This window comes from Thalassotalea mangrovi (genome assembly GCF_005116735.1).
Lineage (GTDB): Bacteria > Pseudomonadota > Gammaproteobacteria > Enterobacterales > Alteromonadaceae > Thalassotalea_A > Thalassotalea_A mangrovi.
The window spans coordinates 1-57,671 of the sequence record NZ_SWDB01000018.1; the positions used below are offsets into that span (position 1 = coordinate 1).

Consider the following 57,671-nt stretch of genomic DNA (forward strand, 5'->3'; position numbering starts at 1 on the left):
AAGCGTTGTGAGGCGTTGAGCTAACCTGTACTAATTGCCCGTGAGGCTTAACCATACAACACCAAAGAAAATTGTGTAGTCTGACAGACAGTAAGAATTAAATTAATACAGCTTTTCGAATTGTAACCAAATTTTGTCTAGCGACAATAGCGTTGTGGAACCACCTGATCCCATGCCGAACTCAGTAGTGAAACGCAACAGCGCCGATGGTAGTGTGGGAGTTCCCATGTGAGAGTAGGACATCGCTAGGCTTCTAATTCAAATAAAAGAGGGCATCCGAAAGGGTGCCCTTTTTCGTTGTGCCTAAAAAATAAAATAACGACCAATGAAAGTGGCATGGATAGATGCCCTCGTTCATTCGAATAAAGGCTAACAGCCCACTTGCGGGAACGCATGTGAGAGCAGGACTGCGACGTTTAACCATCCATGAAACGTCGCTTTACCGTCCATCCCTGGACATAATCGCGAGGCCGCGTAAATTTTCGAATATAGTCGAAAATACAATGAATTAACTGAGCCCGCTCTAACGAGCGGGCTTTTTGCGTTTCGGGGACTGGAAAAAAATACCTTTAACCGTCATATCCTGCTACGACAGGATATCTCAGTAAAGCGAATAGCGAACCATATGTTTCGACGCAGTCTTCGCCGACATGGTCGTCACCGACAGCGTCCTCAGCGACGCAGTCCTCACCCTCACCCTGCTTTGCTTTCCCTCACTTTCTGCTACCATAGCTGACTGTTTTTACTCATTTAGGTTTCTACCCATGAAAAAGATACTGTTCATCGCACTGATGTTTCCCGCGTCTATGGTTTATTCGGCGGAATATTTACTATTTTTCCTAGGCGGTCAGTCTAATATGGAAGGGTTTGGCTATAACAAAGAACTTCCCGAGGAATATCAGAATTCTATTGATGATGTAATGATATTTAATGGCTTTGCAGTGCCAGATGACAGCAGTGAAGGAGGGTATGGCCAATGGTTGCCACTTTCCCCTGGATTCGGTACGGGTTATAAGGCAGATAAAACCTCCTATACCTTATCCGAACGATTTGGTCCGGAACTAAGCTTTGGCAAATACATCGCCAAACTGACCGGCAAGAAAATTGCCATCATTAAATATGCTCGTGGCGGGTCTTCAATCGCGTTAGGTGCATCAGGCTATGGTACCTGGGCCAAAGATTACCAGGATAACACCACATTGAATCAGTGGGATTATTTTAACAATACGGTTGAGTTGGCAATGGGTGTAAAAGATATCGATGGCGACGGTGAAGCCGATACGCTAACACCAGCCGGTATTGTCTGGATGCAGGGTGAGGCAGATGCTTATAACGAAGCGGCATCAAAAGTTTATTTACAAAACCTGACGCAGCTAATGTCCGATATTACCGCGGTATTTGGCTCAGAAGAGTTACCCATTGTTTTAGGGAAAATTAATGACTCAGGGAAAACGCCTGAAACCCGGGTAATGCCCTATATTGAACCAGTATGGGAAGCGCAACGCCAATATGCCAGCTCTCATAACAACGTTGAATTAGTACAGTTCGACCATGAGATAGAGTTTCTGGAAGACAAGTGGCACTACAAAAGCAAGCATTACATAGAACTGGGAAAAATCTTCGCTGCGGCAATGCACGGTAAACTTGATTAAGACTGAACCTCACTCGTGAGTGAGGTTCCTAAGCCATTTTTTTGAGGCTACACGCCAGCCAAATAAAATAAACTTGCACACTTCTTCCGAGTAAGTTACCACAACCACCCAAAACAGGGGTAATTTAAAGTAAAAAGCGGCGATGATTGTAAGAGGAATACTGATCATCCACATGCCGATGGTGTCGATGTACAGGCAGGCTTTGGTTTCACCGCCCGCTCTTAACATCCCCATGGCGAAGGTCATATTGGTAATTTTTATCCAGGCGCCTAAGGCGATAATCAAGAAGATATCGCTGGCCAGGTCGATGGTCGAAGACGGTAGGTCTGAGAACGGGATAAATACCAAGCTTTTCAATGTATAAAGAAGTAACCCGGCAATCACCGCAATAACCGGTGCCAGCATTGCAAAGGTCCGGGCAATAGACCAGGCTTCCTCAAATTTTTCAGCGCCGAGACGCTGGCCGACCATGATCGCACAGGCTGATGCAAAGCCAAAAAACAGTGAAATAAACATGCCTTCGACCGGAGCAAGAACACTCATTACCGCAAGCTCCTGGGTACCTATGCGCCCAAATATAAGTTGATATACAAACGTCCCCATCGACCATACGCCAAAACTAAACATCATCGGCCAAACCAGGGTCACCAGCTTTTTCCAGGCAGCGCTATCTTTAAGGCTGGAAATATCCTCTGCGGTCGGTTTTACCGGATGCCTTATGGCAACAATAAATGCTATCAGGATCACCAGATGAAGAAATCTCGATACCGTTGTGGCAATAGCGGCACCATCGACACCGAGAGGTTCAATACCTAGCCCACCGTTGATTAACCAGTAATTGAAAATGATGTTCAAGGTGATAGCCACCGCACTCATCAGCATTGGCAGTTTAACCTGGTTCATGCTGCGCAAAGCGTTTTCAAACACTAAGATAGCGGCGATAAAAAACAGGCTGGGCATGGTGATCCAAAGGTAACTCTCACCCAGGGCAATAACCTTACTATCAGTACTGCCGAGCGCCATCACATCATCGGCGTACAGAAAATTGAGTAACACAACAGGAATTAGCGCCAGTACCGCGACACTAATGCCCATCAGTATTGATCGCCGTAATTTATCCAGTTTGCCTGCGCCATAATACTGGGAAGCAAGCACGCCTACGCCCCAGGCCACGCCCATGACAATGATCATCACCACAAACTGGATACGATTACCCAAACCTACAGAAGCGACGGCAGCATCTCCTAAATGACTGACCATCATTACGTCAATCATGCCCAGCATGGTGACCAGGGTTTGCTGCAGTGAAATTGGCCAGGCCAGCTTAATGCTGTCTTTCAGTGATTGGACGTTTAAAAAGGACATATCTCTCAAAATTGGTATGATTCAGGTGTTTCGTAAAAAAAGGGCTGTTAGAATATGGCAAGCTTTGCCCATCTAGTCAGGCCAATAAAGGATCCGTTGGGCGGCAAGTTTAACACTTCAAAAGCTCAATATCCGAATATCTGAATTCGCATACGTATGTATACCAGGGTTTTCGCAATAAGGGCTTACATTCATCACCTGCAAGAATAGCAGGTGCAGGAAAATAAAAGAGATTAATGCACGTGATGACTAAGTGGTTTGGTTCTTTCGAGGGCATAAAACAGATTACTCGAATGGACAAGCCGATCGGCACCTATTTGTTGATGTGGCCAACTTTGTGGGCGCTATGGGTAGCCGCCGAAGACTTCCCGGGTTGGCATTACCTGTTGGTATTTACCCTTGGCGTGTTTGTGATGCGCAGCGCTGGATGTGTGATTAATGACTATGCCGACCGACGTGTTGATGGCAAGGTTAAGCGCACCAGCACGCGTCCCCTGGTATCTGGGTTAATAACAGAGCGCCAGGCGAAGAATTTATTTTTACTGCTAGTCTCAATCGCATTCACACTGGTGCTCACCTTATCCTGGCAAACCATTGCCCTTTCGTTTGTCGCCTTGTTGTTGGCAAGTTGTTACCCCTTCATGAAACGCTATACCCATCTGCCTCAGGTTGTCCTCGGCGCTGCCTTTAGCTGGGGTATGATCATGGCCTTTATGGAAATTCGCGGCTACATACCCCTGGAAGCCTGGTTATTGTTCGCTGCAAACCTGGTATGGACGGTTGCCTACGATACCATGTATGCCATGGTCGACAGGGATGATGACGTTATCATTGGCGTGAAATCTACTGCGGTGTTGTTTGGACGTTTCGATAAATTAGTCATTGCTGTGTTACAGCTATTGGTATTGATGCTTCTAGTCTGGGTAGGGTTGAGGCTGCAGTTCAATATGTTCTATTACTTATCGATAGCATTTACCGCTGCTTCATTTATTCATCAACATCAGTTGATTAAAAACCGTGACCGGGACAATTGCTTTAAAGCATTTTTGGATAATCACAATGGCTTGCTGTTTATACTGATCGGCATTTTACTGCAATATCATGAGTTTTATTGAAGGTTTTGAAGCTTTAAGCGACAAGCCATAAGCTATAAGTGGTAGGCGGGACGTTGAGGTTTGGCCACGTTGGCCGTTAACTTGCTAGTCTCTAGTCTCTTTAATCAAATCCATAAACGCTTTACCGTAGCGATGTAACTTAGTATCGCCAACGCCGGAAATGTTTAAAAATTCGCTGCTGCTGGTCGGTTTCAGGCGTGCCATTTCCATCAGTGATGCATCGTTAAAGACGATGAACGGAGCAATATCTTCCTGATCTGCCAGGGTTTTCCTAAGTTCCCGCAATTTACGGAATAATACTTTATCGTATTGGTTCTTCGGTTTGTTTTGTTGCCAGTAGCTGGCATGCTGTAGTCGCGGCCTGGCTAACATCAGTGGTTCTTTGGCACTCAGGACTGGCCTTGAGGCTTCGGTCAACTCTAATGCGGAATGGCGCTCAATATTTTGTTGTAATAAGCCCAAATGAATGAGCTGACGAATTACGGAAAACCAGTAGCCACGGGTTTTATCCTGACCAATGCCAAAGGTACTAACGTTATCATGACCGGCCTTTTTCAATTTCTCGGTATCACGGCCTCGCAACACATCAATCACATAATGGATATCACCCAACTGGGTTATACGATAAACACAGGATAAAACTTTTTGCGCATCCACCGTAGCTTCATAACGGCTGGGCGGATCCAGGCAGATATCACAGTTGCCGCATCCCGCATGCGTGTACTCGGCGAAGTAATTCAGTAATACCTGTCGACGACAGGTCTGCGCCTCGGCAAACCCAGCCATGGCGCTAAAGCGCTGCAGCTCTACTGCCGCGCGCTGTTCATTATCACTTTCACTAATTCGTTTTTTAATTCGGTCGATATCCTGATGGTCGTACAGCAATAGAGCTTCCGCCTCTAAACCATCTCGACCGGCTCGGCCGGTTTCCTGATAATAGGATTCCAGGGAGCGGGGCAATTCATAATGCACAACAAAACGAATATTGGGTTTGTTAATACCAAGACCAAAGGCAATCGTCGCCACGACGATACGGATATTGTCTTTGGTAAAACCATCCTGAATCACGTTGCGCATATCTGCTTCCATGCCAGCATGGTAAGCGGCGCAATTAATGCCTTTTTCCGCGAGTTCTTTGCTCAGTTTATCCACCTGCCAGCGAGAATTGCAGTAAATAATACCGCTGTCTTCACTGTTTTCCCGTAAATAATCCAGCAACTGGCGCTGACCATTATATTTTTCCGTTAAGGTATAACGGATATTCGGGCGATCAAAACTGTCGAGGAGTACAAATGGGTTTTGCAGATTGAGTTGCTGCAAAATATCTTTGCGAGTGGTGACATCAGCCGTTGCCGTCAATGCCATGATTGGCGTGTACGGAAAATACTCCTTTAAACGTCCTAGCTGGGTATAGGAAGGGCGAAAATCATGGCCCCACTGGGAAATACAATGCGCCTCGTCTATGGCAAAAAAGCTGATTTTCATTTGCGTAAGACTTTGCAGAAAGTAATGGGATAGCAGGCGTTCCGGGGCGACATAAAGGATACGTACTTCGCCGCGCCCTACCCGTTGCATGGTCTGATTGATAGCCGCGGTATCCATGGTACCGTTGACATAAGCGGCACTAATCCCTTGTCGCAGCAGGCCATCGACCTGATCTTTCATCAAGGCGATTAGCGGTGAAACTACAACGGTCAGGCCAGGCATTAAGGTAGCGGGGAGCTGGTAACATAAAGACTTACCACCACCGGTTGGCATCAGCACCAGGCAATCACGCTGACTCATCAGTTGCTCTATCACTTGTTTCTGGCCCGAGCGAAATTGCTCATAACCAAAATGATGTTTGAGCGAATGAACTAAATCTGGTAAGGGTTGAGCGGGACTAACGGTGGTCAAAGTCTGAATATCGGGATTATTTTTTTGAGCATTTTACCCCAGAGCGTCGCTAACTCGGTAGACTTTTATTGGGAAATCCTTAAGCTATTGAATTTCTTCAAGCAAAGGTTATGTCATGAATAAGCATCAGGTTCTCGAGCAAGTTACCACCCTTTGGAATACCCATATTGCATTCAATCAGTTACTCGGCTTCACCATCACCCGTATGGATCCTCAGGAGTCTGAAATCCGGTTTGCCTGGAAAGATGAGCTGATGGGCAATCCAGTGCAGGAAATTCTCCACGGCGGGGTGATTGCATCGGTGCTGGATATGGTCGGTGGTGTTGTCGCTGCTGCCAATATTATTGAAAACCTACCGCAACTGGACGAATCCATCATCCACGAGAAACTGTCGCGTATGAGTACCATTGACCTGCGTACCGATTTTTTGCGGCCGGGTCGTGGTAATGAGTTTATTGCCACGGCGCGCATCATTCGCAAAGGCAGTAAAGTGGCAGTAGCGAGAATGGAATTGCACAATGAAAAAGGTACCCATATCGCCTTTGGTACTGGTACTTATATTGTTGGTTAATGTTCAATATCGCTAATAGTTGAACATGATTGCAGATTTATTGATTTCTTGTTAAAAAAATACAATAAAGTTAACGGATTAATAAATATGTCTAAACTGCTATCGAAGCTCTTCTTGTTATCACTATTCACCACGTTTTCAGTGCCCGCTGAACAAATTTACGGGGTAGCAGGTACTCACCTGGAATTAAAAAACTCGTACGGTCGAGTAAATGCATTTTCCGGTTTGGCTGGATACAAACTGGGTCATCGTAATTTTACACTCACCCCTCAGTTTAGATACATCAAAGGAAATAAAACGACGGTTAAAAGTGGACGGGCTGAGGCAGAATTCGATGATGCGGCAATATTTGGTTTTAAGGCACAGTATACTTTCGATTTAGGATTGTATGTTTTTTCGACCCCCTCATACGGAGTTGTTAATTACTTCGACGGTTACTGGGTTAGCAGAGAATGGCGAGAAGAGGGAGCAGGCATAAATTTGGGTTTTGGCTATGAATTTTACGATTTGATATCAACAGAAATATACTACGACGAGTTTTCAGAATTTAAGGCCCTCAATGCTGGAATTAGTATACAGTTTTAATTTACCTAGTAAATGTACATAGGTAACAGAATTAATCAGTCAAACAGAAAAAGCCAGTTAATATGTATCGTAGATTTTTGTCGAAAAATCACCTTTGCGTAAGCTGGTTTATACCATGCCTAACCGCGGTGGATGTATTGTTCTATGAAGAATTTGATCAATCATTAACAGTTGCCATACTGTTTGTATTGTAAGCAAAAAATGGTATTGCCATGGCAAAGTCGAATTTTCATAAGTTAAGTAGCCTCGCTGGTATTGGGGCTCTTACCCTGATCATGACAGCATGTAGTCCCGCCAGGGACGAAATTACTGTTGAGTTGGTAAATGTTGCTAAGACGGGTCAATGTCATCAAAAAATGATATTTAAAAATGGTACGGACAGAAAGGTAACGCTGGCTGGAAAAGTAGATTATGCCAATGGCTATCATGTCCGAATTGATTCACTCGAATTACCACCCAATAGCACAGAGCGTAAACAGTATAATATTCTTGAAGAGGGTGAGGACGGCGCCGAAATTTTTGATTGTAATACGGACGTATTGAATCCGCAGCCGAAAGTGCAGGTCAGCCAGTGTGACTTAGAAGGTGGTTCTGAAACCGAGTGTAAGGCGTTGCTTCGTTTGTTGTAACAATTGGGTCTTTGTTATGCCAACATGACCAGGAACAATAGACCAAGTGAATTCCGGAGGATGAATATTCGATTAACATCAAGCTTTCTCCGGGTATTTGCCCTATGCTAGAATCCCCGCCCAATTAGCTCCCACGTAAATTTTCACTATGTCTCAACACAATCAAACCAAATCCGGTGTGATTAACGCTATCTGTGCATACACCCTGTGGGGTATCGCACCGATTTACTTTAAATTGATCCAGCATATTTCTGCCAGCGAAATATTAATGCATAGGATCGTCTGGTCGTTTGCTTTACTCGCCCTGATCATCCTGGTCATGGGTAAATGGTCGAAAGTACAAACCATTCTGTCACAACCGAAAACCTTAATGTGGTTAGGGGGAACGGCGCTAATCCTCGCCGCGAACTGGCTGATATTTATCTGGGCTGTGAACAATGGCCACATTCTTGAAGCCAGTCTCGGCTATTATATTAATCCGTTACTCAATGTTGCCCTTGGCATGATATTTTTAGGGGAGCGTTTGTCAAAATGGCAAATTGTCTCCGTTGCCCTGGCGCTTATTGGCGTAATGATCCAATTGCTAAGCCTGGGCAGTGTCCCGGTAATTGCACTGTCGCTCGCCGCTTCATTCGGGATTTATGGCTTATTGCGGAAAAAGCTGATGGTGGACTCGTTAGCGGGTTTATTTGTTGAATCTGCCTGGTTATTACCCATAGCATTACTCTATTGGATGGTGTTCCTGAATAGCCCAACCAGTAATTTTGCCAATAATCCAATGGATTTAAATACCCTGTTGATTGCCGCAGGGATTGTTACCACAGCCCCTTTGCTGTTTTTCACCGGCGCAGCAAAACGCCTGACGTTGGCGACACTGGGCTTTTTCCAGTACATCGGGCCAAGTATTATGTTTGTGATCGCCATCAGCGTTTATCAGGAACCTCTGGTGATGGAAAAACTGGTAACCTTTGGCTTTATCTGGTCGGCACTGGTGATTTACAGCCTGGATTCCTATCGTAAACACCGTAACAATAAAAAGCGTATTTAAAACCTTTCGTCGAGGCCAATACCATGCAGATTATTCTCTCGGGTTTTGGTCTCGTTTAGTCACCCTCTGTCGCCATGAGAAGTTCAGCAAAATAAGCCTCATTTTCTGACAGCATTTACGAAAAAACATTCAACATTGTTAAAACTTGCTTACATTTTAACAAGTTGAGTTAATTCTTATCACTTCCTTAGTACGATTTATTCTGGTATTAGTAATGTTGATTTAACGAAATTTTAACTTTTTTGAGGGCCAAATTTCGACATAACGCCGAATAACGTATTCCCCCATGCGTTTTTGAGTAGTAACCATGACCTGTTCTTAATGCCTCTGGCATTAGGTTAGGGAATCGAATTAATACACAATAATAAAGGATAGGGAAATGTTTAAACGAACATTACTAAATCGCACCATTACTGCGCTAGCCGGAACGGCAATACTAAGTATGCCAGCTTTTGTCGCTCAGGCGGCCGAAGAGGAAGATATTGAACGTATTGAAGTGACAGGATCGCACATCAAACGTACTGATATGGAAGGTCCATCACCGGTCACTAGCTTATCATCCGAAGATATTTCAAAGTCAGGTGTTACTGACCTTATTGGTCTGTTTGCTAAGTTACCGATTTCCGGGCAAGGTACTTTTTCAACCCAGGCGAATAGTTCTGATGACACCGCTAATGGTGGTTCCAGTGTCTCTCTGCGTGGTCTTGGAGCGGACTCTACCTTGATTCTGGTTAACGGTCGTCGCGTATCGGTTAGCCCGTTTGCAAAATCAATTGATACCGCATTCGTTGATATTAACAATATTCCCATTGCGGCGATCAAGCGCGTCGATATCCTGAAGGACGGTGCTTCGGCGATTTACGGTTCTGATGCGATTGCTGGTGTAATCAACATCATTTTACGTGACGATATGGACGGTGCAGAACTGAATGTGAAATTCGGTGATACCGCTGATGGTGGCGGTGAAGAGCAAAACGTTAGCTTAGTGTGGGGGAACAGTGACGAGAAAAGTAGTCATACCTTTGTCCTTGATTACTTTAAACGTGAAGAAGTCCTCTATGCCGATCGTGACTATTCTAAGTCAGCAAACCAGGCCGCTCTTCGCCCAAATGACCCCTTTGCCACCGATTTTCGTTCATCTTCAGGTATCCCTGGCACTATAGAACTGGCTTCCGATCCTACGGTTCGCGTCCCTGATACCTTTGGTAATGATGTTTGTGCGCCAGAGGATATCGGCGGTCCATTTTGTCGCTACGATTATGCGCCGCATATGTCTATGTTCCCGGAAAGTGAACGGTTTAGTTTTAACTACATGGGTAAATATGAAATCAGTGATTCGGTTGAAGGATTCGCAGAACTGAACGGCCAGAATTCGAAATCGGTAGTTCGTGGTGCGGGTTCGCCTTCGTTTGAAGAATTATTCATGTCTGGTGACAACCCTAATCATCCATTTGCGGATGATCCTGACAGTGAGTTTTATCAACAGGATTTAACCATGCGTCGTCGTACCGTCGATATTGGTAATCGTCAGAAAAATGTTGATAGTGATTACTACCGGGTGATTTTAGGGGCCCGCGGTGATATCGGCGACTGGAACTGGGAAGCGGCTTACAGTTACATCAAGAGTGAATCGACAGAGATGGGTGTAGATGGTTTCCCCAATTCACAACGCATTCAGGAAGCGATAGACAGTGGGCTGTGGAATCCATTTGAACCTTCCTCCAACAGCGAAGAAGCATTGGCTTATATCGAGACCTTTACCACACGTACAGGTAAATCAACCAATAAGTCATTTGATGCGAAAATTTCCGGCCCGGTATTCAGCTTGCCTGCGGGGGAATTATTTGTAGGTTTCGGTGCTGAGTATCGTGAGCAATCGATTAGTGATAATCCGGACGATCAATTCTTACGGGGTAACGTGTTTGGTACTGAGGCAACGCAGGCGAATGCCAGTCGCGATAATACCGCAATTTTTGGTGAGGTAATGGTACCTATCTTTGATAGCCTGGAAATGCAATTTGCCCTTCGCTATGAGGATTACAGTGACTTTGGTACCACGACAGATCCGAAAGTTTCTTTCCTGTGGACTCCGACCGAAAACCTCAGCTTCCGTGGTTCATACGGTACCGCCTTCCGTGCTCCGTCATTACATCAGATTGGCCTGGGGCGCACCGATGAGTCACCAAATCTTGTCGATGATATTCGTTGTGCGGCTGTTGGTAACATCAACAAGGCCTGTGAACCTCAGGAATATACTGCGGTATTTGAAGGTAATCCGGATTTGGGGCCTGAAGAATCAACCTCGTATAACCTGGGTGTAATTTACAACATTACTGATAACATCAACTTCTCCCTGGATTATTACAATTACGAAATCGAAGATATTATCGATTCTGATACCCAGTTCATCTTCTCGAATTTTGGTGCTGATCCAAATGTTGTTGAGCGTCTGCCTTCCAACATTCCAGGCGATCCAGGTGAGGTTGTCACTATTTTTGATTCTTTCCAGAATATTGGTGATTTAGATACCTCAGGGATTGATTTGGACTTCCGCTGGGATTTAGATACCGGATTAGGCCAGTTTAAATTAGCTTATATCCTTAACTACGTTCTTGAATATGAAGATCGTCGTCCTGGCGCTGAAGGCGGACAACGGATTGATACTGAAGTTGGAGATTTTGAGCAACCGGAATTCCGTTGGACCGCATCGGCGGACTGGATTGGGTTTGACGAGAACCTGGGTGTCAACCTGGCCGTAAACTACATTGATGAATTTGAGCAGGACGCGGCAGTACAGGCTGTGGGTATGCCGAAGGTTGATTCATTTACGACGGTAGATACCGCCATAAACTTTTATGGTTTTAAAAATACCGTGTTGACCTTAGGTGCGACCAACTTATTCAATGAAGAGCCGCCATTTGCCTATCATGATTTTATGGGCTTTGTGGTAAATGTTCATAGTGGTCAGGGCCGCTTTGCTTACCTTCAGGCCAAATACTCATTTTAATGGTTGAAATTGCAGTTAAAAAGGGGAGCTAAGCTCCCCTTTTTTATTTAAACAGATTTCATTCTCTAATCATTGCCCTCTAGGCAATTGCTATTGAGTTGCCCGTTGAATGCGTTCTTCAAACTGGGGATGGGTAGACAGATATTCGACAAGGGGCTGAGATTTTTCTTCTCCCAGGCTTTCCTGTAATCGTGTCATCGCCTCTACAAACGCTTCAGGGCTGGCGCCAATGCTGGATAGCTGTTGAATGGCATATTGATCAGCTTCCCGTTCCATATCCCTTGAAAACTTGTTCTGCAATAAGGTTAATGCGGTACCTGAAAACAATTCTGCCATGCCTTCAAGGTCACCAAAAAAATAGGTGATCATTAAACTGGTACCTACCGACTCGGTCATAATTCTTAAGCTATGGCGTTCAACCACATGGCCGATTTCATGCAACATTATGGCATTCAATGCATCTGGATGATCGACAAACAAGGTTGCCAGATCATCGGTGACAACGACTGTGCCACCAGGTAGCGCAAAGGCATTGGCGCCATAAAACTCGCTTTTCTTGATGAACAGCTCGAATTGATCCTGAGGTAAGGATAATTGGCTGAGAAGCTGTTGCCAGTTGTGATGAATCGACTGCTGTTGTTCAACATGCAGCTCACTGCTTGTCAGTATCTCTTCGTCAAATAATTCCATAACCTGTTCGTCAATATTATGACTAACCGACGGCGGAATCATGTTGGCAACCGCCATTGCTGCGGTTGGGATCACCGAATTACTTAACCAGTAAAAGCTGATTGGTAGTAATGCGGTGGCAGCTAAACACGCCCACTTGTTACTTTCCAACCAGGCCAGGATTCGGTTTCCTTTATTTGCTTTATACAATTGTGTTGCGGTGGCGGTATTACCATTGATTTCAAGGCGACTGCCATCATTCAGTAATACCTCGCACGGTAGTGATGGCAGGGGTGGCACAACGTCGAGATCAAACAGGTCGATTCGTCTTGATGCATTATCCGTCGTCGCAGTAATTAATAACTGCTGGTTTTTAATAGCCACGGTAACTTCGCAGGATTCACTGCTACCTGCGAAGTACATTAATCCGGAATCAGACATTAGGTTAATGCCACATCCACATCAAATACGTTGGCAACTTCATCACCCAATGCGGAAGTTTCTTCAACAATCGTATCAATGACTGGTTGGATATCGTCACAGATATTGATTTGCGTATTATTTACCGTGTAATTGGCGGTTCGCACCTTGGTCCAGGGATAGGCAAAACCGAGGGTACAGACGAGAGCGACGATATTGCTGATCTGTAACCAGGCCAGGCTGGAGAACTGAAAACTGGAAGCAAATGTTGCCACATCATCAAGTTCAGTGTTTTCAAACAGGTAATTGCGGATAATCGATTTGTACAACGCCTGGATAAAGGTAAAGAACAGTAAGTAAATACCCATGGTCACAATAGTGACTAGTGCACTGGTCGCCCCATCTTGCTGAAATGCTTCTGCACCAACGCCGCCGATGATAGCCATCATTACACCAAAAAATAACATTAATCCCAGCGTCAGGCCTATCGTTGCCAACGCCGCCATATAGTAAGTACCGGAAGTAATTTTCGTATTGAAGGCTTTGTTGCCGTAGCGAGTATTATCGACAATAAACTTGTCCATGCGTTTTAATACCCAAGGCAGCAATAGATACAAGGTAAACACACTGGCAACAGGCAGCAGGATGAAGTTGATGGCCGCATCCCATGGAGAACCTTTAAAGTCAAAGCGGACATTGCGATAGCTGGTCATCCGCATGTTGAAACGCATGCTGGCACAGATCAGAAATGGCATAAGTACCAAAAACAGTAGGGAGGCAACTAAACCGGCGACCGGTGCAAACAGGTTTAATAAATAAAAGCCTCCAAACAAGACGACGGCTATAATCCGGCCTTTTAGTATTTGTAATGGCTGTGCCAGATAGCTGAAGCGATGGCCATCAAGCTCAGTATGACTGAAAAAGTAACGATTGGTTCTGACCTTGGCCCAGGCTGAATAGATGCCCAGGGTTAATATGCTTAAGACAACATTAACCACCCAGATTTTAAAAAATTCCCCGGCCTTGCCATGAAAATGAAAAGCTTTCGGTTGATAGGTTTTATTCACGACTGGCGCAGCGTCGCCCTGTGCAATAGTAGATTCCATATAGAAGTAATTCCTTGTTATTTTTATTTATTATCAGAGTTCGAGGGCGTTGCTTTGTCAATAATCTGGGTTGTAGAAAGTAAACCCGTGAATGGAAAGTCAGACGGTATTCTCTCAGAAGATCGAAATTCGAACATCATCGACCATTTTGTTTAATTATCCGGCAAAGATCAACCTTGCCGAATAACCAGGAGCTTAATGGAAATTTATGGGGGTGGTGAGATTAGATGGCTTCGAGATTGGCGTAGGCAACAACCAGCCATTTGCTACCGTGCTCAATAAAGTTGACCTGCACCCGTGATTGGGCGCCGCTACCTTCGAAATTTAACACCGTGCCTTCACCAAATTTACTATGACGTACCTGCTGGCCTAATTTAAACCCGGTATCGGCAAAGGTATCTAAGGATATGGTGTTGGCAAAGCGGCCAGTCGTTTTCGGCTTAACCGCCTGATTCTTCATCCGGATCTCATCCAGATACTGATCCGGAATTTCCCGCAGGAAGCGACTGGGGCGGTGGTATTTTTCCTGGCCGTATAAGCGTCGTGATTCGGCATGGCATAAATACAGTTTTTCCATCGCCCGGGTCATACCGACATAACAAAGGCGGCGCTCTTCTTCCAAGCGGGTAATATCGTCACCTGATTGTTGTGACGGAAACATACCTTCTTCCATGCCAACCATAAACACCAGGGGAAATTCCAGGCCTTTGGCGGAGTGCAAGGTCATTAACTGCACCGCCGCTTCATATTCGTCTGCCTGGGATTCGCCCGCTTCCAATGAAGCATGGGTTAAAAAGGCAGTAAGTGGCGTCATCTCATCTTCAACTTCCGGATCTACTTCAAAGGTCTGACAGGCAGTGACTAATTCATTTAAGTTTTCGATGCGAGCGGCAGCGCGTTCACCTTTTTCAGCCTGATACATGGCTTTTAAACCAGAATGTTGAATCACATGATTGGCTTGTTGATCCAGGTTCAGGTTTAAGGTGTCATCTTCCAACTGGTTAATTAATTCAATGAAGGTCTTAATCGCATTGGCCGGACGCGCCGATAGCTGTTCACCGTCAAGCATGCGGATACAGGCTTCCCACAGGGTGGAACCATGACTGCGGGCGGCATCGCGTACCAGCGATAAGGTCTGATTACCTATGCCTCTGGTCGGTGTATTAATAATGCGTTCAAACGAGGCATCATCGTTACGATTGTTCATCAGTCGCAAATAAGCCAGGGCATCTTTAATTTCCTGGCGTTCGAAGAATCGTAAACCACCGTAAATTCGATAAGGTAGTTGCGCCTGTAACAAGGCTTCTTCCAGTAACCGAGACTGGGCATTTGAGCGATAAAGGATGGCGACATCATCGAGACTATTGCCTTCATCCAGCCATTGCTTAATCCGGCTGCTGACAAAACGGGACTCATCAAGATCATTGAATGCGGTATAAACAGAAATCGCTTCACCGTCGGAATCTTTGGTCCATAAATCTTTACCAAGGCGATTATTGTTGTTGCTGATCAGGGCGTTGGCGGCATTGAGAATATTACCGGTGGAACGATAATTTTGCTCAAGTCGTATGGTTTCGGCACCGTCAAAATCTTTTAAAAAGCGCTGGATATTTTCAATTTTTGCGCCGCGCCAGCCATATATCGACTGGTCATCGTCACCAACGATCATTACATTACCGTGCTCGCGACCCAATAAGTTTAACCAGGCATATTGAATAGCGTTAGTATCCTGGAATTCGTCTACCAGAATACGCGAGAAACGACGCTGGTAGTGTTCCAGCAAAACAGGATTATTCAGCCATAACTCATGGGCGCGAAGTAGCAATTCGGCAAAGTCTACCAGGCCTGCCCGGTCACAGGTATCCTGATAAATTTGATAGATTTTTTTGAATGTTTCTTCGGTCGGATCTAATTGCGCATCGATGTGTTTAGGGCGCAGCCCTTCATCTTTTTTGCCATTGATGTACCACATCGCCTGTTTCGCCGGCCATTTTTTCTCATCCAGGTTCATCGAGCGGGTCACCCGCTTTAACAAGCGTAACTGATCATCAGAGTCCAGAACCTGAAAGCTTTGCGGTAATTTCGCCTCCTGGAAATGCATGCGCAACAGGCGGTGCGCCAGGCCATGGAAGGTACCAATCCACATACCATGAATATTACTGCCAACCGCCTGTTCTACCCGGGCGCGCATTTCTGCCGCCGCTTTATTGGTAAAGGTTACCGCTAAAATACTGTGCGGTGAGACGTTCTCAACCCGCATTAACCAGGCAATCCGATGCACCAATACTCGAGTTTTACCGCTGCCAGCGCCCGCCAGTACCAGCATGTTTTGCGCCGGAGCTGCTACCGCTTCGCGTTGTTTGTCGTTCAAAGAGTCGAGTAATTCCGATACATCCATAATGAAAGTTGTTGCTCACTACCTGGTTAATATTGAGGGACAGTATACCAGTATTTTAACTACTGTATATAAGTACAGAAACCAGATTCTGACGAATCTGGTTTCTGTAGCTGTAAGCTGTAAGCGATAAGCGATAAGCGATAAGCGATAAGCTATAAGCTATAAGAGGTAAGCTGCTAAGGCAAGGCGGGAGGTGGAATCATTGACGCAGTCCTCACCGATGTAATCTCCATCGACGTCAGTCTCCCTCTATAACAGAAACGGTGCATTAGCACCGTTTCTTAGTTAGTACTTGGCGGCTTGGTCCGCTGCCGGGATGGCTTTTAAGATAAATTCACGCAGATCATCATTTGACTGTTTTAAATCTTCATGGCGTAAATACATCATATGTCCGGAGCGATAACCCTTAAAGCTTAAGCGCTCACGCATTTTGCCACTTGGGTCTAACTGCCACATATTATACTTGCCATCGAAGTAGTTAGTTGCACCATCGTAATAGCCGCTTTGGATCATCACATTCAGGTAAGGATTTTGTGCCATTGCCAGGCGCAGGTTTTCTCCGGCATTATTATTGCTGCGATCCCATGGATGCACCGGGCCGAACATGTTGTACTTCACATCGGTTTTGTAATTTAGCTCTTCACTGTAGTAATAATTAATGGCTGGCGTGAATGAGTGCAACCAGGAAGTCAGCTCTGGCCAGTAGTCTGGACGCGAACCACTTTCTTTTTTATCAATACCTAAATAGCGAGAATCAAGGCGACCAACGGTCTGACCGCGATCATTTAATACGGTTTTCCAGAAATACGCAGTGTCGATATCGAGATTATTCTGCAGTACCTGCTTTTTACTTAATCCAGAAAAATATGCGACTTTATCGGCAACCTGTGAACGCTTATCGGCATTTAAAAACGCACCTTGAGCAAGCGCAGGTAAATAGTCATTGATGGCATAGTGTTCAGCAAGTTCCAGCACTTCCATTAAATCCATTGCCTGCAAGTCATCGCTTAAGGCCTTGTGGTACCAGGCAGTTGCTGCAAAATAAGGTAAGCGATTAGCCGCTTTTACCGGACCTTCACGATCAATACCGATATCGGTTGGCGATACCAGGACGACACCATTTAAATACATCCATTGCTGGTTTTGTAATACCAGGGACAGTGCCGAGACCCGGGTTGTACCATAGCTTTCACCGATCAGGAATTTCGGTGAGCGCCAGCGTTCATGGCGAGTAACAAAAGTGTTTAGCCATTCAGCCAGATATTTAACATCAGCATTAACGCCAAAAAACATTTTCTGCTGCTCGTCTTTACCCGGTAATTTACCGTCTTTGTCTTTCAGCATCCGCGAGTATCCGGTGTTTACCGGATTAACGAAAACAATGTCGGCAACGTCTAACACGGAATACGGATTGGTTTTCACGCCATAGGGTTGTAATGGGTAACCTTCATCGTCGATATGGATCACTTTCGGGCCAGTGTAAGCGATGTGCATCCACACCGACGCCGATCCTGGTCCACCATTGAAAGAAATCAATAACGGTCGGGTACCGTTATTCTTTACATCATTACGCTGATAATAGGTGTAATGAATGGCGGCAATTGCTTCATCCTTATCATTCCACAGAGGCTGTGTCCCTGTCGTTGCCGTATATTTAACGCGTTCACCATTAATCTTTGTTTCGTGTCTGGTGACTACCTGATGATCGGCTTGTTGGGCTCTCGGGAGTATCGTTTCGTTCGTGGCAGCCGTAGCCTGGGATATGGATGTTAATGCAAGGCTCGTAGCCAGAATAAAATATGTTAATCGCATAGTTATTGTTGTCGTTATGAAATCTGAAGTAAGTGTAATCATGAATGACCAAGTTATGCCAGCTTTCACCGATAAAACCCCAAAAACAAAAGATATAATACTAATTCCACTTCATGAGCCTCTGCCCAAACGCTGAGTTGTGCAAAAACTTAATGGAATTGGTATCTAGTTCTCTATGTTCAAAAAAAAGCCACGCAGTAGGCGTGGCTGTTGTTTTGTTGTAGGTAGCTATTCCCAAAACTTCCACCATTTTTTACGATTTTCCCGGGATTCTTGTCCCTGTTCAGAACCTTTGTCCTGCTCCTTCATCGGCTGTTCAGCTTTTTTCGCCTGTTGCTTTGCTATGCCTTTAGCTTTTTCAGAGTCGGATTCTCTCTTGGAGTGCTTGTCTTTAGCTTTTGCCAACTCATCTTCTTTGGGCTCTTCGATACGTTGCTGTTTATCTTTCAGTGCTTTTTGGTTCTGCTTTTGCATCTGTTGCGGCTTATCTTTTTCTGGATGTTCTGGTTTTGCCGCATATACCTGAGTCGTCATTAAACCCGCGATCAAAACGCAAAGATATTTATTAATCATAAGATTCTCCTTATTGGTTTTGCTGCAATGTTGATGTTGCTATAGTGCCCATTCATCAATTGAATGGGCGAGTATCACAAATGCTGGGCCAGAAAACGCTCAATGGCCTGAAATACAATCAGTCGGTTTTGGGCATTACTGAGATAATGATCACCATCTTCGAGGGTGATAAATTCCACTTGCTTACCTTCGTCCTCAAGTTCATCAAACATATCTTCCGACTGGCTATAACGTACGCTACGATCTTTTTCACCATGCATTAACAGCACCGGTACGTTAACCTTTTTAACATGCTTTAACGGCGAAATTTCCCACAGTAAATCAAAATCATCGCCAATCTGCTTTTTTGCGATTTCATAATTGATAAACCGACGATGGGATTTTACCAGGGCTTCGACGTCCATAACGCCGGCAAAGCTAATCGCACATTGATATAATTCTGGTGATTTTATCGTTCCCATTAATGCCGCATAGCCACCATAACTGGCGCCGAGAATACAGATCCGTTCCGGATCCGCAATGCCGTTATCAATCATCCAACGGGCTCCGTCTTCGACATCATCCTGCATCGCCTGACCCCAACTGGCGATTCCCATTTGCATGAAATCAAAGCCATAACCGGAAGAACCGCGAAAATCCATCTGTAACACCGCGTAACCACGATTAGCTAAAAACTGGCTCCAGTAGTCAAAACCTGAGGATTCATGACTGATGGGGCCGCCATGAGGGAAGATGATGGTCGGTAACTTTTTACCTTCCCCACCCTTGGGGAGAGTCAGATAGCCTTCAATGTTCAGACCGTCCCGGGCTTGATATGAGATATCCTCGCGAATACTCAAAACATCCGGCGTTAACTGATTGTAGCGATAAGCGATGGCGTTCAGCGATTTAGCCTTGCGATCACCCAGCAGGTAGATTCCTGGTTCGTTGTCACTGGTAGAAAGCACCAGATATCGATTTCCATCGGCACTGAAATCGATAAGATAATTAGAGGTGTCTGGGAGGGCAGCGTCTAATGATTTTTTTAGATTCGCGTAGTCGTTATCCCAATAATGATCACCAACGCCAATGACTCGCCCGCTGCCAATATCTCGTCGTAAGCCGCCAGTGACATCATAATTGTCGTTGGAATAGACCAGTTCTTTGGTTAACGCTTTATCGTTCAGATCAACTTTAAAGATGGCATCACGGCCATCGTGCAAGGCTTTGACGTAAAGAATATTGGGCTCAACATCAAAACCCATGGGCCAGACTTCTTCTTTAGAGAAGGCTTCGAAAGACCACAGAGTACGCATCCCGTCTCGTTCAGCACTTTGTTCAAGAATTTCATAGCTGGTATCGTCGCGGCGAATTCCGATACGAATATTGTTCTGTCTATCGGTGAGCCAGTCATAGACATCTTCCCTGGCTCGTTGCATGACCTTGGTGCGACCACTTCCTTCCGTAACCAGCTTCATCTTATACACCGAAGGTTCGCCACCGCTGCGCTGCCCGGCAAGCTCCATTAATATGAAGTCCGGTTCGTCTGGGAGGATATCGATGACCTTAGATTGAATTTGTGGCACGTAGGAGAATTTTTTAAACATCAGGCGTGGAACAATGCTGCGTGATTTTCCGGAGTGAATATTTAGTTGGATCAGGCGCCACTCATTTACCGGAACGCCACCACGTACCGCCGGAAATTTGGCTTCTACCAACACCACATCATCATTTGCCCATTCCAGAGACGTTATGACGAACTTACTATTATCGGTAAACAGGTGATAATTTGCCTTACCGGTAGCGATGTTGACGATACTAACAACCGCACCTTTTTTCTTACCGGTGACTTTGACAATCGATGCCACATGGTCGCCATTGGGGGACAAATCCATATTGCTGACGTCTGGTTTACTGGCAAAGGCTTCAATTGGCAACACTTCTGCCTGAATTGCTCCATGACCGAAAAATACAAGACAAAATGACAGGATACAGCGCATCCGAAAAGCAGCACGACTCATTTCTCCCTCCTTGGGCATCGCTTATTATTAAATTAACTGTTCAGGTGGTGTGTTTTTTTGACCAGTTACAGATAAGTTAAATAAATTGTGACAACTGTTCAACTTTTTCCAGGTGCAGTGTCGGCAGGATGGTTAGTGGTTTCTTTTTGATCGCGAAGCTTGGATTGTTGACCCAGGCGGTTTGGCAGCCTGACTGCATGGCGCCATATATATCGGCATGGGTGCAGTCGCCGACGTGAAGCAACTGTGACGTTTCGATATTCAGAAACCGGCATGCTTGCAGGAACATATCCCCTTCAGGCTTTTGCAAATTGCCACTACCGGCAAAGTAAGTTTGCTGGAAACAATGGCGGATACCAATATCATCGACACTGACATTGCCATTGGATATAGCCACCAGGGGAAATTTATTCGCCAGTTGCTCCAGTAACCGAACGACTTCCGGGGCAACGGTAAGATTATTGCGATGTCGTAAGAAAAATTCGAACGCCTGTTCGGCTTTTTGTTTTGCACCAGCCTCACTAAAGCCAAGCTTTTTTAATCCCAGGGTCAGGGTTGCCAGTCGTAACGCGGTGACATCGTGGCTTAACGCGGGGTTGAGATGCAGGCACGATCGGCGTTGTTGCCACCAAAAATTACCACTCACCTGTTCGGTTTGTGGCAACAGGGTTTGCAGGTGTTGTTTTAACGCCTGTTCTGCCCGGGTAATGACTGGATGGTTGTCGTAGAGGGTATCATCGAGATCAAAACTCAGGGCTTTGAATGGTCTAAGTCGTCGGTAAAATCGCACTATTATGTCGTGGTTAAAAACTTGGTTACAATCAGTTTAGCAACTAAGTGACGGAATTGTTCCAGTAACAGGGTGTCAATACCGGGATAAAAGTGCTCTACATCCTTAGCAAAAAAAGCGATCAGACCAATATCCTGTTGCTGGTGTTGTAAGCGGATCAGACAGCACGAACCGCTTTGTTCGTCGGGAAATAACTGCAATTGTTGCGCTGTGGTCAGACGGCCAAAATAATAGTTGTCGGCACCAAAACGATCGGCATATTGGTGACTGTCTACACCAGTTATCAGAATCTCATGACTCAGGTTCTGCTCGGTGTTAAATAACAGCAAACGTACATCGCTAAGCTCGAGCAATTGGCGGGTGGTTTGTTGTAGATAATCACAAAATGGCGAAAACTCATGCGCCTCAATCAGGTTCAGATAGAGATCATTGAAAATGGTCAGCAGCCGGTCATTTTGATTGGCAACGGTTAACAAGTCGGTGATTTCTTCTTCCAGTAACTGGACTTTCTGCCTGAGTAACTGTTGCTGGCGCTCCACCAATGAGATTGTACCGCGACGATTGTCCGGTAACTGCAAGGACGTAAGCAATTGTGGATGACGGTTAAAAAAATCCTGATCGGATTGCAGGTACTCTAAAACTAATTCATCATCCAGTTGCTGGATATCAAATGGCATGGGGGATTGGCTCATAGGGGCATGGTTCCATCAAAAACATGTTTGGCCGGGCCGGTCATTTTCACCGGGTGGCCGGGTCCTTTCCAGTAAATTTTTAATTTGCCACCGGGCAACTCAACGGTGACATTATTGGCTAGCTTGTCCTGAAGAATACCTATCACCACTGCCGCACAGGCACCACTGCCACAGGCTAATGTTTCTGCGGCGCCACGTTCGTAGACCCGCAGTTTAATGTATTTCGGCGATTGAATTTCCATAAACCCGACATTTGCCTGCTCGGGAAAGCGTTCATGGAATGACAGGGTTTTGCCGAGTGTTGCCACGGGTGCATCTGCCACTGAATCGACTTCCACCACGCAATGAGGGTTGCCGAGCGATACGGCACCACAAAATACGGTTTGCTCTTCGGTAAGGAGGATATAAGTACCTTCCTGCTTCTGTGCTGTGAATGGTATTTTCGCCGGTTCCAGAATTGGTACCGGCATGCTGACTGTAATCAATCCATCCCGCTCTATATGCAGGGTCATTTTCCCCGATGCGGTAGAGACTTTGATTTTGTTTTTATTGGTTAAACCTTTCAGGCGTACAAAGCGTGCAAAGCAGCGGGCACCATTGCCGCATTGACTGACTTCACTGCCATCGGCATTGAAAATACGGTAGTGAAAATCCAGATCCGGATCGTATGGGGGCTCGACCACTAATAACTGGTCAAAGCCGATGCCAAAATTTCGATCCGCAAACTGACGAATTTGCTCGTTGGATAAAAACACGTTTTGGGTGACATTGTCGACCACCATAAAGTCGTTACCCAGACCATGCATTTTCGAAAAATGCACTAAATTTTGCTTGTTATGTCTCAACTCGCCAATTCCTTTTTACAACATTCAAGGTAACAGGTGTTCGCCTTTAATTAAATCATCAAATGATTCACGCTCACGGATAATGTAACTGTGCTCACCATCGACCATAATTTCCGCTGCCCGCGGCCGGGAATTGTAATTCGAACTCATGGTAAACCCGTAAGCACCGGCGCTTCGAATTGCCAGCAAATCACCGCTGCGAATCGCAAGCTGTCGGTCTTTGCCAAGGAAATCACCGGTTTCACACACCGGACCAACCACATCATATACTTGTTTGCTGGCACTAGGGTCTATCTCAACTTCAACGATTTCCTGCCATGCCTGGTAGAGCGATGGGCGAATCAGGTCATTCATCGCCGCATCGACAATGGCAAAATGTTTGTCTTCATTGGTTTTTAAAAATTCGACTTCGGTAACCAGGATACCAGCATTGGCCATGATCGCCCGTCCCGGCTCATAAACAACTTTGACATTTCGGCCGCTTAACTTTTTAGCCAATGCTGCCACATAGCGCTCTGGAGTTGGTGGGGTTTCACCGCGGTAGTCAACACCCAGGCCACCACCAACATCAATGTGCGACAAGGAAATGCCGTTTGCGGCTAATTCATCAACAAGGAGCAATACCCGGTCCAGCGCATCCATAAATGGTTGTATTTCGGTTAACTGGGAACCAATGTGACAATCTACGCCCTTTATCTCCAGGTATGGCATGGTTGCCGCCTGCTGATAGATACGCAACGCTTCTTTGATTGGCACGCCAAACTTATTGTCTTTCAAACCAGTAGAAATATACGGATGTGTTCCGGCATCCACATCGGGGTTGACCCGGAGGGATATTGGCGCTTTGACCTGCATCGCCTGTGCAACCGCATGAATCCGGTCAATTTCCGCCTCGGATTCGACATTAAAGCAATGGATCCCAGTTTCAAGGGCAAAACGAATTTCCGCACTGGTTTTACCAACGCCTGAAAATACCACTTTACTGGCATCACCACCCGCTTTCAGGACCCGAGCCAATTCGCCACCGGAAACGATATCAAACCCACTGCCAAGACGCGCCAATACATTCAAAATGCCAATGTTGGAGCTGGCTTTCACTGCGTAACAGATAAGATGGTCTAACCCGGCCGCCTGATTGGCATCGGCAAATGCCTGGTAATGACGTTCGATAGTGGCTTTCGAGTAGACATACAAAGGTGTGCCGTAGTCTTCAGCCAGTTGTGCTACCTTGCAGTTTTCAGCATAGAGGTGTTGCTGCTGACGTTGGAAAAAGTCCATGAGTTAGTTCCTGAAATCGCCCGTTTGAGGCTATTGCTTAGATTGGTTTTGTTGCTGTTCACCCTGGTTTTTATCCGAATCAGGCGTTTGATATAACGGCCCTTTCTGACCACAGCCAGAGACCAGCAACATAAGACCAGTAAAGATAGCAAAAGTCGTTTTTTTATTCAGCATTTTCTTCAACATAATATTGATAAGATAGTGGATTGGTATCGCTTTAATGGGTTAGTGGCTTTATAATCGCATGCAGAGCGGTAAATACAAGTCCGCACGATGATTTTAATGCCTCAAGTGTATGTGTTGAGGATAATTTAAACCACAGATTAAGGCGAAGGTAGAAGATGAACGACAGCCAATATAATCTTATGGCCGATGACATGTTGATGGCCATCGAAGATGCCATCGAAGATTGTCCGGTAGACATTGATTATGAAAGCGTTGGTGGCCTGCTGACTCTGGCTTTTCCTAATGGCACAAAAATTATCATCAATAAACAACCACCCTTGCATGAAATCTGGGTAGCAACAAAATTCAATGGCCACCATTTCGAGTACGTCGATGAGACCTGGCGTGATAAGCGTTCGGGCGATGAATTCTGGTCATTTTTGTCGCAAGCGGTCAGCATTCAGGCTGAGACCGACGTTACCCTGTCTGCTGAATAGTTTGGAATCCCGTTTATGTCAGAATTAGCATCGCCACAAGTAATCCGCATCGCCACCCGAAAAAGTGCGCTGGCCATGTGGCAAGCCGAATATGTGAAAGCCCGTCTTGAACATTTTCATCAGGGATTGACTGTGGAACTGTTACCTATGGTTACCAAAGGCGACATTATTCTTGATTCGCCGTTGGCCAAAGTCGGTGGTAAAGGCCTGTTTGTCAAAGAGTTGGAAGTGGCAATGCTGGAAGGGCGCGCGGACATCGCCGTACATTCAATGAAAGATGTACCGGTTGATTTTCCTGAAGGACTGGGTTTGCAAGTTATCTGCGAGCGTGAAGATCCCCGCGATGCCTTTGTATCCAATCAATATCAAAGCATCGATGCGTTGCCGCAAGGCGCGGTTGTCGGTACATCGAGCCTGCGTCGCCAGTGTCAGTTAAAGGCAATGCGCCCGGACCTGCAGGTGAACGATTTGCGAGGTAATGTTAATACCCGCCTGGCAAAACTGGATAACGGCGATTACGATGCCATTATTCTTGCTGCTGCCGGCCTGATTCGCCTGGAAATGTCTCAGCGGATTGCTCAGTACATTGCACCAGAGATGATGTTGCCAGCCAATGGCCAGGGTGCCGTCGGTATTGAATGTCGAAGCGATGACGACCGGGTGAAAGCCTTGCTGGCACCATTGGAGCATACAGAAACCCGAATTCGGGTGTTGGCTGAGCGAGCGATGAATACCCAACTTCAGGGGGGCTGCCAGGTACCTATCGGCGGCCACGCAACAATTGACGGTGAACAGTTACATTTGCGCGGTTTGGTAGGACGACCGGATGGTTCCGAGCTGATTGAAGCAGAAATCTATGGTGCGGTGAGCGAAGCTGAAAAGCTGGGGCAGGTGTTAGCCGATGAACTACTGGCCAGTGGCGCCAATGTCATACTTAAGGAGCTGTATGAGCAAAACTGACCTGAACATATTGCTCACCAGGCCACTTTCTAAATCCCAGTCGCTGGCGAGGGACATTGTTTCCCTCGCTAACCACATTGAAATTCAGCCATTATTCGAATACCTGCCCACCGATAACGCATTGTCATTAAGCAATGCCATGGTTCCTCCTCCACATCACATCATTTTTGTCAGTGCCGCCGCCGCGCGTTTTGCGATAAAGCAATGCCCTGTCGATAGGTGGCCAGACAGCAGTCTTTATTATGCGGTTGGGCCGGCAACGAAAACGGCCCTTGCGCCACTGGGTAAATCGATAGCAATGGGGCGCACGTATGACAGTGAAGGATTGCTGGCTCTGCCGCAATTGGCCAACCTTGATGGCGAGCAGGTATTAATCATTCGTGGTGACGGCGGGCGTGAGTATTTGGCGCAAACACTTCGGCAAAGGCAGGCAAATGTTGCCTATAATGAAGTATACCGTCGCCAGTGGCTGCCATTTAATGAAGTGCAACTTATTGAAAAATGGCGAAAACTAAAAATTAATTGTATGGTAGTTACCAGTGAAGCGTTGCTTGACAGGGCTGTCGAGCTAGTGAGCAAGGTTGATCCTTTGTATTTGCAGGACATTCAATGGATCGTGGCCAGCGAGCGCATTGCCGCAAAAGCCAGCGAATATGGATTGCAACAGGTACGAAATGCCGGCGGCGCCAACAACCAGTTAATTTATCAGGCCATTGCAACGCTCTAACAGGATTGCGATACGTCTGAGGAAGTAATTTATGACCGATAAAGATAAAAAATCCGAACAAAGCTCAGACCAAAACAAAGACAGTCAGCCGGCAGCCAATACTGCCGACAAGTCGGATAATGCTGGCGCTGATTCCTCGTCAGCCACATCAGAAAAACAAACGGCCACGAGTTCTGCCAGCGCCGCAAAAATAGCTGCCAGGGCGAAAGCACGGGCAGGTCATCCTGATACCGTACCAGGGAAATCTTCGGCCACTGGCAATTCAACCAGGCGAGCAGATTCAGATAAAAAACCGGGTATATCCAAAGTAGGAGTGCTGGCATTGTTGCTGGCATTGATTGCCGCTGGTGGCACGGGTGCACTTTATTATTATCAGCAACAGCAATTGCAGGCACTTGCCAATGATCTCAATGAAAACCTGAAAAATGCTCAGCAAAGCAACAATCAAAGCCTGTCGCAACGAGTGACAGAACAACTTGACGGTTTTCAAAAATCCAGCCAGCAAAGCAACCAGGCGTTGAGCGAAGAATTACGAAGTCGTAATGAGCAGGCGCAACAGGCGCTGATGGACGAGGTTGAGCAATTGAATGCAAAAATCTCCAGGCTAACATCGCAACAACCGAGTAACTGGCGAGTTTACGAAGCGGAATATTTATTGAGAATGGCCTCGCGCGTTATCTGGCTTGAAAATGATGTTACCACGGCCCTGTCATTACTCGACGATGCCGATGCCCGGCTGGCGTCGATGAAGCAAGCGCAGTTTATGCCAATCCGTAAATTGATTCGACAGGATAAGCAAACCTTGCAGCAACTTCCCGAGGATAAATCCCAGGAGATTATTCTGGCGCTGCTGGCGCTAAGTGAGAGTACCGAAAAGTTAGTATTGAAAGGCACCGAGCGACAGGTGGAAGTGGCCCCACAGGAACAGCAATTAAGTGAAGATATTGCCGATTGGGAACGCAACCTGCGGATCAGTTGGCAGCGGTTTCTCGCAGACTTTATCACGGTTCGCAATAAGCATGATAAAGATGAACCATTAATGGAACCGCAATATCAGCAGAATATGATGCAAAACCTGCAACTTAAACTGCAAATTAGCCAGTGGGCGGTAACCCAGAAGCATACTCAGCTTTATCAGCAAAGCCTTACCGATATTGAACAATGGTTGCAACGTTACTTTGCCGAAAACAATCGCGCTAACCAGGCGTTCATTGATGAGATTAGCCGCTTGCAAGAGCAGGAGTTTGATATTGATTATCCTCAGAATCTGCAATCCCAGCAGGCCCTGAGAGAGTTACTGGATCAAAACTTTTCCGCATCAACCCGGCCCTTTAGTCACTTTGACTCGACAGTATCTTCTATCGAATCACCAGCAATGATAGCCACCACTTTGGTTGTGGATAGTGCTGATACACAATCTAAACAATCAGAATCTGAGCAGGTGGATGCAACCGCTGACGGTGAGGAAACTCAATAATGATACGTTTTTTCCTGGTCATGTTAATGGTCCTTGCGGTTACCGCATTCAGTTATTTACTGATCGACCACAAAGGTTACATTCTGATCACCATGGGTGATTGGATTTATGAAGCCACCGTGTTTGGCTTTGTCACCCTGTTGATTCTTGCTTTGATTATTTTATACGGCCTGTCTTTATTGATTCGTAGTGTGTTTAAAGTTTCCGGCAATGCCTGGCATTTTCTTGCCCATGGTAAACAAAGCAAAGCGATTCGCAGCTTTGAACAGGGGCTGGCAGCCTACCTGGTTGAAGATTACAAAAAGGCGGAAAAACTGCTGGTGAAAAGCGCGCCTAAATGCACGATGACTAACACTGCCTGGTTATTTGCCGCCAGTGCCGCCAATCGCCAGAACATGCCCGAATCGGCGCGGCAGTATTTACAGCGAATTGCTGAAAATACTGAGGGCGAAGAGAATCTCAATTATGAAGCACTTCTGGTTGCCGGCAAACTAAACCTGGATGATGCACAATTTAGCCAGGCCCGTCAGTTAATTGACAAAAATAAAGGCCGGGTTGGTCACAAAGGCCGGATGCTAAGTCTCGATATTGAAGTGTGTCTGCATGAAAAACGTTATCAGCAGGCCATCGAATATTTACGCGATGCGCGCAAAGACAAGAATATTGACGAGATACAGATTGAGCAATGGGAAACTATCGCCTTTACCGGGTACTTTCAGCAATTAATCGCTGAGAACAGTGTTTATGATGTTGAAAAATATTATCAAAGCCTTAGTCGTAAAGAACGTCAGCAGGAAAGCATCATACTGGCTTATGCCCAGGTCTTGGGCGAGCACGGGCTGACCGATAAACTCGAAGATCTGGTGTTGCCATTGTTGAAGAAACAACCCAGCCAGAAGTTTATTAATGGCCTTAAAGACATTTCCATGCCGCACAGCCCCAAGGTGATGGCGGCGATTCAGAAACACCTGCAAAAAGAACCGGAAAATCCGCTTTGGCTCAGTGCATTTGCCTATGCGTGCATGGCTAGCAGAGACTGGGAGAAAGCCCGCAAGGCATTTGTGTCACTGCTTAAGGTGCGACAATCCCAGGATGATCTGCACGCTTATGCCAAGGTATTACAGACTTTGGGTGAGCATGAGCAAGCCAACCGTGTATACCAGGAGATTATGGCGCAGGCGTAGCCTCGAGCTAAAGCTCTCGGAAGGTGACGAAGGGTGACAATCTCGAGCTAAAGCTCTCGCTAGGGTGTCGAGGGCTGACGAAGGTTGTCAAATCGAACTCAAGTTATCTTCAGGTGACGAAGGTGCCAGGCTTATCCTTAGACAACTCTAGACACCCCTAGTCACCTCCAGACACCCTTAGTCACCTATAAAGGAATGCTATTCTACTTCCGGAAAAACCACCTTCCAGTCTTTTGCCATATCTACCAAAATCCAGCCGTCCTTTTTGTGCTCGGTGGCGTAATCCAGGCCTTTATCAAAGGTGCCGATGTGAGATTCGCGATCATAGGCCCACTCTCTGCCCTTGTCGGTATGGTGGATGTAAACCGCCAGTCTTTTACCTTCGCCCGCCATGGTGTATTGCAGCATCGCCAGATCACCATCGGAATTGCCAAAGGCGATTAGCGGTCGGCGGCCAATGTGGTTATCGATACCAATCGGCTTGCCTTCTTTATCGTTAACAAAATCGATTGCTGCCTGGCGCATAATTTGTGCACCGCCATCAGCGTTGAGCATAAACTCTTTTTTTACTCTGGTGCCTACCACCTGTTCAGGCGGAATGCCATAGACCTGTTCCGCCCAAACCCTGAGGAAATCGATGCCACCGCCACTGACAATAAAGGTCTTAAAGCCGTTAGCACGCAGGTAATCGAGGACTTCCAACATCGGCTGATACACCATATCGGTATATTTACGTCCGGTCTTAGGGTGGGTGGCGGTGGTAATCCAGTCTTTGACAACTTGCTGGAATTCTTCCTGACTCATGCCAGAGTGAGAGGCGAAGACGATTTTGGCAATATTTTCATGGCTGCTTAACGCCGTTTTTAAATCTCCGGCCAGCACTGACTTGAAAGGCTCCTGGGTTTTCCATTCAGGATGTTTGTCCTGGGTGGCTTTAAGGCGATCTAATGCAAACGCTAACTGAAAGTACATCGGCTGCTCTGCCCATAAAGTACCATCGTTATCGAATACGGCGATGCGCTTTGATTGCTCAACAAAACCCGCTCCTTCCTTGGTGACGGTTTCTACAAATGCTGTCAGCTGTTGCCTGGCATCCGTGTTCGACCAGGATGGTAAGTCCTGTGCCACAAGCGTTGTCGAGCAAAGGCTGGATATCAGCAAAAAACTGCTCAGTAAAATACGTTTGGCATTCATCGTGTGACCTCTTGATTAAAGCTGATTAAACAAAAAAGTGAACCGAAGTTCACTTTTTTACGGTGACGTTGTCGCTACTTACTGCCGCCACCTTCCTGCAGTTTTTCCATCACTTGATCGAGACTAAAGCTCGCCGCTTTCTGGCTAGGTGGGTATTCCTTAAAACTTTCCAGGAATTTACCGACATATGCCTGAGCTGGCACTAGCAAATAGGCGCGATCAATCATCCAGTCATAGTAATTATTTGACGTTTTCTGTGAACGCTCAAACGGATCACGACGCAGGTTAAAGATTAACGGTACCCGCAATGGAGTGAATGGATTGGCCCAGATTTCAAAGGTTTCCTCGACCCGTTGCTCCATAAAAATAAGTTTCCATTGGTCATAACGCAACGCCGTTAAGTCACCATCATCGGAAAAGTAAAAGATCTCCTTACGCGGTGATTCATCCGCTTTTCCGGTCAGTAAATCGAGAATGTTATAACCATCAAGATGATTTTTGTAATTTCGGCCAATGGCTTTATAGCCATCCAGTAAGTCCTCTTTAACGTCGTCGTTACCAGCAGCAGCCAGGAAGGTGGGTAACCAGTCCATATGATGAACAATTTCATTGGTTACACTGTTTGGCTTAATTTTACCGGGCCAGCGAATCATCGCCGGTACCCGCCAGCCACCTTCCCAGTTAGTATTCTTCTCGCCACGGAACGGTGTCATTGCCGCGTCTGGCCAGGTGTTCATGTGTGGTCCATTGTCAGTCGAGTAAAAGACAATGGTGTTGTCGGTGATATCCAGCTCATCGAGCTTATCCAAAAACAACCCGATATGGCTGTCATGCTCCATCATGCCAATCTGGTACTCATCATATTTGGCATTTTTCGGATCGTTCATCAGCTCATCTTTAACGTGAGTGCGAAAGTGCATGCGGGTGCCGCTCCACCAGACGAAGAAGGGTTTGTCATCTTTGACCGCTTTTTCGATAAACTTCAACGCTGCCGCTGCGGTTTCTTCATCAACGGTTTCCATGCGTTTTTTGGTGAGCGGACCGGTGTCTTCTATCTTGCCATCGGCACTGGATTTAATGACGCCACGAGGACCAAACTTTTTGCGGAATTCCGGATCCTTTGGATAGTCGCGATTTTCTGGTTCTTCTTCGGCATTTAAGTGATAGAGGTTACCAAAAAATTCATCGAAACCATGATTGGTGGGTAAGTGTTCGTCACGATCGCCCAGGTGGTTTTTACCAAACTGACCGGTAACATAACCCTCTTCTTTTAACGCCGCAGCAATGGTGATGTCCTTTTCACTCATTCCCAGTTCGGCGCCGGGCAGGCCAACTTTCGACAGGCCGGTGCGAAATACGCTCATCCCGGTGATAAACGATGAGCGGCCAGCGGTACAGGATTGCTCACCATAATAATCGGTAAATCGCATCCCCTCATTGGCAATACGGTCGATGTTCGGCGTTTTGTAGCCCATCATTCCATCGGAGTAAGCACTGATATTCCATATCCCCACATCATCACCCCACACCACCAGGATATTGGGCTTATCCGCGGCTAGTGTAAAAAAGGATGAGAGTGAAAGAGCAGCGGTTGCTGCCAGTGTCGATAACCATTTGCTCGGCATATGAATGATCTCCCCAAAAACACATCATTAAGACTTATGAGTTTAGTTGAAGATCATCCATTTTCACGGCCCAGAGAAAAAAACTATGATTTTTTTCGTAGATAATTTAGTAGCTTAAATTATCTACCTGTTATTTGATTTAACGCTTAATTTCTGATTGAAAAATGCCAGTCCCATAACGACTCAGCCTGGGCTAATATCCCCGGTTTATCCTGAGCGAGTAATACGCCGGCCTTTATTTGTTGCTCCGATACTTTGGTGACGTGCTGTAAATACTCTTGTTTAGTGGCGTAACGTTTGCGAATCCGCTGTTCTGGCCACTGGTAGATACCACCACGAAAATCCACCATCTCGTTGCTGGCAAATTTACCATGTCGCAATGACCAGGGTAAAAATGTGGCGATTGGTGCCTCGATTAACGGATGACGAATGCCGCCCAATTCATGGCCGTTGTCGTCGACTTTTGGTACCGGTGGCACAATCTCTGCCATGATCAATGGCGGGTTATTATCAATGATACCCGTTGCAAAGCGTTTACCGTAATCCACCTCATAAGCAGTATGGGGCTTAAAAGGTTTTTGAATGTTTAACCATTCTGGCAGCTGAAAATGCGAGAAATTACTCAACGTCTGGTCGGCATATTTAGGGTAACGACTATCGATTGGAACCTGGTCATTAACCACCCAATCGGTCAACTGCCCGAGCAGGGCGCGCAAATGCGGCAAAAAGTTAATAGCATTGCCCTGATATAAGCGACTGTCTTTACCAACCTGTTGCACATCTTCCAGCGGCTGCACGAAATGCTGGGTTGAGGCCAAATGAAAAATACGCTCATTCGCCAGCGGCTCGACATCATAGATGCCGTTGGTATGGATCAAACCGGCAGCTCGGCCCCAGTACTCATAGCCAGTATTGGTATAAAAAACCTTTGGGTAATAGGTCTCGTGGAAGCGTTTTAGTAAGCCATCTTTTTTTAGGCTGATTTGCGACCGCAGTGGCGCACTGGCAAAAGGAAAGATATCGGTTGGGTAGAAAAATGCCGACATCCGGTGGGCATCCCGGGAAGGCTGGGCGAACCGGTGGTTAAAGCTACCACGTCCGGCTCCGGCAGTATGAATAAACATACCATCAAAGGCGAGCACTCCAGACTCGGTTTCATTAAACCCCTGGTAGAGAAAATGGCGTAAGAAGCGACCGGTTTGCGATACGCCAAAGGCGAGGGTTTTACCGACTTTATAGGGACTGTTGTCCCGTTTCAGGAATTCGCCGGTATCACGAATGATGCCGAGGCCTAATCCGGTAAGTTGTGGATTCTTGGTCGGGTAAACCAACTCATAAATGCCCGGCTGAAAATCGCCAATAATAATTTCGCCATTATCGGTCAATTGCCAACGCTCTTTACTGACTACTACCCGTAAATTATCACGACCTTCTCGTCGGGTTAACCAGGCCTGATCTTTCTTCTCTAAGTCGATGGGATAGACCACATCAATGCCGGGACGGTGTGCAATCGATAGCTGAGAATGGGGGGTATCCAACGTCCAGTCGCTGCGGGCAAAGCCTTCGATACCTTCAAGAATGGGTAACTGCGCGAGCATGGCATGTTCGGCAGCGGCAACATCGCCCTGCCAGCCTACCCAGACCAGTGATAGACCCAGCTCCTGGATCAGACCGTCACCCAGCAACTTGCTGGCATTCGGGTAGTTGGAACGCTCTGCCAGATTAAAATATCGCAGTGCCGCTTTCGAACCGCGGTTGCTCACTTCAACCAGCGCGCCTTTTCGGTGCTTTGGATCTTTGGCCTGAATGATAAAAAAGTTTGCCGTCGCTGAGACTTGGCCATTTGTACCTTTGGGGGCCAGGGCAATATCGGTAATTGCCTGATTAGCCTTGTGCCCGGGATCAAATTCAAAATGAAAAATACCGGAAACGGCCTGATAGGTTTGCCCTTTGAATTGAAAGTCCTTAGTGGATTCGATTTCCTGCTTTACCAGTTCGGCACGAGCAGCGTTGCTGGTAACTAACAACAGAACAACCAGAATTGAAGTGATGATTCGAGCGGAAATGGCGTGCATCGTTGTTAAATTCCTTATTCCTGGTGCAGGGCCAAATGCCGGATTTTCTGACGCTTTCTTTGCGCTCAGGGGCTACGGCGGTAGGACAAAAACTTTAGCAAAAACATCAGGCAATGGAAATAAAAAAGGTGTGCCAGGGGACTGTTTACTGCAGATTTAAGTCATCTTAAGGGCAAACACGAATTGCTAAGCCGCTGTGATTGGTATGCCCTCATTGTTCACAAACCAAAATAGCGACCACAATAAACGTTAGTGGCTGGCAGGCAATTTGCGGATGATAACCTTGTCCAGCACCTGTTGTTTATTATCCATGCCTCCCACGGTAAGTAGGTGATTACCAACAACGATAAGGCCACGATGATCCATAGTGGCTAGTGCAGATTCATTACCCGCACCATCATACACCTGCCAGGCGTTTTTATCGGCTGCATAGATCCAGGTTTCGCTGCTGGCGTCAGATGGTTTACCGTCATAGCCAATACCGTTGTAGTTATATGGGTTGGTGGAACCGCCTACAAAAACGAATTGCCCATTGCTGGCCGCGGCGGCCATGCGATATTTCGCCTTGCCAGTCGGGTGAGCGATTAATCGCCAGTCGACTTTAAGGGGATCGTCGGCATCAATACTGCCACGGTAACACGCAGGCTCGGGCGCATACATGCGACGGGCATTGAGCCTGGGTACCACTTTAACGCCATCACAGATAATCATCTGGTTTTCCCAGATTGCCCCGGCATGGCCAAATACCGGTTGGCCCAGATATGGCGAAGCTTGTTGCCAGGTATTGGTTTGAGTATCGTATACCTGTACCAGGTTGACATTGCCGGCATTGTGCCAGCCACTGATTAAATAAATATAACGTTGCTGATAAACCAGGGCGACGGCATCATCAACTGGAACTGGCATCGGTGCCAGTCGTTGATAGGTATCCTCACTAATGTCATAGCGAAACACGTCAGGGCTGGAAATTTCCTGATGGTCGGCAGCGACCGTATAGCCACCGAAGAGATAGGCATACTCGTTAATGCCCACCGCAACTGCGGCAAGTCGACCTGGCAATGGCAGGCTTGAAGGCACAGATGATATTGATCGCCATTGATTTTCACCAAGCTCAAGGGCATAGGCTCTGTTGTGCACATCCCGGTAAGTTTTACCCTTGCCAAGACCCATAAACGACAACAGATATTGCCCCTTGTCATTACTGACTAAAGCCACCGCATTGTTGGCAACTGGCTCAGGTAAAGCCGGAACGTTTAAGTCGGCCGGTTCAGCCAGGAGGGGGTGTGCAAACAACCCCAGGCTGACAAATAACGAAATGAATCGGCGTCGATACGTCAAGGTTACCTCTGAATCCCCGTTTTAAGAATGGAGAATACTTTGCAGTACATCATCATCGGTTAGATCACGAATCAGTTGATCCAGCGCAGCAAACTTATCAGTCGCCAGGAAGCTACCGTTGTCGTCAGTATGGATAAATCCATGATCGCGAAGAGAATTGATAATGGCACTTTGCGCTTTTTTATCAATAAATTCCGGTGCATTGATGTTGTGCAGGGTCGACATCCGACTTGCCAGGGCGGTGGCGTCATTTTCTAACGTAGTGCGACTCACCGGTTGCAACTGAGCGATAAGTTTCAGCACGATAGCGTAACGTTGAATTGTCTCGCTGACACAGGCAGATAACAGTGTCAGTTTAAAGCCTTGCTCATGCTCATCAATAATTGACCAGTACCCTGCCTTGCTTTGTTTGATTAAATCCTGCTCATCAAACACGTTTAATAGCGCTTCGACCTGTGCCTGAATTTGTTTCTGGTCTTGCCATAAAAACAGCTCAGCTTTAAACAGGGCAATCAAGGTGGTAACCGAACTGACCATCTCTTCGGTGGTAAGCTTTTCATAGGATTTTAACAAGCGACAAATCAAAGACGGCAGAATGTAGGCGTGCAGGATGTTGTTACGATAATAGCCCATCTCCAGCGAGGCGTTCTGGCTCAAGGATAAGATTTGTCCAAGTTTATCGTCTTCCACTTCCACTTTGTTGAGCTTGATAACCTGCTCAACCAGCTGTTCGCCAGTTTCCTCCGGGATCGACATTTCGTCACTGTACGGCGCCTTGCGTTGCACATTCAGGAAAAAGTCCAGGTGCTCGATTAACTCTTCGCGGGTTATCGCATTTTGTTCGGCGGTAAGCATAACCAAAGCCGATAAGGTGACCGAGTTTAAAGCGACCGCCTTATTGATTTCAGTCATCACCTGGTTCGCCATGGTATTTACTGCCGGTGTCAGCCAGCTTGGCTTGGGCGGATCAATAGGATCGATACTTTGCTTCCAGTCCGGAACCTGTTTATTTAAAAATTCATTAATATTGATAGGTTCGCCGAAATTCACGTAACCATTGCCATAATTGCGTAGTTTGCGAATCGCCTTGATAATACCGAATGCTGATTCTTTCTGCTTCGAACTGCCTTTTAATTCCTTGTGGTAGCTGGCCACTTCCATCACATGTTCATAGCCAATATATACCGGCACCAGTGTCAGCGGACGATCAATACCTTTCAGCATACTTTGAATGGTCATTGCCAGCATACCGGTTTTCGGCTGTAACAAACGGCCGGTGCGACTACGTCCACCTTCGGTGTAATATTTAACCGGGTAACCACGGGCAAATAACAAACCGAGATATTCACGGAAAATTGTCGAATACAGGCGATTACCCCGGAAACTGCGGCGAATAAAGAAGGCGCCCGCACGGCGGAATATTGGCCCGGCAGGCCAGAAATCGAGATTGATACCAGCGGCAATGCGCGGCGTTGCCAGCCCTTGCTGATAAATCACATAGGTTAACAGCAGGTAGTCCATATGTGAGCGATGACATGGTACATAAATGATCTCATGCCCAGCCTGCGACAACTCACGTAAGCGATCGCCATGTTTTACCTCGATATCATCGTAAAGTCGATTCCAGAGCCAGTTAAGGATACGTTGACCAACCCGGATGGTGCTGTCGCGATAGTCGGCGGCAATCTCCGTCATCATCGCCTGTGCCTGCATTTTCACTTCATCTTCGCTGATGCCTTTGGCTTTAGCTTCATCGGCAATCACTCGTTTGATTGATGGGTTTGCAAATAACGCGGTGAACTTTTGTTGTAAATCCATTAACCGCGGGCCGGTAGCGGCAACGGTTTGGCGGTGAAAGTGGAATCGGGCGATACGGATCAGTTTATGGGCAGCAACTTCATCGCTGCCTTGTTGTTCTACCATTTCTCGAAATGATACGGCTTTAGAGAAGCGTACTAAGGTATCGCGGCCGGAAAATAACACGATCCAGAATTTACGGAACCAGCTGGGAGACTCCTGATCGGCGATCATAGTGCCGACATCGGCCTTGTCTTTGTGCGGGGCACGGCCCCACAAGATATTTACCGGCACCAGTTTAGCATCCTGCTCCGGATTGTCCTGATGCAACTTCAGTAATGCCTGGCCCTGGTCGATGGCTTTAGTGTCGGCAGCCTGGCGCCATGGGAATACTGACGAAGGTTTATCAAGACACAAGCAGCGATTAAATTGCTTACCATTAATGTCCACCGTTTGCAGGGGATCCGGCAGGTTTAATTTTTTACAGGTCATCTGTAGGGTGAGCAAGTCACTTGCAGACTGATGACGGGTAATATAGAAAACCGACTTATTGTCTTCCAGCTGCAAAGATTCCTGAGGATTATCAGGGACAATTTTACAGCGAACCAGGATTTTTATTGGCCAGGACAGAAGGAAATAAAACAATGATCGCATACAGAACTTAATTCAAAAAATGTGGTAAAAAAATATCAGGCAATGATATCACTAATACTAATGAGTATTCTACAATGAGCAAATTTTAGCCGATTAATTAATGGGTTACTCAGCCTGCCCGGGACTGGCTTGAAACAAACCATGATTTTGCTCACTTACCCTGAAAATTTGCCCAGGGATCCGGGTCCTGAACGCTGTCGGACAGCAGGTCTTCACCGTGAACGATAGTATCAATATACAATTGTTCTACCTGAGCCCTGGCCCAGGGTGTTTTCCGCAAAAATTTTAATGACGACTTTACCGATGGATCGCTACGAAAGCAGTTGATCTTGATATGCTCCCCGAGGGTATTCCATCCGAATTTTTGCTGTAACGTTACAACAATCGTTTCCAGGGTAACGCCATGTAAAGGATTGTTAGGTTGTTGATTGGTCATACGTGCGTATTCTTTAAAGCCAGACTTAATACCGTTAAGTTTAACTGAGTAATTATACCAATCACATTAAATTATTGCTCACTCAGTGAGAATTTAAAGGCGTTTAGACAAGGCTTTGATTGCAGAGAATGGTCGTTCCGTTATCAAAATCAGCCAAAATCAATAACGCCGGATAAACGCCTTTAAAACTCACCCGTAGGGAGTTAATCAGAGGCCCATATACGGCCCTATATTTCAATAAGATAGAATGACTATATCAATGAAATCTATGTTGTAACTGAACCTCTGCCCTAACTCTGAGTTGTGCACAAACTTAATGTGATTGGTATTTCAGGCGCTAAAGAAAATTTCTCTTTTAACGCCTCTAGTACCTGGCGTGGTAGAAATTATTGAACCAGATATTGCCCTAGAGCAATAAAGAATGGCACACCCAACATGACATTAAAGGGAAAGGTGATACCAAGCGAGGCGGTAATTGACATACCGGCGTTAGCTTCTGGCAGGCTCTGTTTCATCGCTGCTGGTACCGCAATATACGAGGCGCTGGCGCCGAGAATCGCCATTAATGCAACGCCACCGGCCGTGAACCCCAGAAAGATACCAAGACCAGTCCCTGCCAGGCCCCCCAATAGAGGCATTAATATCGCAAAGCAAATCAAAAACAGGCTGTTTTGACGCAGGGATGACAATTGTTTACCCGCGACCAATCCCATTTTAAGCAGGAATAACGCCAGTACACCGGCAAATAATTCAATAAAGAATGGACTGAGCTTTTCGACGCTTTGTCCACCAAAATAACCAATGATTAAGCTACCTGCCATCAGCAGGATACTCTGATTGGCTACCAGTTCTTTTTTGATAAAACTTACATTGACCGCCGAAAGATTTCCCTTGGCGAGGATTAGTCCGGTGAAAATCGCTGGCATTTCCAATAACACCACGAATAAAGGAAAGTATGCCTCATATTGAATGTTTTTTGCTTCCAGCAAGGCAATGGCAACGGCGTAAGTGGCGACGCTAACTGAGCCATAATGAGCGGCAATGGCGCCGGCATTTATTTTATTGATATCACCGAAATAACGCAGCATTGGGTATGCCAGCAACGGAAGGATGGCACCAAACAGTATCACGAACATAGACATTTTCAGCAGTGCAATATCTAAATGCTGTTGCAGGGCGATACCACCCTTTAAGCCAATCGCGATCATCAAAAACATACTGATCGATTTATATAATCCATCACTAAACGCCAGTTTGGCGCCAGATAACTGGCAAATTATTCCCAGCAGGAAAAATGCCACAACCGCATCAATGCTCATACTTACTTATCCCCTGTTATTAAATTAACGTTGTTGAGGGGCAAGCTGCTGGTTTTTCTGTCCAGCAATGACCTCAACGTGTGAATCAGGATAATCACTAGGATAAGCAGTGCGGTAATGATAAAACCGGGCGCATTGTGACCAATGCGTGCGCCCAGCCAATAGAACACCAGTAGGATACAGCTGGTGACCAGGGCAAAAAAACAGGTATGTTTGTTCATATGACCTCCAAATCAGAATTTGCAGGATTTTACCTTTGCCATAAATTAGATAAAAATAGATATAAACTAAGTTTGTGTTAGATTTTTATCTATTTATTGAGGGGAGGGATTGCTATGGCTTCTCGTTTACACGCGCATATTGGCACATTCCGGCAATTAGAAATTTTACTGGCAGTTTATCGCGGCGGCAGCATAAAGGCTGCCTCGGAAAGCTTGTTTCTTACCCAGCCTACCGTGTCCATGCAATTGAAAAAACTCTCTGAAGCTATAGGTCTCCCCCTGTATCAACAGCTTGGTAAAAAATTAAAATTTACCGATGCCGGGCTGGCAACTATTGATACAGCAAAACATATTCTACAACGTTGTGAAGAGTTGGATATGCACTTGTCTAATTTACGCGGGCTAAAAACGGGTACCCTGAGATTGGCATGTGCAACGACGGCGAAGTATTTCATTCCGCATCTGCTTGGCCCTTTTTGTAAGCGCTATCCAGGTATCGAAATTCAATTTACGGTAGCAAACCGACGCCAGGTGATTGAACGGCTAGAGCAGGGACTTGATGATTTTTATGTGTTCAGTCACCTGCCTCAGGGCCTTGATATCGATGTTATTGAATTTATGGCAAATGATCTGGTTGCAATCGCAGGGGCGAGCCATCCCCTGACTAAAAAGAACCGGGTGTCACTGGAGGAATTTTGTCAGCAAGACTTTCTCATTCGAGAAAATGGTTCCGGCACCCGCTTTGCCACAGAAGCTTTCTTTGCAAAGCAACCGGTAAAACCCAATGTACGAATGACTATTGCCAGCAACGAAGCCATTATCCATTCGGTATTATCGAACCTTGGAGTGTCGATTTTGTCCGCTCATACCCTGGCATTTGGTGAAATATACGACGTAAAAGTAATCAACGTCGATTCGCTACCGATAAAATCTCAGTGGTCTTTTTCGTGGATAAAAGGACAAACGTTGTCTCCCATCGCTAAAGTATTTTTAGATTATGTGGAAACTGAAGGGCGGGAAATGATGGCAAAAGCGGTAAAACTGTAAAATACGGCGTCAGCCAGCCTTAACAGAATTAGACTGGCTAATATCAACTCAAAATAAGCATGCCAGAGCAGATGTTTATGCGCTGTGCATAGCGACCTGATTTTGTTGTTCGTTAAGCACCACAAACTCGGCGCGCTTAAAGAAATTAAAATCGGTTGCGGTGCAAGAACAGTATGCGCCCATCATCGAACTGATGATTAAATCATTGTTCGCTAATTTTGGCAGTAAAATTGAATCGGCGATGACATCGATACTGTCACAGGTAGGCCCTGCCAGAACCGCCGGATAAATTTCTGTACTTTGTGTCAGCGAGGTAATTTGATATTTCGCTTCATCAAACATCAAGCCACTGAACGAACCGTAAATACCATCATCAAGATAATACCAGGTCTGGCCATTTCGCTCTGCCTGCCCCATCACCGAGGCAATATTGGTCACCGCCGGCGCGACAATATAGCGGCCAGGTTCAGCAATCACCCGAACGGTCTCTGGTAGTTCGTTAAGAGCCTGGCGAATCGGTGCGCAAAACTCATTAATGCCGATGACATCCGGCGTATATTTCACCGGAAATCCGCCGCCAATATCGAGCGTACTGAGCGGTGGCAAGCCAGCCGTAATCACCTGGTTCATGATCGCCTGGCAGCGACGGATAGCGGTGGCATATTTTTCGCCACTTTTCGTTTGCGAACCCACGTGAAACGACAGGCCTTTGATGCGAATACCGAGTGCAAACGCTCGCTCAATAAGAGCTAACGCATGTTCAGGGCGACAGCCAAATTTTTTCGACAGATCGGCAAGGACATCGGCATTGGGAAAGCTCACCCGAACCAGTAGTTCTACCTGGCCTTTATAGGGTTCGAACTTTTCCAGTTCATTAACATTATCAACAACAAACACATTGCAGCCGTATGTCAGTGCATGCCGGATATCGCTGTCGCGTTTAATCGGATGAGTCTGAATTGTACGATCCGCTGGCACACCAACGCTGGCTACCAGATCTACTTCACCATTGGTCGCTAAATCAAAATATGCACCTTCAGCCAGTAACGTGCTGACAACCGCCGGATGTGGCAGGGGTTTCAGAGCATAGTGCAAGTCGACATTTGGCAAGGCCTGCTGCAACGCATGGTATTGGGTGCGGACAATGTCACAATCGAGCACCAACAATGGTGAACCAAATTGCTGGACTAAAGATTCGGCTAACTGCCGGTTCATGGCTCCTGGTGCTTGTTCAACCACAGGCGATTGCTCGGAAAATTCCGACGCTGAAATAGGGGTGACAGACATTGCATTTTCTCCGCGTATCGTCAATAAAACTAAACTAAAAACCCAGTCTGGGTTCGAGCGATTCAAATATAATTAAACATTCAAGTTCACTCTTGGATAGTTGCTCTATTGCCTTGCCGCGAATGCGATGTACTTGGATTGGCTATCAACAAGAAGTGTGCGGATAATAGTTGTTTTTTTTTAAGATGCAATCTTTTTTTTTGACGGTTTATTAAGCAGATTGCCGATGCCGTTAACGGGTTCCTGGCAGCCTTTATGTGGCCGTGACAAGAACCAAATAGGACTCGCAATACCGTTAACTATCCCTCACACCGCACATTCTCTGATTCATTAATTTTTTTCTAATTAGCTGTAAAACTTGAATTTATTAAGATTCAAATCGATGCTTATGATTACTGTTGAGTTCAGGTTTAGGAAGCGACCAGACATGAGTTTCGCACCATTAAATTACCAAAACCCGGTTTTGCCAAAGCTGTTAACGTTCGGCTTGCTGGTGCTATTCCTGACCGTAGCGAGTTCGGTTAACGCGAATGATTCCGCAAAGGAACAGAAGCTGGTTGAACTGCCCGAGTGGCTGTCTCAAAGGATCACTTCTTTACCGGTCAAAAAACGAAGATTTCTACAGACCGAAGATGCGGAGACGTTTGCTGGCTCGCGAGAAAAACTGCTCATCGTCCTGGAAAAGAAATCCACCGCAGAAATTGCCGCATATATCGATGCGGTTCAGTCATCATTGTCGCAACTAACATACAACGAAGGCGTGGATTTGGCAGCCATTCCCTTGAATACGGACGCCCCATGGTTTAACTGGTGGAAAGTTATGCGGCCAAAAGATGTTGAACCAGAAAGGCAAGCCGGCCCTTTCAATGTTAGCCGGTATGCATACCCGAAAAGCGGCATCGCCACTTTTGGTGGTTTTCCGGTAGCACTTTATCCGGAGGACTTGCTTGCCGGTAAAGTCGAAGTTGCTTTTGTTGGCGTTCCCCTCGATATGGGCAGCTACCATCGAGGCCAGAAATTCGGCCCTATGGCGATGCGTAATGAAGAAGGAATCGGTGCCATTGATATGGCCACTATGGTTGATCCGTCAAAAGAGCTTATTGCCGTTGATTACGGCGACATTGGCGTTGATAACATGAGTACCGAAATCAGTGTCCGGCATGTGCGCGAGCGGATCGCGGAAATTGCCCAAACCGGGGCGATTCCGTTCATTATTGGTGGCGATCATAGCCTTGAATATCCCGATGTCGCCGGACTGGCGGATGTTCATGGCAAAGGTAGTTTCGGTGTGATTCACTTTGACTCCCATTACGATGCCGGTAAAGGTGGGGCCCACTTTATCACTCATGGTCAACCGGTGTACCGGCTAATCAAAGAAGGCCACATACCAGGAAAAAATTTCATTCAGGTAGGCTTGCGCGGCGGCTGGCCGGGGGAAGATGGTTTTAAATGGATGCGCAACAATGGCATGCGCTACCATACGATGGCTGAGGTTGAAAAACGTGGCTGGCCTGCAGTGATGAAAGATGCATTGCGCGAAGCTCGGGAGAATACCGAAAAGTTATTTATCTCATTTGATGTTGATGTCCTGGATCCTGCATTTATACCCGGCACCGGAACGCCGGTTCCAGGTGGCCTGACGATGCGCGAAGCGGTACCTATCGTCCGTTATCTTTGCGCCGAAAACGATATTATTGGTTTTGAGCTGGTTGAACTTGCGCCAAACTTAGACCCAACATACCGGTCTGCAATGAACGCCAACTACATTGTAAACGCATGCCTTACAGGTTTAGCCCTGCGCAAGAAAGGTATAGTGGAAGAAGGTTATTTTTCACCGTTGACGACTGAGCATCGACAGCCGGAAGCGGGTTTGCAGGGTAAAGAGCAAGAAAAGAGCGAAGACATTGACCGCAACTACGCCACTGGCGAGCCGATACAGCAGCTGGTGGATAAGAAATCCAAAAAAGATAATGGACGAGATTAGGATAGGTTTATGCAAAGGATTAGGCGCTATCTAAAAGACCCTCTATGGCTTTTTATGCTCACTGGTGCTCTAATTTTTTATATTGATAGCCTGATGCAATCCCCGGTTCATAATGAAGTCGCTTTTTCGAGTAAGGCGATGCAACGCCATTTTGAGCAGCCGGTTCAGCTTCTAAGTCAGCATATCACCGCAGCAGAGCAGGCGAAAATGACCCAACAATATCGTGATCGCGAGATATTGTTTTATGAGGCGCTTGAGCTGGGTCTTCATTTAAACGATCCCATGGTTCGCAAAGCATTAGTGGAACGAATGCGACAGATAATGGTGAGTGATATCAGCTACCCCGACGAAGGTGAATTGATTGATTATTACTCCAGCAACCTGCATCGCTATCAATCGGATTTCGAGATCAGTTTTGAGCAATTTCATCTACCGATGACAACCCCAGACGTCGCTCAGGCCTTGTCCCTTTTAGCGCAACATCCAGACTTGCAGGAAATTGATTCGGTCAGGCGACGTACATTTAACCGCTATGGATTGAGTGTGTTGCGGGCAATGTATGACGATGAACAATTAGCACAGTTACAGGCGGCGACAAAAGGCGCATGGATTGCTCTGGCTCCAGGTGAAAACGGATTGCATCTGGTAAGAGTGCTGGCATCGTATGCCCCTGAGCAAATCCCCTACCTGCGGATTAAAGATCAGGTCAGAACCGATGTGCTGGCAATTCGGGAACAAGAGGCCATCGACAACGCGATGTCACGATTGCGCAGTAAGTACCATTCTCGATCCGATCGTCAGATAACGGCTGATTAGTTGTTTTTATTAACGGGATGTTGGTCATAAATTTATCTTAAGGCTGGATTTTAAAAAAAATTCTGTGTCAATTTTGGGTTTGCTTTTCATCATCAACTGTATATACTGACAGTACAATGTACTGTACAGATAGACAGGAATGTTATGCGTCCGTTGACACCGCGCCAATCACAAATTTTTGATTTAATAAAAGAAAAGATCGCCGATACCGGAATGCCACCGACTCGGGCGGAAATTGCCGAATTTTTTGGCTTTAAGTCGGCGAATGCGGCGGAAGAGCATTTAAAGGCACTTGCCAAAAAGGGCTTTATTGAAATGTTACCGGGCACGTCGCGTGGCATTCGACTTGCCGACGAGCATAATGAAGAACTCGGGCTGCCATTGATTGGCCGGGTCGCTGCCGGTGAACCGATTCTTGCCCAGGAACACGTCGAAGACAGATACCAGATTGATGGTAATCTATTCCACCCTAGTGCCGATTATCTGTTGCGGGTAAATGGCGAGAGTATGAAGGATATCGGTATTCTTGATGGTGATTTGCTAGCGGTACATCAAACCACCGACATTCACAATGGCCAGGTCGTCGTGGCTCGTGTTGAAGATGATGTCACGGTGAAACGCTACAAGCGCGAGGGTAATGTGGTGTACCTACACGCTGAAAACGAAGATTTTGCGCCCATTAAAGTCGATCTTGCCAGTCAGCAATTTAATATTGAAGGTATTGCCGTCGGGGTGATTCGTAATGCCGATTGGATGTAATCAGAAGGCTGAGTGACAAGGTGGAAGGGTTAAGTAACTAATAATGTTACCACCAAAAATTCCGTTCACCTGTATGGCCAGCGATTTTAATTCGTTTTGTGATTATTAGAGTCATTTATTTTTATCTGTACGATTTTCTTTTTAACTACCTGAATGCACATCCAGGGGGTCATGGCCGGTCCCTTTTCAGGTAGTTACTTCCCCCTCCCTCTGAAATTTAATAGTTGATTGCTCATTAATTGCTCAGTTGTCACCTAGGTTTTCAGTTATTTATCTATAACTCAATGATCAGTAAAACAAATCTTATCCCGCTAAAATCAATTACTGCGCTCAAGATATGAGCAATTACTCTACAGATTCAGTCTAAAAAAAACTCAATTTTCAACGTTAAACCACTAGACCTTGATTAAAAATTGAGTAATCCTAGACCATGAATTAGTCAAAATCATAATAATTACGCTAATCCTACCACCCCTTTGACGTAGGTTTGCGGTACGTAAGAAACCGAGGGTTGCTGAACATTAGTCAGACGTTGTTGTCCAGCACTATCATCCAGCCCTTGATAATAACAATAAATTTTACGGAAATTTGCGACATAGAATTCAGTAGTATCCTGTCCTTGTTTCTGTCTTTGTTCGCTAATGCAGAGGAGATGTCTAGTGAAGAGACGTAACCTGGGTTGGCTGTTACTGGGAAGTTTGTTTTCCAGCACAGCTTGGGCAGACATGCAGTTAAACATGACCAAAGGTGTCACCGATATCAGTCAGGAAGTGTTCGGGCTGCATATGCTGGTGATGTGGATATGTACTGCGATTGGTATTGTGGTCTTTGGTGCCATGTTCTGGTCAATGATATTTCATCGCAAGTCTAAAGGCGTCAAGCCCGCCACTTTCCATGAAAGCACCAAAGTAGAGATACTCTGGACGGCAATCCCCATTTTAATTCTTATCGGTATGGCCTGGCCTGCGACGAAAACGCTGATCGCCATGGAAAACAATGATAACTCGGATATCACCATTCAAGTTACCGGCTCCCAGTGGAAATGGCACTACAAATATTTTGACTCCGATGTTGAATTTTATTCCGTTCTGACCACGCCGCGAGATCAGTTCGACAACCGTGAAGGTAATTATGTCACCAAAGGCGAGCACTATTTGCTCGAAGTTGATAAACCTCTGGTCATTCCTGCGAATAAAAAAGTCCGGTTTCTGATCACTTCAGACGATGTTATTCATTCCTGGTGGGTGCCGGATTTTGCCGTCAAACAGGATGCAAACCCAGGGTTTATCAACGAAGCCTGGACCAAGGTTAATGAACCTGGCATCTATCGCGGACAATGTGCGGAATTGTGTGGTAAAGACCACGGTTACATGCCGGTCGTTGTCGAGGTGAAATCGGAAGCGGATTATGCCCTTTGGATGGAAGAGCAAAATCAGGCAATCGCTGCGGCGAAGATGGCCGAACAGGAATCTCTGGCGACAAATATGAGCATGGAAGAGCTGATGGCATTAGGGCAAGAAACCTACACAGCTTACTGTGCAGCCTGTCACCAGCCTAATGGTATGGGTCTGCCGCCTGCATTCCCGGCACTGAAAGGAAGCCCTATGGTTACCCAGGATCAGGCCGCGCATATCGATATTGTTCTCAATGGTAAAGCCGGTACCTCAATGGCAGGCTTTGGCAAGCAATTAAATCTTAAGCAGCTTGCTGCTGTTATCACTTACGAGCGTAATGCCTGGGGTAATAACACCGGTGATATGGTTCAGCCAGCTGATGTGAATGCGTTATCCGCGACTCCTCAGTCGGCGAAGCTACCTGAAAAATCTATCGATGCTGAATCTGAAACGAAAGCGGTCGAAACCGTTGCCCTGGTTCAGGAGAAAACCGTTGATGCGGCGCCGGCCAATGAGCCGGCAACGATGGAAGAACTGATGGCCGAAGGTGAAAAAGTTTACCTGGCTAAATGTTCTGCCTGTCACCAGGCCAATGGTGCCGGTATGCCACCAGCGTTTCCTGCGCTTAAAGGCAGCGCCATGGTAACCGGAGATGTTGCAGCGCATATTGAGATGGTTAAAAACGGTAAACCCGGTACCGCAATGATGGGCTTTAAAGGGCAACTAAGTGCCCGTGACATGGCGGCGGTAATTACCTACGAGCGTAATGCCTGGGGTAATGATACTGGTGAGCTTGTGCAGGCAAGCGATATTGATGCCGGAAAAGAATAAGAGGTAAGACATGACGACGGTAACAGACACTATGGATAATGTGGATGCACAACATGATCATCATGCTGATCATAAAATGACAGGCATCAAACGCTGGCTTTTAACCACAAACCATAAGGACATTGGTTCATTATATCTGTGGTTCTCTTTTATTATGCTACTCACCGGTGGTGCAATGGCGATGGTGATTCGGGCGGAGCTATTCCAGCCAGGACTGCAAATTGTTGAGCCGGATTTCTTTAACCAGATGACGACCGTACATGGTCTGATCATGGTTTTCGGTGCCATTATGCCGGCCTTTACGGGTTTGGCAAACTGGATGATCCCGATGATGATCGGCGCACCGGATATGGCGTTACCAAGGCTGAATAACTGGAGCTTCTGGATCCTGCCATTTGCCTTTTCAATTCTGTTGGCTTCGCTGTTTATGGAAGGCGGCGGTCCGAATTTTGGCTGGACCTTCTATGCACCACTGTCGACGACCTACTCTAACGGCAGCACGGCCTTCTTCGTGTTCGCAGTGCATATTATGGGGATTTCCTCAATCATGGGGGCGATAAATATTATCGTTACCATCATGAATATGCGAGCGCCGGGCATGACCTATATGAAAATGCCACTGTTCGTATGGACATTCTTTATCACCGCGTACCTGTTAATTGCGGTAATGCCAGTATTGGCGGGTACGGTCACTATGGTGTTAACCGACACTTACTTTGGCACATCATTCTTTGATGCCGCCGGAGGTGGTGATCCGGTATTGTTCCAGCACATTTTCTGGTTCTTCGGACACCCGGAAGTTTACATTATGATCCTGCCGGCATTTGGTATTGTCTCCACCATTATCCCGGCATTTGCCCGTAAGCCACTGTTTGGTTACAGCTCAATGGTTTATGCCACGGCATCGATTGCGTTTTTGTCATTTATTGTCTGGGCGCATCACATGTTTACCACGGGTATGCCATTAGCCGGTGAGTTGTTCTTTATGTACTGCACCATGCTAATCGCCGTACCGACCGGAGTGAAAGTGTTTAACTGGGTCGCGACCATGTGGCGCGGTGCCATTACCTTTGAAACACCGATGCTGTTTTCCATCGCTTTCGTGATTCTATTCACCATCGGCGGTTTCTCAGGGTTGATGCTGGCGATGACGCCGGTAGATTTTCAGTATCACGATACATACTTCGTCGTTGCCCACTTCCATTATGTACTGGTAACTGGATCGTTATTCTCGATTTTTGCAGCGGTTTATTACTGGTTGCCGAAATGGACCGGCCATATGTACAGCGAATCCCTGGGAAGATGGCACTTCTGGTGTTCAATCATTTCGGTGAATGTATTGTTCTTCCCTATGCACTTCCTGGGCCTTGCAGGGATGCCGCGTCGTATTCCGGATTATGCATTGCAGTTTGCCGACTTTAACAAGTGGGTCAGTATCGGTGGTTTTGCGTTTGGTCTGTCGCAACTGATTTTCCTGGCCCTGGTGATTAAATGCGTCCGTGCCGGCAAACAGGCAGAAGCAAAATCCTGGGAAGGTGCTGAAGGTCTGGAATGGACGGTGGCATCACCAGCGCCATATCACACGTTCGCAACACCACCAAAAGTTGACTAATTACAGGGGCGATTATGGCAGAGCAGAATCAACCACAAATTAAAAAATCGGTGATTAAACTATCGATTACGGTAGTGGCGATGTTTGGATTTGGTTTTGCTCTGGTACCTCTGTATGACGTTTTTTGTGAAGTAACCGGTTTAAACGGCAAAACCGCTAGTGAGGCGACAACCTATCAGGCCAATGGTATCGATGAGAGTCGTACTATTACCGTACAGTTTTTAAGTCGTACTGCGAAAAATGCGGCCTGGCAGTTTAAACCGGAAATGAATTCCATCCAGGTTCACCCGGGTGAGATGAAATTTGTAAAGTTTTACGCCAAGAATAATACCGGTGCCGATGCGGTTGCTCAGGCAGTACCATCCGTGTCGCCGGGACAGGCAGCGAATTATTTCCAGAAAATTGAATGTTTCTGTTTTAACCAGCAGCCTCTACAAGCAAATGAAGATGTCTGGATGCCATTGCAGTTTTATGTCGATCCGGAATTACCTGAAGATGTAACCGAGCTGACGTTGTCGTATACCTTGTACGACGTAACGGCGACTACGGATTCCTGATCCGGGTAACACATGGCTTAAAACATTGGGGAATGAAGGAAATCTTATGTCTAGTAAAGATTACGAAACGTATTATGTGCCAGAGCAGAGTCACTGGCCAATTGTCGGTGCCCTGGCACTGTTTTTAATTGCCATAGGCGCAGGAAGCTATGTGGCAAACCTGGATACCGGTGAGGGTGTAGGGGGCTATATCTTACTCGCCGGTATTGCTTTGATTATTTATATGATGTTCGGATGGTTTACCAATGTGATCGATGAGTCGATGTCCGGCAAGTATTCGGCACAAATGGATACATCATTTCGCCAGGGAATGAGCTGGTTTATTTTTTCCGAAGTCATGTTCTTCGCGGCTTTCTTTGGCGCTTTGTTTTATGCACGTATGTTGTCGGTACCCTGGCTTGGTGGTGAAGGTAATAACTTCGAAACCTGGAATGTATTATGGCCAGAATTTCAGGCCAGCTGGCCATTGATAAAAACCCCGGCCGGTTCTGAAACCGAGGCGATGGGCTGGTATGGATTACCGCTTATCAACACCATACTGCTGTTAACGTCATCTTTTACGGCCCATTTTGCCCATGTGGCGCTTGAGCACAATAAACGTGCAGCGCTAAAAGCCTGGCTAGGGCTTACCATCATCTTAGGTTCAATCTTTTTAGTACTGCAGGTGGTGGAATATCAACATGCGTATGCGGAAATGGACCTGACCCTGACCAGCGGCATATATGGCAATACCTTTTACATGCTAACGGGTTTCCACGGTATGCATGTGACCTTAGGCACCATTATGTTGATAGTGATGTTTTTGCGAGTCAGTCGCGGTCATTTTACCCCGGATAACCACTTTGCGTTCCAGGCAACCAGTTGGTACTGGCACTTTGTTGATGTGGTCTGGGTATTATTATTTGTATTTGTTTACATCTTATAGACAGTAAAGGTGCGGTTGGGGCTTAGCCCCAACCGATTAAAAAGGTCGCGGATTTGGCGTGATTACGCCGGTCGCCATGCCAATTAATATCAGCAGGATGATCAGTGCCGAAAGCATTACCCGACGACCGATGAATTTAGACATTTTTTGTTCACCATCGGGCTTTTTAATCATTTGCCGCATGGCGAGCACCAGGTTGTAGATCATGGTGACAAGCAGTACCAGGATCAGGATTTTAAATAACGTATTCAAAATAGCTCCCATTTGTAGTTGTTTTTATAGAAGTAGTAATGGCCGAGTCAATTAACCCTCAACACAGTTCAAACGAATCAGGCAAATCGTATATACGCACCTGGCGTTGGACCTGGATTGTGTTTACCTTGCTGGTATTTTCTTCATTAATCAAGCTTGGTGTGTGGCAATGGCAACGTGCCGATGAAAAATCAGAGCGCCTGGCGCGAATTCAATCGTTCACACAGACACAGCCGCTGACGTTGGACCAGATAGACTTGCAACAAGCAACCGAGCATATCAATGATTTACCGGTCAAATTACAGGGGCAGTTCCTCAATCAATACCCACTGTTACTCGATAACCAAACGGATCAGGGTAGGACTGGATATCGGGTTTTTGTGCCCTTTGCCGATGAGTTAAGCAATCAGACCGTGATAGTAAACCTCGGTTGGTTGGCGGGTGATGTGGACCGCAGTAAGCTACCTGAAATCGAGGCGATAACGGGAGTGCAAACGCTTACCGGGCATCTACGGGTAATGCAGCCACCCTTATTTTATCGTCAGCAGCCACTCAGTGCTGGCTGGCCTCAGCGACAGCCACACATCGATCCGGTATTTCTCGCGGAACAACTGAAAATGAAATTAGCACCGGTGGTGATTTATCTCGACCCCGAAGTCGCAATTGGTTATAAAAAGAACTGGAACCCAATCGTTATGCCTCCGGAAAAACATCGGGGCTATGCCTGGCAATGGTTCAGCCTGGCACTCGCTTTTCTATCTCTGATGATCTGGGCAGGATATAAAAACAAAGGAAGTAATCATGGTAGATGGTCATGTTCCAACATCCAAATTTAAATCTCGACTGAGTCTGATTCTGGTTATTGGCGTATTCGCGGTACCGGTCATTATCGCCAAACTTGCACTGAACAATCACTGGTACAACGAAGGGGTCACTAATCAGGGTGAACTGGTACAAAATCCATTGCATTTAAGCGAACTTGGGATTGATGTTGATAGCAATGCCAAGCAATGGTTAATTATCTATGGGCTGCCGCAGGCCTGCGATGATAAATGCGATAAAGCCCTGTTTTCCATCAATCAATCCTATCACGCTCTGGGTCGTGAAACCGGCCGAGTTACGCCTTTGGTTTTAAACCCCGAGGGTAATAACGGGCAATTGCTGGATAAACTCAATAGCAATCACTGGCAGGTGCAGGCACCATCGCTTAGAGCATCACTCAGAGTACTGCCAACACAAGTGTATGTGGCTGATCCTCTAGGCAATGTGATGATGATTTATCAACTCCCGGAAACGGAACATGAGTTCAAACAATTTTCTCAGGATTTACTGTCAGATATGCGAAAACTATTGAAGTATTCGCGTATTGGATAATGCCCCTTAACCACAAAGGAAAGACGTATGAATAATAAAAAACCTTTGATTATCCTTACCTTGATTTTAGCGCTGGTAGTTATCTCGCTTGGTGCTTATACACGTCTGACGGATGCCGGACTTGGATGTCCAGACTGGCCTGGTTGCTATGGATTGATTGATGTACCCAAAACTGAAACGGAAATTGCTGCGGCCGAGCAGGTGTTTCCCGAGCGCCCTGTCGAACCTCACAAAGCCTGGAATGAAATGATTCATCGTTATTTTGCCGGCAGTTTGGGGCTGCTAATTGGTCTTATCTTTATTCTTTCCTTTAAAAACCGCGAACAGGGTGGGCCCCTCTACCTGCCAATGTTTATGGTTGCTGTGGTGATGTTCCAGGCGGCTCTTGGCGCCTGGACAGTAACTATGAAGTTGATGCCAATTGTGGTCATGGGCCATTTATTGGGTGGGTTCCTGACCTTATGTTTACTCTACCTGTTACTGCTCAGGGTCAGTAAAGTTCGGGTTAACGCCACGGATTCAGGGCTGTCGAAATATACCCCGTTTGCCGTGCTGGGTATTGTTATCCTAACCCTGCAAATAGCCCTGGGGGGCTGGACATCGTCAAATTATGCCGCCTTAGTGTGTCAGGAATTACCCGTTTGTCATGACGGTTGGATGCAACAACTGACATTTTCCGAGTCATTCCAGTTAGTTCCACCAAAACTGGAGACTTATGAGTACGGACATTTAGGGGCAGCTGAACGGGTGACAATTCATGCCATGCATCGCATTGGCGCGATGATCACATTTGTATATCTGGCCTGGCTGGCGTTTACGCTGTTTTTCAAAGCGCAGTCGCCGAAGCTGAAAAACGTTGCTTTAGGCCTGGCCGGGATACTGCTAATCCAGGTTGTCCTGGGTGTATCTAATGTTCTGTTTTCACTGCCACTTGCTGTTGCCGTTGCTCATAATGTGGTCGCTGCTTTGTTGATGCTGGCGTTGATCACGGTGGCTTACCTGTTAAAACCTCGCCCGGAGAATGCCCATGTCTAAAACCATCACTGACACAGGTGCTGCTAAGTCGCTAAGCACTGACAATCGCGCAGAGTCCGTTTCTGTCTCATCCAGTGTACCTCTGTGGCGAGAGTATTATGAGATCACTAAACCCAGGGTAGTGGCGCTGCTTGTGCTCACGGCGTTGGTCGGGATGTGCCTGGCACTACCCGGTGCAATTCCTGCCAGTATTATGGTGCCGAGTATTGCCGGTATCTGGTTATTGTCTTCGGCATCGGCGGCTATTAACCATATTGTCGATCAACAAATCGATGCAAAAATGGCTCGCACCAGTAAACGACCATTACCCAATGGCCGCATTACCACCAACAACGCCATAGTTTTCGCTGCTATTCTCAGTGTGATTGGCTTTACCTTGCTGTATGTCTGGGTAAATCCGCTGACCGCCTGGCTGACCTTGTCTGGTCTGGTTGGCTACTCGGTAATCTATACCATGTACCTGAAACGGGCAACGCCACAGAATATCACGATTGGTGGCCTGGCCGGTGCGATTCCACCATTACTTGGCTGGACATCGGTAACCAATGAAATTCACCCGCATGCGCTATTGCTGGTATTGCTGGTATTTACCTGGACTCCTCCACACTTCTGGGCGCTGGCGATTCATCGTCGCGATGATTATGCCAAAGTAAACATTCCCATGTTGCCGGTAACCCATGGCATTAATTTCACTAAAACCCAGATTTTACTCTATACGGTATTGCTGTTTATCGTCAGCCTGATCCCTTATCTGGTGGGAATGAGCTCCTGGTTGTATCTGCTTGGTGCGGTGGTGTTAAACGTGATCTTTTTAGGATATGCCTGGAAACTTAAATTCAATGCCGAACAGGATACCGCGATGCAAACGTTTCGTTTTTCCATCGTCCATTTAATGCTATTGTTCGTCATCCTGTTGGCAGACCATTATTTATTGCCCTAACTATTTGGGTCAGGAAAATAGCGACATACCATCGATGCTAAAGCGCAAGATTTGAGAGTTATGCAAAAGTTTATATTAATCATTCTGGCAATCATTGCCGCCGCCATTGGTCTGGTGTTGTACCAGACCTACCAACAAAGCCAGCAGGTTGAAAAGGCGCTGGTATATCAGCAACCACGGTCGATTTTGCCATTTGTCCTCAGCGATCATAATGGCGTTGATTTCAGCAACGATCGCCTTGCTGGAAAATGGTCACTGGTATTTTTCGGTTATACCTCTTGCCCCGACGTTTGCCCGGTGACATTGCAGGAACTAAACCGCGTTTATGCTGACCTGAATAAAGCGGCATCAGACCCGGTTCAGGTGCTATTGGTTAGTGCTGATCCGCGCCGTGATACACAACAACGACTGAATAGTTACATCAATTACTTCAATAAGGAGTTTATTGCCCTGCGCGCCGACCACAACCAGCTGTTCCCATTTTCCCGAAATCTCGGACTGATGTATTCGATCACCGATGATAGCTCACAGGAAGATTATCTGGTGAACCACAGTGCGTCGATTGTACTGATTAATCCTCAAGGCCAGATTCAGGCAATTTTTAAACCTAGTATTGAGGTGGGACAGGTGCCTGCTATCGATGCCAAAGTTCTGCTCAGTGATTTTGAAAAAATTGTCAGGCAGGTATCTTAATAAATTCAAGAGTTTTAACTTCAGGGAAGATTATGCAACAACGTATATTAAAGAAAACATTATTGTTGATAATGGTGTCAGTGGCTCATTTCGCAACGTTTGCTTCTCAGCAGGATTATGCAAATGAGAGCATCGAAGAACCGCAGAGTCAATTGACTGAGCCTGCTCTTAGCGAAGAAGAACAGTTTCAGCAATGGGCCGAGCAAACCTTAGAATCATTAACCCCGATCACCGGTACGGTTGAAATAGCGGATGCCGGAGCAACGCTAGAGGTGCCCGAGCAATATTATTTTCTTGGCCAAAAAGATGCTCGTATTGTACTGGAGGATATTTGGGGTAATCCGCCAAGTGAATCGGTTTTGGGCATGTTGTTACCGGCCGGTTTAACCCCGTTTGACGAAGAATCATGGGCGGTAACCATTGAGTTTAGCAATGACGGCTATGTGTCAGATGAAGACGCTGCCGACATTGACTATCAGGAATTACTTACCCAGTTACAACAAGATACTCAGGATGCCAACGAACAACGTGTCGCCGCAGGTTATCCAGCGATGACATTGTTGGGATGGGCAAGTAAACCCTTCTATGATCAGGCAAGCAATAAGCTGCATTGGGCGAAGGAATTTAGTGTCGAAGGGTATGAGCAGAATACCTTAAACTACAATATTCGCGTTTTAGGTCGTAAAGGTGTACTCGTGCTTAACTTTATCGCCGGGATGGAACAAAAGACTACGATTGATAGTGAACTGGAGAATGTTCTGGCGATGGCTGAATTCGACCAGGGTTCACGGTATGCGGACTTTAACCCTGAAATTGATGAGGTTGCTGCGTACGGCGTTGGCGCCCTGGTAGCTGGTAAGGTGTTGGCTAAATCTGGATTTATTGCCGCCGCTATCATGTTCTTGAAAAAATTTGGCGTGTTTATTGTTCTTGGAATCGGCGCCCTGTTTAAAAAACTCTGGTCAAGAAAAACGAAATCAGAAGACCTGTCGTAACGACGCTTATTCGCTCGCACAAATAAGGCAATGCTCAGCATTGCCTTTTTTGTGCCGGTTGTTAGTTGCCTATACTTGTTTCTGTCAGTAACGACTGAAAGTTAACCTCCCTTTTTAGATGTATTTACTCCGATTGTTGGCGGTTGTTGCCGTATCTGTAATTCATCAACGAGGGGAAATTATCTTGAGAAGAGGCAGTTTATGGCTCGTTTTTTTACTCCACTCACCGCACGTGATAATCAGGAACCACACCGGACGGCCACAACGTTAGAGTTGTTTTTCGATCTGGTCTTCGTCGTGGCGATTGCCACTGCCGCCCATGGATTCGCAAACCACCTGGTTGCCGGGGAGGTTGGCGACGGTATCGCTAAATTTATTTTCGCCTATTTGTGTATTTGGTGGGCGTGGAATCAATTTACCTGGTTTGCATCGAGTTTTGATAATGATAGCCCTGCCTATCGCATCAGCGTGCTACTAATGATGGTCGGTGCCATGCTGATAGCCGCCAGTATGGATTCGCTGTTTCAAAAATCGTTATTGCTTTATACCTACCTGGGTTACGTTTTGATGCGTGTTCCTTTTGTGTTTTTATGGTTGCGCGTCGCACTTGATAATCCTGAGCTGAGATCTAAAGCGGTATTTAACGCGATTAGCCTGATTCTATTACAGGTTTACTGGGGCTGGGCAGCATTAGGTGTCCATGATAATTATTTTGTGGTGCACCCTATATTCCTGATAGGTTGGTTGCTTGAATTCTGTGCGCCGGTAATTGCTGAAAAAATTAAACATAGTCAGTGGCACCCGGATCACATTCAGGAACGCTTCGGATTACTGATGATAATTGTCTTAGGGGAAGTCATTGTGGCCAATATCCATGCCCTGACCACGGCAATTGATGGTGGACCGGATTTACTGCTGTTTGCCTACACCCTGGTGACTATTTCTCTGGTTTTTGCCATGTGGTGGTATTACTTTTGTGATCAGCAAGATACGCTTGAACATTGTGTATGCCGGGCATTCAGTTGGAGTTATGGCCATTTTTTCATTTTT

Annotated in this window: 50 protein-coding genes and 1 rRNA gene (1 of these 51 running past the window's edge); 28 read left to right on the forward strand and 23 right to left on the reverse strand. The window is 46.4% G+C overall.

Annotated features, from left to right (window positions below; genetic code table 11):
- The first annotated feature begins 136 nt into the window (after positions 1 to 136).
- Positions 137 to 251, forward strand: a 5S ribosomal RNA gene (gene rrf / locus E8M12_RS07860).
- Positions 252 to 764: 513 nt separating this feature from the next.
- Complete coding sequence (locus tag E8M12_RS07865; RefSeq protein WP_169303074.1) at positions 765 to 1,652, forward strand: sialate O-acetylesterase; 888 nt, start codon at positions 765 to 767, stop codon at positions 1,650 to 1,652.
- Positions 1,653 to 1,661: 9 nt separating this feature from the next.
- Here E8M12_RS07865 and E8M12_RS07870 read toward each other — a convergent pair whose 3' ends face one another.
- The gene (locus E8M12_RS07870) at positions 1,662 to 3,017 is read right to left on the reverse strand and encodes an MATE family efflux transporter (RefSeq protein ID WP_136735541.1); all 1,356 of its coding nucleotides are present in this window, start codon (positions 3,015 to 3,017) and stop codon (positions 1,662 to 1,664) included.
- Between the two features lie 236 nt (positions 3,018 to 3,253).
- On the opposite strand from E8M12_RS07870, the gene ubiA reads away from it, so the two are divergent.
- Positions 3,254 to 4,132 carry a 4-hydroxybenzoate octaprenyltransferase gene (gene ubiA / locus E8M12_RS07875; RefSeq protein ID WP_438363456.1) on the forward strand — a complete coding sequence of 293 codons (879 nt, stop codon included), beginning with the start codon at positions 3,254 to 3,256 and terminating at the stop codon, positions 4,130 to 4,132.
- A gap of 84 nt (positions 4,133 to 4,216) precedes the next feature.
- On the opposite strand, the gene recQ is transcribed toward ubiA, so the two are convergent.
- Positions 4,217 to 6,028: a DNA helicase RecQ gene (recQ, locus tag E8M12_RS07880; protein WP_246034058.1), complete on the reverse strand. Its 1,812-nt coding sequence runs from the start codon at positions 6,026 to 6,028 to the stop codon at positions 4,217 to 4,219.
- 115 nt (positions 6,029 to 6,143) lie between these two features.
- On the opposite strand from recQ, the gene E8M12_RS07885 reads away from it, so the two are divergent.
- The 5 genes from E8M12_RS07885 to E8M12_RS07905 all read left to right on the forward strand — a co-directional run bounded on the left by E8M12_RS07885 (position 6,144) and on the right by E8M12_RS07905 (position 11,868).
- Positions 6,144 to 6,599 (forward strand): thioesterase family protein, encoded by a 456-nt coding sequence (locus E8M12_RS07885; protein WP_136735545.1) that lies wholly within the window; start codon positions 6,144 to 6,146, stop codon positions 6,597 to 6,599.
- 87 nt (positions 6,600 to 6,686) lie between these two features.
- Complete coding sequence (locus tag E8M12_RS07890) at positions 6,687 to 7,184, forward strand: hypothetical protein (protein WP_136735547.1); 498 nt, start codon at positions 6,687 to 6,689, stop codon at positions 7,182 to 7,184.
- A 212-nt stretch (positions 7,185 to 7,396) separates the two neighbouring features.
- Entirely contained in the window at positions 7,397 to 7,813 is a 417-nt protein-coding gene (locus tag E8M12_RS07895) for a hypothetical protein (protein ID WP_136735549.1), read from the forward strand.
- 148 nt (positions 7,814 to 7,961) lie between these two features.
- The gene (gene rarD / locus E8M12_RS07900) at positions 7,962 to 8,861 is read left to right on the forward strand and encodes an EamA family transporter RarD (RefSeq protein WP_136735551.1); all 900 of its coding nucleotides are present in this window, start codon (positions 7,962 to 7,964) and stop codon (positions 8,859 to 8,861) included.
- Between the two features lie 442 nt (positions 8,862 to 9,303).
- Positions 9,304 to 11,868 (forward strand): TonB-dependent receptor plug domain-containing protein, encoded by a 2,565-nt coding sequence (locus tag E8M12_RS07905; RefSeq protein WP_136735691.1) that lies wholly within the window; start codon positions 9,304 to 9,306, stop codon positions 11,866 to 11,868.
- 90 nt (positions 11,869 to 11,958) lie between these two features.
- Here E8M12_RS07905 and E8M12_RS07910 read toward each other — a convergent pair whose 3' ends face one another.
- The 11 genes from E8M12_RS07910 to lptM all read right to left on the reverse strand — a co-directional run bounded on the left by E8M12_RS07910 (position 11,959) and on the right by lptM (position 24,625).
- Complete coding sequence (locus E8M12_RS07910) at positions 11,959 to 12,978, reverse strand: M48 family metallopeptidase (RefSeq protein ID WP_136735552.1); 1,020 nt, start codon at positions 12,976 to 12,978, stop codon at positions 11,959 to 11,961.
- Positions 12,978 to 14,063, reverse strand: coding sequence for a YjgN family protein (locus E8M12_RS07915; protein ID WP_136735553.1), 1,086 nt, complete (start codon positions 14,061 to 14,063; stop codon positions 12,978 to 12,980). Before E8M12_RS07915 ends, E8M12_RS07910 begins: the two co-directional genes overlap by 1 nt.
- A gap of 223 nt (positions 14,064 to 14,286) precedes the next feature.
- Positions 14,287 to 16,461: a DNA helicase II gene (uvrD, locus tag E8M12_RS07920; RefSeq protein WP_136735555.1), complete on the reverse strand. Its 2,175-nt coding sequence runs from the start codon at positions 16,459 to 16,461 to the stop codon at positions 14,287 to 14,289.
- Positions 16,462 to 16,746: 285 nt separating this feature from the next.
- Positions 16,747 to 18,273, reverse strand: a complete 1,527-nt coding sequence (locus E8M12_RS07925) for a S10 family peptidase (RefSeq protein ID WP_136735557.1) — start codon at positions 18,271 to 18,273, stop codon at positions 16,747 to 16,749.
- 228 nt (positions 18,274 to 18,501) lie between these two features.
- The gene (locus E8M12_RS07930; protein WP_136735558.1) at positions 18,502 to 18,846 is read right to left on the reverse strand and encodes a hypothetical protein; all 345 of its coding nucleotides are present in this window, start codon (positions 18,844 to 18,846) and stop codon (positions 18,502 to 18,504) included.
- 74 nt (positions 18,847 to 18,920) lie between these two features.
- Positions 18,921 to 20,846 (reverse strand): alpha/beta hydrolase family protein, encoded by a 1,926-nt coding sequence (locus E8M12_RS07935; RefSeq protein ID WP_246034059.1) that lies wholly within the window; start codon positions 20,844 to 20,846, stop codon positions 18,921 to 18,923.
- 76 nt (positions 20,847 to 20,922) lie between these two features.
- Positions 20,923 to 21,636, reverse strand: a complete 714-nt coding sequence (locus E8M12_RS07940; protein ID WP_169303075.1) for an HAD-IA family hydrolase — start codon at positions 21,634 to 21,636, stop codon at positions 20,923 to 20,925.
- Positions 21,637 to 21,638: 2 nt separating this feature from the next.
- Complete coding sequence (locus E8M12_RS07945; protein WP_136735560.1) at positions 21,639 to 22,328, reverse strand: DUF484 family protein; 690 nt, start codon at positions 22,326 to 22,328, stop codon at positions 21,639 to 21,641.
- On the reverse strand, positions 22,325 to 23,134 hold the full coding sequence (gene dapF / locus E8M12_RS07950) for a diaminopimelate epimerase (RefSeq protein WP_136735693.1): 810 nt from the start codon (positions 23,132 to 23,134) through the stop codon (positions 22,325 to 22,327). The genes E8M12_RS07945 and dapF overlap by 4 nt, the downstream gene beginning before the upstream one ends.
- A gap of 63 nt (positions 23,135 to 23,197) precedes the next feature.
- Positions 23,198 to 24,451, reverse strand: a complete 1,254-nt coding sequence (lysA, locus tag E8M12_RS07955) for a diaminopimelate decarboxylase (protein ID WP_136735562.1) — start codon at positions 24,449 to 24,451, stop codon at positions 23,198 to 23,200.
- A 30-nt stretch (positions 24,452 to 24,481) separates the two neighbouring features.
- On the reverse strand, positions 24,482 to 24,625 hold the full coding sequence (lptM, locus tag E8M12_RS07960; protein WP_136735564.1) for an LPS translocon maturation chaperone LptM: 144 nt from the start codon (positions 24,623 to 24,625) through the stop codon (positions 24,482 to 24,484).
- A 167-nt stretch (positions 24,626 to 24,792) separates the two neighbouring features.
- Here lptM and cyaY point away from each other — a divergent pair, with 167 nt between their 5' ends.
- The 5 genes from cyaY to E8M12_RS07985 are packed head-to-tail and all read left to right on the forward strand — an operon-like array spanning position 24,793 to position 29,461.
- Positions 24,793 to 25,113 carry an iron donor protein CyaY gene (cyaY, locus tag E8M12_RS07965; RefSeq protein WP_136735565.1) on the forward strand — a complete coding sequence of 107 codons (321 nt, stop codon included), beginning with the start codon at positions 24,793 to 24,795 and terminating at the stop codon, positions 25,111 to 25,113.
- A gap of 15 nt (positions 25,114 to 25,128) precedes the next feature.
- Positions 25,129 to 26,073, forward strand: coding sequence for a hydroxymethylbilane synthase (gene hemC / locus E8M12_RS07970; protein WP_136735567.1), 945 nt, complete (start codon positions 25,129 to 25,131; stop codon positions 26,071 to 26,073).
- On the forward strand, positions 26,060 to 26,800 hold the full coding sequence (locus E8M12_RS07975) for a uroporphyrinogen-III synthase (RefSeq protein ID WP_169303076.1): 741 nt from the start codon (positions 26,060 to 26,062) through the stop codon (positions 26,798 to 26,800). Before hemC ends, E8M12_RS07975 begins: the two co-directional genes overlap by 14 nt.
- Positions 26,801 to 26,831: 31 nt before the next feature.
- Positions 26,832 to 28,277: a uroporphyrinogen-III C-methyltransferase gene (locus E8M12_RS07980; RefSeq protein WP_136735571.1), complete on the forward strand. Its 1,446-nt coding sequence runs from the start codon at positions 26,832 to 26,834 to the stop codon at positions 28,275 to 28,277.
- Positions 28,277 to 29,461: a heme biosynthesis HemY N-terminal domain-containing protein gene (locus E8M12_RS07985; protein ID WP_136735572.1), complete on the forward strand. Its 1,185-nt coding sequence runs from the start codon at positions 28,277 to 28,279 to the stop codon at positions 29,459 to 29,461. The genes E8M12_RS07980 and E8M12_RS07985 overlap by 1 nt, the downstream gene beginning before the upstream one ends.
- Positions 29,462 to 29,659: 198 nt before the next feature.
- Here the strand turns inward: E8M12_RS07985 and E8M12_RS07990 are convergent, their stop codons facing one another.
- The 8 genes from E8M12_RS07990 to E8M12_RS08025 form a co-directional block, all read right to left on the reverse strand.
- On the reverse strand, positions 29,660 to 30,655 hold the full coding sequence (locus E8M12_RS07990; RefSeq protein WP_136735574.1) for an HAD family hydrolase: 996 nt from the start codon (positions 30,653 to 30,655) through the stop codon (positions 29,660 to 29,662).
- Between the two features lie 74 nt (positions 30,656 to 30,729).
- A complete protein-coding gene (locus tag E8M12_RS07995; protein WP_136735575.1) occupies positions 30,730 to 32,280 on the reverse strand; it encodes an arylsulfatase in 1,551 nt (516 codons plus the stop codon).
- Positions 32,281 to 32,426: 146 nt separating this feature from the next.
- Positions 32,427 to 34,355 (reverse strand): alpha/beta hydrolase domain-containing protein, encoded by a 1,929-nt coding sequence (locus E8M12_RS08000; protein WP_136735577.1) that lies wholly within the window; start codon positions 34,353 to 34,355, stop codon positions 32,427 to 32,429.
- Positions 34,356 to 34,604: 249 nt separating this feature from the next.
- Complete coding sequence (locus tag E8M12_RS08005; RefSeq protein WP_438363457.1) at positions 34,605 to 35,693, reverse strand: Kelch repeat-containing protein; 1,089 nt, start codon at positions 35,691 to 35,693, stop codon at positions 34,605 to 34,607.
- A gap of 21 nt (positions 35,694 to 35,714) precedes the next feature.
- Positions 35,715 to 38,144 carry a glycerol-3-phosphate 1-O-acyltransferase PlsB gene (gene plsB, locus E8M12_RS08010; RefSeq protein ID WP_136735579.1) on the reverse strand — a complete coding sequence of 810 codons (2,430 nt, stop codon included), beginning with the start codon at positions 38,142 to 38,144 and terminating at the stop codon, positions 35,715 to 35,717.
- A 151-nt stretch (positions 38,145 to 38,295) separates the two neighbouring features.
- Positions 38,296 to 38,580 (reverse strand): VF530 family protein, encoded by a 285-nt coding sequence (locus E8M12_RS08015; protein ID WP_136735580.1) that lies wholly within the window; start codon positions 38,578 to 38,580, stop codon positions 38,296 to 38,298.
- Positions 38,581 to 38,966: 386 nt separating this feature from the next.
- Positions 38,967 to 39,899, reverse strand: a complete 933-nt coding sequence (locus tag E8M12_RS08020) for a sodium-dependent bicarbonate transport family permease (RefSeq protein WP_136735582.1) — start codon at positions 39,897 to 39,899, stop codon at positions 38,967 to 38,969.
- Positions 39,900 to 39,901: 2 nt separating this feature from the next.
- Positions 39,902 to 40,120, reverse strand: a complete 219-nt coding sequence (locus E8M12_RS08025; RefSeq protein ID WP_136735584.1) for a hypothetical protein — start codon at positions 40,118 to 40,120, stop codon at positions 39,902 to 39,904.
- Between the two features lie 114 nt (positions 40,121 to 40,234).
- On the opposite strand from E8M12_RS08025, the gene E8M12_RS08030 reads away from it, so the two are divergent.
- Complete coding sequence (locus tag E8M12_RS08030; RefSeq protein ID WP_136735586.1) at positions 40,235 to 41,167, forward strand: LysR family transcriptional regulator; 933 nt, start codon at positions 40,235 to 40,237, stop codon at positions 41,165 to 41,167.
- A gap of 75 nt (positions 41,168 to 41,242) precedes the next feature.
- Here the strand turns inward: E8M12_RS08030 and E8M12_RS08035 are convergent, their stop codons facing one another.
- The gene (locus E8M12_RS08035; protein WP_211245007.1) at positions 41,243 to 42,454 is read right to left on the reverse strand and encodes a type III PLP-dependent enzyme; all 1,212 of its coding nucleotides are present in this window, start codon (positions 42,452 to 42,454) and stop codon (positions 41,243 to 41,245) included.
- A gap of 427 nt (positions 42,455 to 42,881) precedes the next feature.
- Here E8M12_RS08035 and E8M12_RS08040 point away from each other — a divergent pair, with 427 nt between their 5' ends.
- The 7 genes from E8M12_RS08040 to E8M12_RS08070 all read left to right on the forward strand — a co-directional run bounded on the left by E8M12_RS08040 (position 42,882) and on the right by E8M12_RS08070 (position 51,332).
- The gene (locus E8M12_RS08040; protein WP_211245008.1) at positions 42,882 to 44,438 is read left to right on the forward strand and encodes an agmatinase family protein; all 1,557 of its coding nucleotides are present in this window, start codon (positions 42,882 to 42,884) and stop codon (positions 44,436 to 44,438) included.
- Between the two features lie 9 nt (positions 44,439 to 44,447).
- Positions 44,448 to 45,254, forward strand: coding sequence for a peptidylprolyl isomerase (locus E8M12_RS08045; RefSeq protein ID WP_136735587.1), 807 nt, complete (start codon positions 44,448 to 44,450; stop codon positions 45,252 to 45,254).
- 144 nt (positions 45,255 to 45,398) lie between these two features.
- Positions 45,399 to 46,013 carry a transcriptional repressor LexA gene (lexA, locus tag E8M12_RS08050; RefSeq protein ID WP_136735589.1) on the forward strand — a complete coding sequence of 205 codons (615 nt, stop codon included), beginning with the start codon at positions 45,399 to 45,401 and terminating at the stop codon, positions 46,011 to 46,013.
- A 725-nt stretch (positions 46,014 to 46,738) separates the two neighbouring features.
- Complete coding sequence (gene coxB, locus E8M12_RS08055; protein ID WP_246034071.1) at positions 46,739 to 48,238, forward strand: cytochrome c oxidase subunit II; 1,500 nt, start codon at positions 46,739 to 46,741, stop codon at positions 48,236 to 48,238.
- Between the two features lie 10 nt (positions 48,239 to 48,248).
- Entirely contained in the window at positions 48,249 to 49,850 is a 1,602-nt protein-coding gene (gene ctaD, locus E8M12_RS08060) for a cytochrome c oxidase subunit I (RefSeq protein ID WP_136735592.1), read from the forward strand.
- A gap of 14 nt (positions 49,851 to 49,864) precedes the next feature.
- The gene (locus tag E8M12_RS08065) at positions 49,865 to 50,407 is read left to right on the forward strand and encodes a cytochrome c oxidase assembly protein (RefSeq protein WP_136735594.1); all 543 of its coding nucleotides are present in this window, start codon (positions 49,865 to 49,867) and stop codon (positions 50,405 to 50,407) included.
- A gap of 46 nt (positions 50,408 to 50,453) precedes the next feature.
- Positions 50,454 to 51,332: a cytochrome c oxidase subunit 3 gene (locus tag E8M12_RS08070; RefSeq protein ID WP_136735596.1), complete on the forward strand. Its 879-nt coding sequence runs from the start codon at positions 50,454 to 50,456 to the stop codon at positions 51,330 to 51,332.
- A gap of 36 nt (positions 51,333 to 51,368) precedes the next feature.
- On the opposite strand, the gene E8M12_RS08075 is transcribed toward E8M12_RS08070, so the two are convergent.
- Positions 51,369 to 51,584 carry a DUF2909 domain-containing protein gene (locus tag E8M12_RS08075; RefSeq protein WP_281277709.1) on the reverse strand — a complete coding sequence of 72 codons (216 nt, stop codon included), beginning with the start codon at positions 51,582 to 51,584 and terminating at the stop codon, positions 51,369 to 51,371.
- Positions 51,585 to 51,622: 38 nt separating this feature from the next.
- On the opposite strand from E8M12_RS08075, the gene E8M12_RS08080 reads away from it, so the two are divergent.
- The 7 genes from E8M12_RS08080 to E8M12_RS08110 form a co-directional block, all read left to right on the forward strand.
- Positions 51,623 to 52,420, forward strand: coding sequence for an SURF1 family protein (locus E8M12_RS08080; protein WP_136735600.1), 798 nt, complete (start codon positions 51,623 to 51,625; stop codon positions 52,418 to 52,420).
- Entirely contained in the window at positions 52,386 to 52,958 is a 573-nt protein-coding gene (locus tag E8M12_RS08085; protein ID WP_136735601.1) for a redox-active disulfide-containing membrane protein, read from the forward strand. The genes E8M12_RS08080 and E8M12_RS08085 overlap by 35 nt, the downstream gene beginning before the upstream one ends.
- Before the next feature lie 27 nt (positions 52,959 to 52,985).
- Positions 52,986 to 53,993: a COX15/CtaA family protein gene (locus E8M12_RS08090; protein WP_136735603.1), complete on the forward strand. Its 1,008-nt coding sequence runs from the start codon at positions 52,986 to 52,988 to the stop codon at positions 53,991 to 53,993.
- On the forward strand, positions 53,986 to 54,933 hold the full coding sequence (cyoE, locus tag E8M12_RS08095; protein ID WP_136735605.1) for a heme o synthase: 948 nt from the start codon (positions 53,986 to 53,988) through the stop codon (positions 54,931 to 54,933). The genes E8M12_RS08090 and cyoE overlap by 8 nt, the downstream gene beginning before the upstream one ends.
- Before the next feature lie 60 nt (positions 54,934 to 54,993).
- Positions 54,994 to 55,626, forward strand: a complete 633-nt coding sequence (locus tag E8M12_RS08100) for an SCO family protein (RefSeq protein WP_136735606.1) — start codon at positions 54,994 to 54,996, stop codon at positions 55,624 to 55,626.
- 32 nt (positions 55,627 to 55,658) lie between these two features.
- On the forward strand, positions 55,659 to 56,621 hold the full coding sequence (locus E8M12_RS08105) for a DUF2167 domain-containing protein (protein ID WP_136735608.1): 963 nt from the start codon (positions 55,659 to 55,661) through the stop codon (positions 56,619 to 56,621).
- A gap of 201 nt (positions 56,622 to 56,822) precedes the next feature.
- Positions 56,823 to 57,671, forward strand: the 5' portion of a protein-coding gene (locus tag E8M12_RS08110; protein WP_136735610.1) for a low temperature requirement protein A. 318 nt of this gene lie beyond the right edge of the window; the window shows 849 of its 1,167 coding nt (coding positions 1-849); its start codon is at positions 56,823 to 56,825; its stop codon lies off the right edge, out of view.

Bases quoted from the DNA above. Each gene is read 5' to 3' on its own strand.
- E8M12_RS07865 (WP_169303074.1), top strand. From the start codon at position 765: ATGAAAAAGATACTGTTCATCGCACTGATGTTTCCCGCGTCTATGGTT.
- E8M12_RS07870 (WP_136735541.1), bottom strand. From the start codon at position 3,017: ATGTCCTTTTTAAACGTCCAATCACTGAAAGACAGCATTAAGCTGGCC.
- ubiA (WP_438363456.1), top strand. From the start codon at position 3,254: ATGCACGTGATGACTAAGTGGTTTGGTTCTTTCGAGGGCATAAAACAG.
- E8M12_RS07885 (WP_136735545.1), top strand. From the start codon at position 6,144: ATGAATAAGCATCAGGTTCTCGAGCAAGTTACCACCCTTTGGAATACC.
- E8M12_RS07890 (WP_136735547.1), top strand. From the start codon at position 6,687: ATGTCTAAACTGCTATCGAAGCTCTTCTTGTTATCACTATTCACCACG.
- E8M12_RS07895 (WP_136735549.1), top strand. From the start codon at position 7,397: ATGGCAAAGTCGAATTTTCATAAGTTAAGTAGCCTCGCTGGTATTGGG.
- rarD (WP_136735551.1), top strand. From the start codon at position 7,962: ATGTCTCAACACAATCAAACCAAATCCGGTGTGATTAACGCTATCTGT.
- E8M12_RS07905 (WP_136735691.1), top strand. From the start codon at position 9,304: ATGCCAGCTTTTGTCGCTCAGGCGGCCGAAGAGGAAGATATTGAACGT.
- E8M12_RS07910 (WP_136735552.1), bottom strand. From the start codon at position 12,978: ATGTCTGATTCCGGATTAATGTACTTCGCAGGTAGCAGTGAATCCTGC.
- E8M12_RS07915 (WP_136735553.1), bottom strand. From the start codon at position 14,063: ATGGAATCTACTATTGCACAGGGCGACGCTGCGCCAGTCGTGAATAAA.
- uvrD (WP_136735555.1), bottom strand. From the start codon at position 16,461: ATGGATGTATCGGAATTACTCGACTCTTTGAACGACAAACAACGCGAA.
- E8M12_RS07925 (WP_136735557.1), bottom strand. From the start codon at position 18,273: ATGCGATTAACATATTTTATTCTGGCTACGAGCCTTGCATTAACATCC.
- E8M12_RS07930 (WP_136735558.1), bottom strand. From the start codon at position 18,846: ATGATTAATAAATATCTTTGCGTTTTGATCGCGGGTTTAATGACGACT.
- E8M12_RS07935 (WP_246034059.1), bottom strand. From the start codon at position 20,846: ATGAGTCGTGCTGCTTTTCGGATGCGCTGTATCCTGTCATTTTGTCTT.
- E8M12_RS07945 (WP_136735560.1), bottom strand. From the start codon at position 22,328: ATGAGCCAATCCCCCATGCCATTTGATATCCAGCAACTGGATGATGAA.
- dapF (WP_136735693.1), bottom strand. From the start codon at position 23,134: ATGCATGGTCTGGGTAACGACTTTATGGTGGTCGACAATGTCACCCAA.
- lysA (WP_136735562.1), bottom strand. From the start codon at position 24,451: ATGGACTTTTTCCAACGTCAGCAGCAACACCTCTATGCTGAAAACTGC.
- lptM (WP_136735564.1), bottom strand. From the start codon at position 24,625: ATGCTGAATAAAAAAACGACTTTTGCTATCTTTACTGGTCTTATGTTG.
- cyaY (WP_136735565.1), top strand. From the start codon at position 24,793: ATGAACGACAGCCAATATAATCTTATGGCCGATGACATGTTGATGGCC.
- hemC (WP_136735567.1), top strand. From the start codon at position 25,129: ATGTCAGAATTAGCATCGCCACAAGTAATCCGCATCGCCACCCGAAAA.
- E8M12_RS07975 (WP_169303076.1), top strand. From the start codon at position 26,060: ATGAGCAAAACTGACCTGAACATATTGCTCACCAGGCCACTTTCTAAA.
- E8M12_RS07980 (WP_136735571.1), top strand. From the start codon at position 26,832: ATGACCGATAAAGATAAAAAATCCGAACAAAGCTCAGACCAAAACAAA.
- E8M12_RS07985 (WP_136735572.1), top strand. From the start codon at position 28,277: ATGATACGTTTTTTCCTGGTCATGTTAATGGTCCTTGCGGTTACCGCA.
- E8M12_RS07990 (WP_136735574.1), bottom strand. From the start codon at position 30,655: ATGAATGCCAAACGTATTTTACTGAGCAGTTTTTTGCTGATATCCAGC.
- E8M12_RS07995 (WP_136735575.1), bottom strand. From the start codon at position 32,280: ATGCCGAGCAAATGGTTATCGACACTGGCAGCAACCGCTGCTCTTTCA.
- E8M12_RS08000 (WP_136735577.1), bottom strand. From the start codon at position 34,355: ATGCACGCCATTTCCGCTCGAATCATCACTTCAATTCTGGTTGTTCTG.
- plsB (WP_136735579.1), bottom strand. From the start codon at position 38,144: ATGCGATCATTGTTTTATTTCCTTCTGTCCTGGCCAATAAAAATCCTG.
- E8M12_RS08015 (WP_136735580.1), bottom strand. From the start codon at position 38,580: ATGACCAATCAACAACCTAACAATCCTTTACATGGCGTTACCCTGGAA.
- E8M12_RS08020 (WP_136735582.1), bottom strand. From the start codon at position 39,899: ATGAGCATTGATGCGGTTGTGGCATTTTTCCTGCTGGGAATAATTTGC.
- E8M12_RS08025 (WP_136735584.1), bottom strand. From the start codon at position 40,120: ATGAACAAACATACCTGTTTTTTTGCCCTGGTCACCAGCTGTATCCTA.
- E8M12_RS08030 (WP_136735586.1), top strand. From the start codon at position 40,235: ATGGCTTCTCGTTTACACGCGCATATTGGCACATTCCGGCAATTAGAA.
- E8M12_RS08035 (WP_211245007.1), bottom strand. From the start codon at position 42,454: ATGTCTGTCACCCCTATTTCAGCGTCGGAATTTTCCGAGCAATCGCCT.
- E8M12_RS08040 (WP_211245008.1), top strand. From the start codon at position 42,882: ATGAGTTTCGCACCATTAAATTACCAAAACCCGGTTTTGCCAAAGCTG.
- E8M12_RS08045 (WP_136735587.1), top strand. From the start codon at position 44,448: ATGCAAAGGATTAGGCGCTATCTAAAAGACCCTCTATGGCTTTTTATG.
- lexA (WP_136735589.1), top strand. From the start codon at position 45,399: ATGCGTCCGTTGACACCGCGCCAATCACAAATTTTTGATTTAATAAAA.
- coxB (WP_246034071.1), top strand. From the start codon at position 46,739: ATGCAGTTAAACATGACCAAAGGTGTCACCGATATCAGTCAGGAAGTG.
- ctaD (WP_136735592.1), top strand. From the start codon at position 48,249: ATGACGACGGTAACAGACACTATGGATAATGTGGATGCACAACATGAT.
- E8M12_RS08065 (WP_136735594.1), top strand. From the start codon at position 49,865: ATGGCAGAGCAGAATCAACCACAAATTAAAAAATCGGTGATTAAACTA.
- E8M12_RS08070 (WP_136735596.1), top strand. From the start codon at position 50,454: ATGTCTAGTAAAGATTACGAAACGTATTATGTGCCAGAGCAGAGTCAC.
- E8M12_RS08080 (WP_136735600.1), top strand. From the start codon at position 51,623: ATGGCCGAGTCAATTAACCCTCAACACAGTTCAAACGAATCAGGCAAA.
- E8M12_RS08085 (WP_136735601.1), top strand. From the start codon at position 52,386: ATGGTAGATGGTCATGTTCCAACATCCAAATTTAAATCTCGACTGAGT.
- E8M12_RS08090 (WP_136735603.1), top strand. From the start codon at position 52,986: ATGAATAATAAAAAACCTTTGATTATCCTTACCTTGATTTTAGCGCTG.
- cyoE (WP_136735605.1), top strand. From the start codon at position 53,986: ATGTCTAAAACCATCACTGACACAGGTGCTGCTAAGTCGCTAAGCACT.
- E8M12_RS08100 (WP_136735606.1), top strand. From the start codon at position 54,994: ATGCAAAAGTTTATATTAATCATTCTGGCAATCATTGCCGCCGCCATT.
- E8M12_RS08105 (WP_136735608.1), top strand. From the start codon at position 55,659: ATGCAACAACGTATATTAAAGAAAACATTATTGTTGATAATGGTGTCA.